Genomic DNA, 51,921 nt, shown 5'->3' on the forward strand with positions numbered 1-51,921 from the left:
TCCGTCGTCGGCAGCGTCAGATGTGTATAAGAGACAGGCGTAGGTCGCCGCGAGGACGGCGATGCCCAGAGCCTCGATCCAGTGGCTGTCGACGAGCGGGTTGGTCATGCCCGTGGCCCCGAGCGGGAACTCGGCCAGGTACATGAGGGCGAGGAGAACTGCACCGGTCCAGGCCGCGATCTTCAGGCCTGCGCCGGCGATGAGGGCGACGCCGATGCCGAGGAGGCCGGCCATGAAGACCCAGTCGGCCCACGGGCCGGCGATGCTCTTGAAGAACCCGGCGAACGGGCCCTCCGCGTGCTTCATGAAGCCCTGGGCCGGGGTGCCGCCGTTGATCCACGCCTTTGCGGCAGGAGTGGCGTAGCCGAGGCCGAAGAGCTTGTCGAAGAAGGGCCAGAGGAAGGTGAACCCGAGGACGAGCCGCAGGCCGGCCAGCAGCTTGCGGGCGATGTTCGAGCGGACGACCTCCTCCTGGAACGTGACGACACCCTTGGTCGGGTCGTGCCTCGGGGTGCCGGCGGTGCCCGATGCGCCGCTGACGGGGGTGTCACGGTGGATGGTGGCCATGGTGCTCAACTCCAGAACTTCGAGGTGTTCCGGCAGCGTCTCTGTCGGTACTACAAACGGTAGTAGTAGCGGCCATCTACGACAAGGCGTAGGAGTGTGATCCCGGGAACAGCCGCGAACGGCCGTTCAGCGGCGCGTGCGGATCAGGGTCGGCACCTCGAGCTCACCCGGGTCGTCGGCGAGCTCGCGGACGAGGTCCGCCACGGCGTCGAGCGACGCGCACACCGCCGCGTAGCTGCCGTCGAGGCGGATGGGCCGGCACAGGATGCGGGTGCCCGCGTTGCGGATGACCATCTCCGACTGCGGCGAGCGGGTCGCGTTGCAGTGCACGAGCAGGCCGGTCGGCAGGCCCATCGCCGTCGTGTACGCCACGAGGTCGACGTAGTCACGCGAGACGAGGTAGCCGTCGGCCCCCATCGAGTACTTCGCGTCGCCGACGAGCACGACCTCGGTGCCCCGACGCACGACGAGGTCGGGCGCCATGGTCACGGCGCGACCCTCGTCGAGCCACACGTCCGCCTCGGTCTCGATGCGCAGCTCGGGGGCCAGCCGGTGGTCCAGCTCCTGGACGATCCACCGACGGAAGAGGTCGTCCATGTCGACCATGAGGCTGTTGGCCTGCTGGTCACCGGACTGGTGCGACAGGGACATCGCCTGCAGCACGAGCCGCGAGAGGCGCATGGCGTCGTGGTAGTGCTCGTTGAGACGGGTCACCGGCACCGGCACCGCGTGCAGCGTCGCGGGGGTGTCGCTGACGCCCTCGAACCGGCCGAGGACCCGCAGCGCCTCACGCCGCACCCGCGGGGCGAGCTGCGGCCACGAGAGCATGGCCTGCAGGGTGCAGCGGAACAGCTGGTTCTCGCGGATGTCGTTGGTGAAGTCGTCGAAGCGGCACTGTGGCTCCGCGGCGTTCCACGGCCGGCGCGCGAACTCCTCGACGAGGAGGCGCCCGCGGATCGTGCGCATGCGCTCCTCCCGAGCGACGTAGCCGTGGACCAGTCCGCGCATCGTCGCGGTGTCGATGAGGCGGATGGCGAAGTAGGCGACGCCGTCGATGAGCTCGTCGGTGTCGCTCCACGTCACGTGCTCGTGGTCGAAGGCGTCGGGCGAGACGCCGGCGCCGAGCATCGCGAAGAAGTTGGTCACCGACACCCGCGGCATGACGCGGACGACGAGCCCGGGCACCGCGAGCGCACCCACCCAGCTCGTGGCACCGATCGTCACGACGTCGGGGTCCGCGGTGGCGTGGACGACGAGCCGCTCCCCCGCCGCGGTGACGAGGGCGGCGCGGGTCACGCGGTCGAGCCGGACCGGCCCTGAGCGTCCGTGCTCGGGGATCGGGGGGAGCTCGATCGTCATCGGCGGGTCACCCGCGTCACGGCCGGCTCAGGTCGAGCTGGCCGTAGCGGGCGACGACGTTCTCCCAGCGGAACTGGGCCAGCTCGTGCTCGCGACCGTAGAGCTGGTCCTCGATGAACGGGTAGACGTTGTAGTCCCAGATGCGGCGCAGCGCCGCCTCGTCGTCGAGCCCGGGACGCATGAAGTAGCTGTGCCCGATCTGCAGGTGCGGCCCCCTCAGGGCCCGGCGCAGGTCCTCGTTGACCCGGTCGACGAGGTCGGCCACCCACACCGGCCCGTCGTTGGCCTCGAGCCAGCGGCGCAGCAGTCCCTCCATCGGCCCGTCGTGCGGCATGAAGGGCACGAAGTCGAACCGGCGGCGCAGGGCCGCGTCGACGAGGGCGATCGAGCGGTCGGCGGTGTTCATCGTGCCGATGAAGTAGAGGTTCGGCGGCAGCTCGAACCCCTCGTCGGGTCGGTAGCTCGTCTTCACCGAGTGCGAGCGGTACTCGAGGAGGAAGAGCAGCTCACCGAAGACCCGCGGCAGGTTGGCCCGGTTGATCTCGTCGATGATCATGATGTGCGGCGTCAGCGGGTCGGCCTCGGCCGCCTCGGCGAGCAGCGCGAGCGGCCCCTTGCGCAGCTCGTAGACCATCTGGCCCTGGTGGTCGATCTGGGGCCGGAAGCCCTCGAAGAAGTCCTCGTAGCTGCTGCTCGGGTGGAACTGGACGATGTCGCGCTTGGCGGGGTCGGGCTGCAGCGCCGCCGCGAACCGCTGCGCGAGGTAGGTCTTGCCCGTGCCGGGCGGCCCGTAGAAGATGACCTGCTTCTTCTCCTCGAGGAGGGCGCGGATCTCGCGGAGGAACGACTCCTCGATGAGCAGCTCCTGGGCGGCCTCGCCGATCGCGTCGTGGTCGGGGACCAGGGCCTTGTCGGAGCGCCGCATGAACCAGTGGGCGAGCTGGGCCTGGCCCCACGGGTCGTCGGGCAGGAGCGGGTCGAGCACCTGCTTGAGCAGGGCGTTGGTCTCGACGTGGGTGCGGCCTCGCGACTTGCCCTCGGTCCAGCGCGCCGGGCCGCCGAGCCGCTTGAGCATCGCGACCTTGCCCGAGTCGCCGCCGAGGGTGAACAGCGGCAGCCAGTGCTCCGGGTGGGCGATGGCGAACAGCTTGAGCACGACGCTCTCGCCGAATCCCTGGACGGGCAGGTCGTCGGAGCCGAGGACCCGGTTGATCCGCTCCTCGTCGCGCCCGTCGCCCCAGAGCAGCTCGCGGACCATGAGGCGCAGCTGGTCGATGCCGGCGGCGTCGAGGGCGTTGATCGAGCTGATGAGCACCGACTGGGCGCCGATGTCGCCGTACCCGCGCGTCGAGACGATGCGCTTGAACGTCGGCAGGTCGAAGTCCTCGAGGCCCTCCTTGCCGAGGCACGCGGCGAACACGCGGCGCTGCTCCTGGTGCCACGCGTCGCGCTCGTTCGGGTAGGGCCGCTCGGTGCGGAAGAGCTCGGCCTCGCTGTCGAGGTCGACCATGGCGGCGAGCTCGAGCTCCGGGTCGTCGACGCCGCCGCGCTGGCTCGAGCTGAGGAAGCGCAGCAGCGGCGTCAGGGAACGAGCGGTCGCGACGACGTCGTCGGCGAAGTCGGCGCGGCCGAGGGCCTCGTCGCCCTTCCACCAGCGCCCCGCGAACACCTCGCCGGAGGCGTACTCGCGCCCCGCTGGCTCGAGCCGGTCCGGCCGGCCGTCCTCGTGCACGCGGACGAATGTCAGGCCCCGCGGCAGGTGCTCCTGCACGAGGCCGGCGACCTCGCGGAGCTGCTGCTCGCCCTCGCCCTCCCAGCCGCCGTGCAGGCCGAACGCGACGCCCGACGGCGTGACCCAGAGCCGGAAGCCGGGGGCGCCGGCCCCGCCCACGAGGATCCACGACGCGTAGAGGTCGGAACGGTAGGCCGAGTCCTCGCCCGCGTGCTGCTGGAGCGCGAGCGTCGGGGCCTCGAGGTAGAGCCCCGTCTCGGCCGAGAGCCGCTCGATGAGGCTGTCGGAGACGTGGTCGGCCTCACCGCGCAGCTGCCGGGCGAGGTCGGCGGCGCGCTCCTCGTGCCGGGCGCTCGGGTAGCCGGTGGCCGGGCGGAACTCGGCCGCCAGCTCGGCGGCCTCGACGCAGACGTCGAGGATCTTCGGCGCGATCCCGACGAACGCCTCGGTCTCCTTGAAGTACCAGAGGATGCGGGCCGCGTAGCGCGGGTCCTCGGGGCGCAGGGCCGAGCAGAGGTCCGCGAAGGCGACGTACCGCTCGGCGTGGCTGAGGCCGCGCTCGAGCCACCCGAGGCGCTGGAGCATGTGGGGCGCGTTCTCCCACATGTGCGGCCAGGCGCCGCCGTCGTCGGTGGACCAGAAGAGGGACAGGACGTACGCGGTCTGGGCCGGGCTGGGAGCCCGGTGCCCGCGAGAGCCCCCGCGAGCCAGGAAGGCCTCGATCGCCTGGAGCTTGTCGCCGGCGTCCTGGGGCGAGGCGGGCGTCTGCAGCGTCAGCTTGAGCAGCCCGACGACCTCGGCGTGCTCCTCGTCCGCGCGCCGCGCGAGCGTGGCGAGCCACGGCCCCCCGACCGGGCCGAAGCCGACGTAGGGGCCGTCCTTGCGGGCCCACTGGTTCATCGCCTCCTTGAAGGCGACGAGGTCGCTGCTCGCGACGAGGTCGGCGAGGATCTCTCGCAGCTCCCCGTTCCGAGCCGCCCGCTCGGCGTCGAGCTCCGTGAAGAGGGCCTGGGCGTCCTTGTCGGCCTCGGCCGCACGCTCGATGAGCGTGTACTTGGCGCGCCATCGCTTGACGTCGACGGTGTCGGTGCGTGTCATCAGGCTCCCTTGCACGCCCTCTGCTCGGGCGTCGTAGTGACTGCGCGTGTGGAGGTGCGCACAGGACCGCGCAAAAGGTTACCTGTCGGTCGTCGCTGCTCCGAACTCGCGGCCCTGCCGATCGGCTGACCTTCGGATCACGCCGCCTTCGTGCCCCGGCTGGTGCGGATCGGTGACGCGCCGTGCCCCGGCCTCAGGCGGACGGACGCGTGCCCGCGCCGCCGGCGGCGGCCTCCCCGGGCGGCCCCGGAGGCCTCCCGGCCGGGTCGTCGCGGTGCGCGGCACGCCTCAGCAACGCGTCCTCGTCCTCGGCGTCGGGCATCCAGCGCGCCCCGGCCTCGCCCGAGCTCTCCTCCGAGGACGGTCCCCCGAAGGCCGACCCGTCCTCGTCCTCTGCCGCCTCACCGGCCTCGTGCGCCTCGTCGCCGCCCACCGCGGCCTCACCGCTGGTGTCGGGCAGAACCCGTGTCACCCGGTGCACGGTGAGCACCCAGGTCAGGCCGCCGCCCAGGAGGAACGCGACGAGCGCGAGCAGCCACTTCACGGCCGCGCCTGCCCTCGTGAGTGGCCGGCGGATGACACGTCGGCGAAGGCCTCGTCCGCCGAACGAGCGGGCACGCGGGCCGCCGAGACCGCGATCGCGACGAGCGAGCCGACGACGAAGCCGACGACGCTCCACAGGAACGGGCTCCAGAAACCGGCGGAGGGCCGTCCGAGCAGGCCGAGGACGACCGTCACGACGACCAGCGCCGCCCACCACGTGCCGCCGACCTCACTGCGGTAGGCCCGGGTCACCCGCGTGCCGTCCTGCTGCCCGGCCATCGATCCTCCGCCCACGCGCCGTTCGTACCCGGCCGGCCCGGCCGGGCGTCTCACCGTGACGGTACCCGGGGCGCGGCACCACGCCACCACCCGGCTCAGGCGGCCGCGCAGCCGCTCTCGGGCGGGATCGCCCGGACGTCGTCGCGCCCGGCGACCGCGACGGCGTGCAGCCGGACCCCCGCGTCACGGCACGCGGCCTCGAAGGCGTCGCGCCGTCGGCGGTCGCCGGGGGTGGCGTCCGGGGCCCCCGGACGGGCGAGCACGAGGGCGACGTCGTGGACCTCGTGCCTGGTCAGCTCGGTCAGGAACCGCCGCAGCACCTCCGGCGCCTCCGTGCCCTCGGGCAGGCGCACCGGTTGCAGGAGGCGTCCGTTGGGATGGCAGAGCAGGACGTATGCGGCGCCGTCGGACCTCGACCGCTCGGTGGCGATGAGGTCGGCGACGCCCTCGAACACGTCGGGGTCCGTGACGGGTCGTTGGGCCCAGTCCCTGGGCAGGTCCTCGAAGCGCATGGGGACGAGCATCCCCGCCACCGGTGACAGTCGTCGGTCGTCATCCACAGGCCCGCCCCGGCCGGACGGGCGGGAGTCAGCTCGGGGGCGTGTACCGGCCGTCGATGACGGTCCACCCGCCGTCGACGAACAGCTGGCTGCCGGTGACGAACGAGGACGCCTCGGACGCGAGGTACACGACGGCACCGACGAGCTCGTCGGGTCGCGACCAGCGTCCGAGCGCACTCTTGTCGGCGTACGCGTCGGCCCACTCGGGCACCGCACGGATCTGCGCGGTCAGGGGGGTGTCGACGATGCCGGGCGCGATGGCGTTGACGCGCACACCCTGCCGCCCGAGCTCGACGGCAGCCGCGCGCAGCAGCTGCACGAGCCCGGCCTTCGTCGCGGCGTAGACGCCCTGGCCGGGCTCGACGGTGACGGCCCGGATCGAGCTGAACCCGACGATGCTGCCGCGGCCGCGCTCGGCCATCCCCCGGCCGAAGGCGCGGACGAGGTCGAAGGAGGCCCGCAGGTTGAGCCCCACGACGCGGTCGAACTCCTCCGCCGTGTAGTCGAGGACCCGCTTGCGGACGTTCGTGGCGGCCGTGAAGACGAGGACGTCGACCGCGCCGAGCTCGTCGGCGGCCCGGGCCACGGCGGCGGCGTCGGTGACGTCGAGCGCGTAGGCCTCCAGCGTGGCGCCGGTCCGGGCGCCGATCGCGACGGTCTCGGCCGCGGCCTCGAGGTCGCGGTCGGCGCACACGACCTGGGCGCCGTGGGCGGCGAGGGCCAGCGCGCTCTCGCGGCCGATGCCGCTGCCGGCACCGACGACGACGGCGCGGCGGTCGTCGAGGCGGAAGAGCCGGGCGTAGTCGGGACGCTCCTGCGACGTGACCGCGGCGCTCACCGGGGTCCTCCCGCCGGAGCCGTGCTCGTGCCGGTGCCCGTGGCCGTGCTCGAGACCCTGCCCGTGGCCGACGGCCGGATGATCGCCATCCGCGTCACCGTCAGCTCCTCGATGGCGAAGCGCGGCCCCTCACGGCCGACGCCGCTGTCCTTGACGCCGCCGTAGGGCATGACGTCGGAGCGGAAGCCGGGCACCTCGTTGACGACGACACCGCCGGTCTCGATGCGGTCGATCGCGGCGAAGGCCGCACCGAGCGACTCGGTGTAGACGCTCGCGTGCAGCCCGTAGCGGGACCGGTTGACGGTCTCGACCGCCGCCTCCAGGTCGGGAACGGTGCGCACGACGACGACCGGTCCGAACACCTCCTCGTCCCAGGCGTTCTCGCCGTCGGGGACGTCAGCGAGGACGGTCGGCTGCATGATCCCGTCGACCACGTCGCCGCCGTGCACCAGGGTGCCGCCCGCCTCGACCGCGGCGGCGACCCAGGAGCGCACGCGCTCCGTCGACGCGGCGTCGATGAGGGCCGACACGCGGGTCGACGCGTCGCGGGGGTCGCCGACGACGACGTCGCCGATGCGTCGCGAGAGGGCGGCGAGGAACCCCTCGCGGGCCGGCTCGACGACGACGACGCGCTGGACGCTGATGCACGCCTGCCCGGACGCGTAGTAGCCGCCTCGCACGACGGCGTCCGCCGCGGCCTCGACGTCGGCGTCGGCCGCGACGACGAGGGCCGCGTTCGAGCCGAGCTCGAGCAGGACCTTCGTCGGGGCTGCGTCCCGGGCGATGCGGTGGCCGACCGCGGCGGAGCCGGTGAAGGAGACGGCCGCGACACGGGGGTCCGTCGTCAGCGCCACCCCGACGTCGACACCGCCGGTCACGAGCTGGACGGCACCGCGCGGCCCACCGGCTGCCGCGAGCGCCTCGCGGACGGCGTGGACCAGCCACAGCGTCGCGAGCGGCGTCTGCGGGGCCGGCTTGACGACGACCGGGCACCCCGCCGCCAGGGCCGGCGCGAGCTTGTGGACGGCGAGCAGCAGCGGGTAGTTGTAGCCGGCGATGCCGACGACGACCCCGACCGGCTTGCGGACCCAGAACCCGACGAGGCCCTCACCACTCGGCAGCAGGTCGAGGGGCACCGTCTCGCCGTGGAGGCGCGCGACCTCCTCGGCGGCCGTGACGAGGGTCAGCAGCGTGCGGTCGACCTCGACGCGGCAGTCGACGAGGGGCTTGCCGGTCTCGAGGACGAGGAGCCGCTCGAGGTCGTCGCGCCGCTCGAGGAGCCGGCGGTGCGCCTCGGTCAGGGCGGCGCGCCGCACGTGCGAGGGGAGGGCGGCCACGGTGCCGCGCAGCTCGTGCGCCACCGAGATCGCCTGTCGTGCATGCTCGGCCGTGCCGACCGGGGCCTGCGCCACGAGCTCGCCGGTGTACGGGAAGCAGACCGGGGCGGTCGTGCCGGGGTCGGTCCAGTCGTCGCCGAGGGGCAGGCCGGCGGGGTGGTCCGGCGTGTACGTGGTCGTCACCGAGGGTCTCCCAGGAGGTCGGAGGCGCCGGCCCCGTCGAGGGCGCGGCGCATGCTGGGCGCCGCCCGGAGGAGGCGCTGGGTGTAGGGGTGCTGCGGGTCGTCGAAGATCTGCGTCGTCGGGCCCGTCTCGACGATCTCGCCGCCGCTCATGACGGCGACGCGGTCGCACAGGTGTCGCACGACGGACAGGTCGTGCGAGACGAACACGAGGGTGAGGTCGAGGTCGGAGACGAGGTCGCCGATGAGGTTGAGCACCTGGGCCCGGACCGAGACGTCGAGGGCACTGACCGGCTCGTCGGCCAGCAGGATCGAGGGCCGGGGCGCCAGCGCCCGGGCGATGGAGATGCGTTGGCGCTGGCCCCCGGAGAACTGGTGGGGGTAGCGATTCGCCGCCTGGGACGGCAGCCCGACGGCGTCGAGCAGCTCGGCCACACGGGCGTCACGGTCCGGGAGGCCCTGTGCGACAAGGGGTTCGGCGATGATGTCGCGCACCCTCATACGCGGGTCGAGTGAGCCCATGGGGTCCTGGAAGACGAGCTGGAGGCTGGAGCGGAGGAAGCCGAGGTCTCGCTCCCGCCGGCCGGTCACCTCCATCCCCTCGACGCGGATCTCGCCGCTCGTCGGCCGGTCGAGGGCGGCGAGGAGGCGCATCAGCGTCGACTTGCCGCACCCGGACTCGCCGACGATGCCGAACCGCTCGCCGCGCTCGACCTCGAAGGAGACGCCCTTGAGCGCCTCGACCACCGGACCCTTGTGCCGCAAGGAGGTCCGTGGTCGCCGATAGTCGCGCCGCAGGTCCGTGACGCTCATCGCCGCGGTCATCGGGCCTCCTCCCCCGCCGGGTGGAAGCACGCGTACCCGTGGCCGGCGTCGGGACCGGTCCACGGCGGCACGGTCGCACAGACCTGCGTCGCGTGGGCGCAGCGGTTGCGGAACACGCAGCCGTCCGGGAAGGTGCCGGCCGCGGGCACGGAGCCGGGGATCGTCGGCAGGCGCCCCTCGGCGTCCGCGGCGTCGAGGTCGGACGCGGCGAGCAGCCCCTCCGTGTAGCGGTGCCGCGGTCGCCGGAACACCTCCTGGACCGGACCCGCCTCGACGACGCGACCCCCGTACATGACGAGGACGCGCTCGCACACCGTGGCGACCACGGCAAGGTCGTGGGTGATGAAGAGCAGGGCGGCGTCGCGGGCCGCGACACCCCGGACGACGAGGTCGAGGACGCGCGCCTGCACGGTGACGTCGAGGGCGGTCGTCGGCTCGTCGCAGACGAGCAGGGCCGGGTCGTTGGCGAGGGCGATCGCGACGACGACGCGCTGCCGCTGGCCGCCGGAGAGCTGGTGCGGGTAGGCGCGGGCGGCGTCGGCGGGGTCCGGCAGGCCCACCTGGTCGAGCAGCTCGACGACGCGGGCGCGCACGGCCCTGCGGTCGGTCGGGGCACCCGTGCGGTCGCGGTGCAGCGTGATGGCCTCTGCCACCTGGTCACCGACGCGCATCGTCGGGTTGAGGGCGGTCATCGGCTCCTGGAAGACCATCGCGACCTCGCCGCCCCTCACCCGCTTCCACTGCCCCTCGCTCGCGGACACGAGGTCGGCGTCGACGCCGGCGAGGCGCACCGAGCCTCCGACGCGGGCATCCTCCGGGAGGAGCCCGAGCAGGGCCAGGCTCGTCAGTGACTTGCCCGACCCGGACTCGCCGATGAGGCCGACGCGCTCGCCCCGGTCGATGGTGAACGAGACGTCGTGGAGCAGGTGGTGACGTCCGATGCGGACGTCGAGCCCCTCGACGTCGAGCACGCGGGTGCTCGGGGAGACCGCGTCCCGCGGACGCGCGGCGACGGCGCTCATCGGCGGTCCTCCAGTCGCGGGTCGAAGTGGTCGCGCAGGCCGTCGCCGAGCAGGTTGAAGCCGAGGACGGCGAGGGCGATGGCGGCGCCGGGCACGAACGCCAGCCGCGGCGCGGAGAAGAGCAGCTCCTGGCTCTCCTGGAGCATCCGGCCCCACGACGGCGTGGGCGGCGGCGTGCCGTAGCCGAGGAACGACAGCGCCGCCTCGGCCAGCACGGCGATGGCGAAGGAGACCGAGGCCTGGACGATGACGAGGCCGCTGACGTTCGGCAGGACGTGTCGCAGGCCGATGGCCCACGCACCACGTCCGGCCGAACGGGCCGCGAGGACGTACTCGGTGCGGAGCACCTGCAGGGCGCCGCTGCGCACGAGTCGCACGAAGCTCGGCACCGAGGCGATGCCGATGGCGACCATGGCCACGAGCGTGCTGCCCCCGTAGACCGCACCGAACATGATGGCGAGCAGCAGGGCCGGGAAGGCGAGCAGCAGGTCCATGCCCCGCATCAGCGTCTCACCGAGGCCGCGCGGCGCCATGGCGGCGACGATGCCGAGCGGCACCCCGACGAGCCCCGCGACACCGACCGCGACGACCCCGACGAACAGCGTCGTCCGGGCGCCGACGAGCACCTGGCTCAGGACGTCCCGGCCGAGCTTGTCCGTGCCGAGCAGGTATTCGGGATCACCGACCGAGCGAAGCCGGGCGGACGCGTCGACGAAGGTCGGGTCGTGCGGCGTCCACACGAACGACACGAGGGCCATGAGCACGACGAGGCCGACGAGGGCACCACCGACGAGGAAGCTGGCGCCCGGGCGCCGTCGGCGCGGGCCCGCGGCCACGATGCCGGGCTCGGCGCGGAAGGTGTCCGGGTTCAGGCCCGCGGGGTCGGGACGGACGGTCTCGGTGCTCATCGGGCGCCCACCTTGAGTCTCGGGTCGATGACGAGGTACAGCAGGTCGACGAGGAAGTTGACGACCAGGACGGCGACGACGAGCAGCATGACGATGTCCTGGACGAAGATGAGGTCGCGGTTGGAGACCTGGTCGAGCAGGAGGCTGCCGAGGCCGGGGATGACGAACACCCGCTCGACGACGACGGCGCCGATGAGCAGCGTCGCCAGCTGCAGCGCGAGGACCGTGACGACCGGGATCGCCGCGTTGCGGAACCCGTGGCGCCACAGGGCCCGCGTCGGGCCCAGGCCCTTGGCCCGCGCCGTGCGGATGTAGTCCTCGCGCTGCACGTCGAGCACGGCGCTTCGCACGTAGCGGGTGAGGACGGCACCCTGGACGATCCCGAGCGAGAGCACCGGCAGGACCAGCTGGCGCAGGAACATCGACGGATCCTCGTTCGGGGGCGTCCACCCGTTGGCCGGGAGCCACTGCAGCTTCACCGCGAAGACGGTGATGAGCAGGATGCCCATGAGGAACGCGGGCACGGCGACGCCGACCTGCGAGAGCGCCGACAGGACGATCCCGCTCGGTCGCCGGTGCCGCATCGCCATGAGGGTGCCGAGCGGCAGCGCGAGCACGAGCGCGACGACCATGGCGCAGACGACGAGCCACAGCGTCACCTGGAGCCGGTCGAGGATCTGCGGGGCGATCGCGGCCCGGGACACGTAGCTCGTGCCGAGGTCGAACCGGACCAGGCCCCCGACCCACGACAGGTACTGCGTGGCGAGCGGCCGGTCGAGGCCGAACTCGCCACGCAGCTGGGCGACCGCCTGCTCCGACGCGTTGACGCCGAGGGCGACGCGCGCCGGGTCGCCCGGCAGCAGCACCATGAAGGCGAAGACGAGCACGGAGCTGACCACGAGGCTCGCGAGGAGGATCGCGGTGCGGCGGACGACCTGGAGCAGCATCGGTGTGGGTGTCCGATCGGTTCGGTGCGGTCAGGAGCGCGCGAGGTCGCGCAGGTCGAACGACTCGGTGATGGCGTTCTTCGGCAGCCCGGTGATGCCCTTCTCGGCGACCATGAGGTTCGGCAGCAGGAAGAGGAAGTCGCCGGCGGCGTCCTCCGACAGCTCGCGTGCCGCCTTCTTCATGAGCGTCACCTGCTCCTCCGGCGTGCCGGCGTCCGCCGCCGCGAGGTCGGCCTGCAGCTGCTTGTTGTCGTAGCGCGTGTAGTACTTCGGGTCACCGAAGACGGCCGGCAGGTCGCGCGGCTCGACGTGGGCGACGATCGACATGTCGTAGTCGGCGTCGGTGAACACGGTGCTCAGCCACACGGCCGGGAACTCGAGCTGGTCGAGGGTGACCTGGAAGCCGGCCTGCTCGAGCATGCTCTTGACGACCTGCCCGCAGGAGACGGCGTAGGGCAGCGTCGGGATGCGCAGGCGCACCGGCGTCTTGCCGACGCCCGTCTCGGCGACGAGCGCCTTGGCCTTGTCGAGGTTGTGCGGGTACAGGCCGGTGAGGTCCTCGTACCACGGGTCGGTGGGCGGGACCATGCTGCCGATGAGCGTGCCTCGCCCGGCCCAGCACGTGTCCATGAGGGCCTTGTGGTCGATGGCGTACCGGGCGGCCTGGCGGACCTTGAGCTGGTTGAACGGCGCCTTGCCGTTGTTGAACGACAGCAGCACCTCGCCGTTGGTCGTGCCCTCGACGATCTCGTACTTCGGGTTGTTCTGGAACTGGGCCAGCGACTCGGGTGCCTGGACGGTCCCGATGACGTCGATGGTCCCGGTCAGCAGCGCGTTGTTGAGCGCCGTCGGGTCCTTGAAGTACTTGAGCGTGACGTCCGAGAAGAAGGGCTTCGTGCCCCAGTACGACGGGTTGGCCTTGAGCGTGATCGAGTCGCCGCGCTTCCACGTGCCGAACGTGTACGGACCGGTGCCGACGGGCTTGTTGGCGAGGTCGGCGACGCCCTTCTCGGTCATCATCGCGCCGACCCGCGTCGACATCTTGTAGAGCCAGTTGTTGCTCGGCTTGGTGAGGGTCACCTGCAGCTGGGTGTCGCTGAGCGCCTTGGCGTCGGCGACGACGTCCATAGCGGACTTGAGCGAGATGGTCCAGTCCTTCTTGACCCGGTTGATCGAGAAGACGGCGTCCTTGGCGGTGAACTTCTCGCCGTCGGAGAAGGTCGCGTTGGGCACGAGGTCGAACGTGTACGTCTTGCGGTCGTCCGAGACCTTCCACGAGGTGGCGAGCTCGGGCTTGAGGTCACCGTTCTGGTCCACCTTGACGAGGGTCTCGTAGACGTTGTCGAGCAGGGCCTGCGGGATGGCCGCGCCATCCTTCGTCGTGAAGTCGAGGCTGGCCGGCTCGGCGACGAGGCCGACGGTCAGGCTCTTGTCGCCGGAGCCTCCCGAGCCGCCGGAGCCGCCCGCTCCGCCGCTGGACCCGCCGGAGGACCCGGCGCCGGCCGAGCAGGCGGCGGTGAGGGTGAGGAGCAGGACGCCGGCCGCAGCCGTGCCGATGCGGGAGTCCTTCATCGTGTCTCCATCTCGTGCAGGACCGCGGCGCCGAGCGCTGACGTGCTCGCCGTTCCGCCGAGGTCGGGGGTGTGGTGGGTGGGGTCTGAGAGGGTCGCAGCGAGGGCGTCGCGCACCGCGGTGGCCGCCGCGCCGTGCCCGAGGTCGTCGAGCAGGAGGGCCCCCGACAGGATGCAGGCCGTCGGGTTGGCGATGCCGCGTCCGGCGATGTCCGGTGCCGAGCCGTGGACCGGCTCGTAGATGCCGGGTACGTCGCCGCCGGGCAGCACGTTGGCGCTCGGCGCCATCCCCATGCCGCCGGCGAGGACCGCGGCGAGGTCGCTGAGGATGTCACCGAAGAGGTTGCCGGCGAGGAGGACGTCGAGCGAACGGGGGTCCTGGACCATGCGCGCGGCCATGGCGTCGACGAGGACCACCTCGAGCTCGACGTCGGGGTGGCGCTGCGCCACCTCCCGGACCACGGCGTCCCACAGCGGGTAGCCGTGCCGCATGGCGTTGGACTTCGTCACGAGGGCGAGGCGCCCGGTACGCCGGCCGGCGAGCGTGAACGCGTGCTCGGCGGCTCGCTCGATGACGCGGCGGGAGTGGACGGCCACCTCGATGCCGAGGTCGTGCCCGGTGCCGGCGTGGGCGACGCCGCCGGCGCCGACGTACTCGCCCTCGGTGTTCTCGCGGACGATGACGAGGTCGACGCCCTCGACGTCCCGGACGCGGCTCGGCACGCCCGCGAAGGCACGGACGGGACGCAGGTTGACGGCGAGGTCGAGCTGCTGGCGCAGGCCGATGATGAGACCCCAGACGAGCTCGTGGTCGGGGACGTCGGGCCGGCCCACCGCGCCGAACAGCACGGCGTCGTGGGCCCGGACGCGCTCGGCGGCGTCGGCAGGCATCGCGGCCCCTTCGCGCAGGAACCGCTCACCGCCCCAGTCGAGCTCGGTCGTCTCGAGCGTCTCGCCCTGGGCCGCGAGCGCGGCGTCGAGCACGGGCACCGTGGCCGCGACGACCTCGGGCCCGACGCCGTCGCCGGGGATCACTGCAAGTCGCACCGTCATGGGTCTGCTGGCACTCCGTCCGTGGCCGTGCCGGGTCCACGCCGACCCGGCAGCTCGGTGGTTCTTCGACGCTGTTCGTGCACTGGTCTGACCAGTGGACTTTTCTGCGTTGAGAGGTACGGTTGCTCTCATCGAGCCCGATGTCAAGGGTTCGTCCGTCCGGCCGAAGGGCCGAACGCGGCCCGGCCCACCGCCCGCACTGGAGGACCTCGATGGTGAATCCGCCTGCAGCGCAAACCCGTCCCGCAGCACTCACGGCGACACAGCTGGTCGCGTCCTACCGCTCCGGAGACCTCTCGCCGGTCGAGGTGCTGCGCGACGTCCGTGCGGTCGTCGAGGCGCGCGAACCCGAGCTCAACGCGTTCTGGGTGCAGGACCTCGACGCCGCGGAGCGCGCGGCCGCCGAGAGCGAGGCCCGCTGGCGTTCGGGCCGGCCCGCCGGTCCGATCGACGGCGTCCCGGTCACCGTCAAGGAGAACCTGGCCCGGGCGGGGGTCCCGATGCCGGCCGGCAACGCCGGGGTGACCCCGGTCGTGCCCGAGCGCAGCTCCCCGGTCGTCGAGCGCATCGACGAGTCGGGCGGCGTCGTCCTCGGCTCCACCGTCATGCCGGACTGGGGCATGCTCAGCTCGGGGGTCTCGAGCCTGCACGGCATCACCCGCTCCCCGTGGGACCCGACCCTGACGACCGGCGGCTCGAGCTCTGGGGCGGGTGCGGCCGCGGCCGGCGGCTACGGCCCGCTGCACGTCGGCACCGACATCGGCGGCTCGATCCGCCTGCCGGGCACCTGGCTCGGTCTCGCCACCCTCAAGCCCAGTGCCGGACGCGTGCCGCTCGACAACCCCTACCTGGGCCGGGTCGCCGGGCCGATGGCCCGTTCGGTCGACGACATCGCGCTCCTGCTGTCGGTCATCGGCCGGTACGACGGCCGCGACTGGACGGCCCTGCCGCCGACCGACCTCGCCCTCGACCTGTCGACGGCGCCCCTCGACGCGTCGAGCCTGAGCGTCGGGCTGCACCTCGACGCGGGGTGCGGGCTGCCGCTGGATCCCGAGGTCCGCGCCGCCGTCGAGCAGGCGGCCGCCGTCTTCGCCGACGCCGGGGCCCGCGTGGAGCCGGTCGAGCCGTTCCTGACGCCGCGGATGCTCGCCGACCTCGACCAGTTCTGGCGGGTCCGCTCCCTCGTCGACCACGAGGCCCTGCCCCCCGAGGGCCGCCGACGCGTCCTGCCGTTCATCCAGCGGTGGGTCGCGGCCGTGGCCGACGTCGACGGCCGCACGGTGATGCGCGACTACACGAGCATCATGGCCATCCAGCAGGCCACCGTCGCCGCGACCGAGCGCTTCGACGTCGTCCTGTCGCCGGTCGCCCCGATGGCCGCCTTCCCCGCCGAGTGGCCGATGCCGTGGGGCGACGACGACCAGGGCATGGCCCACATCGGCTACACGGCGCCGTACAACATGTCGGGCCAGCCCGCCGCCACGGTCAACTGCGGCTTCACCGCCGACGGGCGGACCGTCGGCGTGCAGGTGGCCGGACGCCGCTGGGACGACGTGGGCGTCCTGCGCGTGGCAGCCTGGTACGAGCAGCGACGCGGGCCGGAGGCGACGCCACGGTGGCCGATCCCCGAAGCCGTCCCGGCGACGGGCCGCTCCGGTGCCTGAGGGCGGCGCGGGCACGCGCGCGTTCGAGCAGGTGCGGCCGGTGCGGCTCTACGAACGCATCGTCGAGCAGGTGGAGGAGGCCGTCGGACGGGGCGAGCTGCTGCCCGGCCAGCGCCTGCCGAGCGAGCGCGAGCTCGTCCTCCAGTTCGGCACGAGCCGCGCGACCGTGCGCGAGGCGCTGCGCGTCCTCGAGAGCAACGGCGTCGTCCGGTCCCGCCCCGGCGACCCCAACGGCCCGGAGATCCTGCCCGTCACCTCGGGACAGTTGACCAAGCAGATGCGCCGCCTGGCCCGGGCCGACGGGCTGACGCTGTCCCAGCTGCTCGTGTCGCGGATGATGCTCGACTCGACGGCCAACCGGCTCGCCGCGACGCTGCGCACCGACGAGCAGCTGGCCGAGATGGAGGCCGCGATCGGGCAGATGCGCGAGGCCGTGGAGGGCGGCTACACCTCCTTCAGCGAGGCCGACTTCGCCTTCCACGAGGCCATCGCCCGCGCCAGCGGCAACACGCTCATCCAGGTGTGCAACGCCGTCGTGCGCGACACGGTGCTGTCCCTCATCTCGGACAAGATCGCCCACGCCCGCAACAGCAAGGCGCTCATGAAGCGCTCGCTCGGCCACCACGAGCAGGTGCTCGACGCGATCCGCGCCGGCGACGGCGAGCGGGCGGCCCACGCGTCGCTGCACAGCCTCTACGACTACTACGCCGGCTACGTGCCGGCAGGCGAGCGCGCGACCCTCCGGGCCCTCCTCGACCACTGACCCGATCCGGACCGCGCCGGCACCCCGTCGGGGTGCCGCCGGCACCCCGGCGGCACCCCCGGCGGGGCGGCGTACCGCGTCGGCTCGGGACCGGGCAGAATGCGTGGCTCCATGCGTCGTCGACAAGGAGTGCGTGACCGGTGAGTGTGCAGTCGATCGAGCGGCGGATCGCCGAGGAGCTCGAGGTTCGTGAGAGCCAGGTCACCGCGGCGGTGGGGCTGCTCGACGGCGGCTCGACCGTGCCGTTCGTGGCCCGCTACCGCAAGGAGGTCACCGGTGGCCTCGACGACGCGCAGCTGCGCTCGCTCGAGGAGCGCCTCACCTACCTGCGCGACCTCGAGGACCGCCGCGCCGCCGTGCTCGCCTCCATCGACGAGCAGGGCAGGCTCGACGACGCGCTCCGTGCCCGCATCCTCGCCGCCGAGACCAAGGCCCGGCTCGAGGACATCTACCTGCCGTTCAAGCCGAAGCGGCGCACCAGGGCACAGATCGCCCGCGAGGCCGGTCTCGAGCCGCTCGCGGACCTCCTCCTGGCATCCCCCGACACCGACCCCGCCTCTGCGGCGACCGGTTTCGCCGACGCCGACAAGGAGGTCGCCGACGCCACGGCGGCGCTCGACGGCGCGCGCTCGATCCTCGTCGAGCGGTTCGCCGAGGATGCCGACCTCATCGGCGACCTGCGCCGGCGGGTCTGGGCCAAGGGCCACCTCGTCGCACGCGTGCGCAGCGGCAAGGAGGAGGACGGCGCGAAGTTCGCCGACTACTTCGCGTTCGACGAGCCCCTGCACAGACTTCCCTCGCACCGCATCCTGGCCATGTTCCGCGGCGAGAAGGAGGACGTGCTGACCCTCGAGGTGAGCCCCACCGACCCGTCCGCCGACGCCGAGCCGGGGCCGAGCGAGTTCGAACGGGCCATCGCCCGCCGCTTCGGGATCGAGAACCGCGGCCGCGCGGCCGACCAGTGGCTGGCCGACACGGTGCGCTGGGCGTGGCGCACCAAGATCGTCGTGCACCTCGGCGTCGACGCCCGGATGCAGCTGCGCCGGGCGGCCGAGGAGGAGGCCGTCCGCGTCTTCGCCGCGAACCTGCGCGACCTGCTGCTCGCGGCCCCGGCGGGCGCCCGCGCCACGATGGGTCTGGACCCGGGCTTCCGCACCGGCGTCAAGGTCGCCGTCGTCGACGCCACCGGACGCGTCCTGGCCACCGACGTCATCCACCCGCACGTGCCGCAGAACCGGTGGGACCAGTCGGTCGAGACCCTGGCCCGTCTCGCCGAGGCGCACGGCGTCGAGCTCGTCGCGATCGGCAACGGCACCGCCTCGCGCGAGACCGACCGCCTCGCGGCCGACCTCGTCAGGCGCCACCCCGAGCTGGGACTGACGACCGCCGTCGTGTCGGAGGCGGGTGCGTCGGTCTACTCGGCGTCGGCGTTCGCCTCGGCGGAGCTGCCGGGCATGGACGTGTCGCTGCGCGGCGCCGTGTCGATCGCCCGGCGCCTGCAGGACCCGCTCGCCGAGCTCGTCAAGATCGACCCGAGGTCGATCGGCGTCGGCCAGTACCAGCACGACGTCTCGCAGGTGGCGCTCTCCCGCTCGCTCGACGCGGTCGTCGAGGACTGCGTCAATGCCGTCGGGGTCGACGTCAACACCGCGTCGGCTCCGCTGCTGACCCGCGTGTCCGGCATCACCGGCTCGCTCGCCGAGGGGATCGTCGCCCACCGCGACGCGCACGGCCCGTTCCGCACCCGGTCCGCGCTCAAGGACGTCCCCCGGCTCGGGCCCAAGGCGTTCGAGCAGGCGGCCGGGTTCCTCCGGATCGCCGGCGGGGACGACCCGCTCGACGCCTCCGCCGTGCACCCCGAGGCCTACCCCGTCGTGCGACGGATGCTCGAGGCCACCGGAGCCGAGCTGACCGACCTCATCGGCAACACCGCGGCGCTCGGCCGGATCCGCGCCGAGGACTTCGTCGACGACAGGTTCGGCCTGCCGACGGTCACCGACATCATCGGCGAGCTCGACAAGCCCGGCCGCGACCCGCGCCCCTCGTTCCGCACCGCGACGTTCAAGGAGGGCGTCGAGGAGGTCAAGGACCTACGGCCCGGCATGACGCTCGAGGGGGTGGTGACCAACGTCGCCGCCTTCGGCGCCTTCATCGACGTCGGCGTCCACCAGGACGGGCTGGCGCACGTGTCGGCGCTGTCCAGGCAGTTCGTCCGCGACCCGCGCGAGGTGGTCAAGCCCGGTGACGTCGTCATGGTCAAGGTGCTCGACGTGGACGTCCCCCGCAAGCGGATCTCGCTGACGCTGCGCCTCGACGACGAGGTGCCGGCGTCCGGTGAGCGGCCCACGACGCGCAGTGGCCGCGCCGATGGTGGTCAGCGTCAGGGTGGTCAGCGTCAGGGTGGTCAGCGCCAGGGCGGTCAGCGCCAGGGCGGCCGCTCGGCGGGAGCCGGGCCGAGCCAGCCTGCTCAGCAGCCGGGGGCGGGCCGGCGCGACCGGCGTGACACGCCCGCGAACGGCGCCGTGGCCGACGCGCTGCGGCGCGCCGGCTGGACCGGCTGAGGGGCCGCGGGCCGGTTCCTGCCTCGGGCGGACCGGGTCCGTCCGGGGCCTTGTCGTCGGCGCCCACCTCTGGTCGACTGGACCCACGATGGGTCCGGCCCGTCCGGGGCCGGGTCGTAGCCAGTCGAAGGCACACGGAGGTGCCCATGAGCAGTGCAGGCAGCGCAGCCGAGCCCGTCACCGCGCCGGTGGAGGACGCCGAGCCCGACCAGTCCCTCGCCGGGGTCCACACCAGTGCCTCGTTCGACCACTCGGTCGAGCAGGTCTGGCTGCACCTGGTCAACGGACGCGGCACCGAGGCGCTTCTCGGCCCGGGCGTCAGACTCGGCAGCAAGGGTGAGTCGTGGCACAGCGACGAGGGCCCCCACGGCGTCGTGCGCAGCTGGCACCCGATGGAGCAGATCCGCGTGTCCTGGCACCCGCACGCCGACGGGCCGCTCAGCATCGTCGACCTCCAGCTGCGGCCCGAGGGTTCGGGCACGCGCCTCGACCTGTTCCACGAGGGCGAGGGCATCGCCGAGGACGGAGCCGGCGACAAACGGCGCTGGGACGACGCGCTCCACCGGTTCGGCGCATCCCTGCAGGGCTGACCCCGGGTCCACGGCGCTCTCGGCTGGGCGGACCTGCCCTCCAGCATGGGTACCGCTCCCCATGTCGCGTGTCGCCGCTGCCCGCTAGCGTGCGCGTGTCCGTCAGCCAGACGGCACGACACAGACAGGGGACCCCATGATCCGCAGGATCCGACGCGCCGCCACCGGCGCCGTGCTCGCCGTCGCCGCCGGGGCTGCGGTCGTCGCCGCGCCGCAGGGCTCGGTGCCGACGCTGCCGCAGGCGAGCGCCGCCATCACCTGTGACACCGCCACCGGTGGCACGAAGTTCTATCCCGGCGACGACTCGAGCCGCACGTACAACACGACCTTCCACAACGGCGTCGGCATCGACCACTACCTGTCGAGCTACGTCCCCCAGGGCCTTGGCATGTGGGAGGACTGGAACGGCGGCACCGAGGACCTCTTCCTCGTCGGCATGCACCACGAGGACGAGAACGACCACGCCTCCCTCGTCTACGGCGTGACCCCGGGCGGCACCGTGCGCGGGGCCGCCTACCTGCCCAAGGGCGCCCACGTCGGCGGCCTCAAGACCTACCGGGGCTGGCTGTACGTCCAGCAGGACACGAGCACCATCCGGCGCTACAGCCTGGCCGCCGTCCGGTCCAGCTTCCGCAGCGCCGGCATCCAGTCCCTCGGCGGCGGCACGTCGCTCAGGGTCAGCGGCGTCAGCTTCTTCGACATCTACGGCGGCAAGCTCTACGGCGGCCTCTTCGACGAGGACAGCCGCAACGTCATGCGCCGGTACACGATCACCTCGACCGGAGGCCTGTCGCTCGACACGTCGTGGGGCCCGCTCCAGGTGCCGATGAAGTCGCAGGGCCTGCTCGTGCAGAACGACACGTACGTCTTCAGCACGTCGTCGGGGCGCAACAACCGCAGCAACATCTACGTCGTGCGCCGCGGCTACACGAAGACCCAGAGCATCGAGAGCGTGCGCTACCGCTGCTTCCGCGCCCCGGTCCTGTCGCAGGAGCTCGTCGACTACGCCGGCCGGGCCTACCTGTCCTTCGAGGGTGGCGCCGACTACTTCGACGGCGCCTGGCCCTGGACCACCGCCGACAACCGGATCAAGAACCTGCACTGGGCCTCCACGAGCACGTTGCGCGGTCTCGTGTGGTGACGGGCTGAGGAGCGCGTGGGTCAGCGCACGACGAGCACCGGGCAGGCCGCCTCGTGGATGACCCGGTGGCTCACCGAACCGAGGAGCAGGCCGGTGAACCCGCCGTGGCCACGCGAGCCGACGACGACCAGTCCCGCATGGACGGTGAGGTCGGCAAGGGTCTGCCCGGGGTCGCCGTAGAGCACCTCGGTCGTGACGTCGAGCTGCGGGTGGTCGGCGCGGGCGCGGTCCGCGAGCCGGGTCACCGTCTGCTCGGCGTGCTCGCGGGTCGCGTGCGTGTCGTCCGTGCCGGCCTTGGCCGTCTCGGCGTACGCCCACGCCTCCATCGAGGCGGAGTGGGCGACGCGGACGACGTGCAGCGCGGCGTGCTCGCGCGCGGCCCAGGCGGCGGCCGCGTCGAGCGCCCGCTGCGACGCGTCGGAGTCGTCGACGCCGACGACGACGGCGTGGTCGGGTCCGGGCCGCACGGCCTGCGCCACGGTGGCGCCCTCCTGCTCCCCCGGGCTCCGGACGACGACGACGGGACAGTGCGCGTGTGCGACGAGGGCGTAGGAGGTGGAGCCGAGGATCCCTGCCCGCAGGCGACCGTGGCCACGGCTGCCGACGACGAGCAGCTCGGCGTCACGGGAGGCCTCGACGAGCTGCCCGGCCGGGCTGCCCAGCTGGTACTGCGTGTCGATGTGGGCTGCCTCGAGGACGTCGGAGGCGTGTTCGGCCCCCTCGTCGACGAGCTTCTTGGCCGCCTGCTCGAGCATCGGCTCGACCTGCGACACGTCGACCGCCGGGAAGGCCGGCACCATCGACAGACTGATGGTGTGCAGGATCGTGAGTCGGGTTGCGAGCCGGCGGGCCGTCTCGGCGGCCCACTCGAGCGCGAGCCGCGCGCTCGGCGACCCGTCGTAGCCGACGACGACGCCGCGGGCTTCGTTGGCCTGGTCGTTCATGGAAGCACCCCTCCCTGGGTCGGGGCCGGGGCCGTCGCTCCAGCCACCTCCATCGTCCCGCGTGCGGGCGCGCCGGGCGCTCCCCTGTGGCCCGCAGGACATGTGAGGTGTGGAACACGGTCCAGGGCGACGGACGCGTGCCGCACGTCCCCGTGGAGACACCTCCCCCGCGCGCACCGCGTACCGCCCGGGGTGTCGCCGCCCCGGGCGGCATGGGGTATCACGGAGGCATGAGCATCGAACCGGAGCCCCGCCCCGACGAGTTCGAGCCCGAAGAGGCCGAGCCCGAGGAGGAGTACGCGCCCGTGGGCGACCACCCCGACGACGCGACGGCGCACGCCGCCGAGGCCGACCTGCTCGAGCAGGAGCAGGAGGTCGAGTTCGACGAGGACGACGACGCCCCGGACCTCGCCGAGGAGGACCGCGCCTGACGCCGGAGCCGACTCTCGCCCCACCCCGGTGAGCGACGACAGCCGTCAGCCGACGGCCTTGGCGGCGTCCACCTCCCCTGCGCCGTACCAGCTGTTCTGGGTCAAGGTGCCCTCGCACGTCTGCGGCGCCCCGGAGTCCAGACCCGGGAAGAACGCATAGGCGGACGTGTCGGTCGGGCACGCGATCGGGTTGGTGGCGTCCTCCACCGCCGCGGACAGCGCTCCGGTGCGCTTGCCCGTCACGGATGCGACGAGCGCGGCGACCCCGGTGACGTGCGGTGCAGCCATCGACGTGCCCTGCTGGTAGCAGTACGTGGCGCCGCTCGGGTCGACGACGCGTCGGGAAGCCAGGCAGGTGGACGTCAGCAGCGCGGCCGGCCAGGTCGACAGCACGCGACCGTTGGGTGCGGCCGCCGTGAGCTGCAGGATGGAGTCGCCGCCGGGCGCCGCGACGTCGGCGGTCGAGATGCCGAACGAGGAGTAGAACGACTTGAGGTGCAGGTTGCCCGTCGCGGTGACGCCGACGACGCCGGGTGCCTCGGTCGGGAAGACGGCGCAGGCGTTGGTGACCTCCCGGGTGACCGGCGTCGTGTCGTCCGGGCTCGTCTGGTCGAACGTCGGGTGCGACAGGTCGTCGGCCTGGTTGCCCTCGGCGGCGACGACGAGAACGCCCCTGTTCTGCGCGTACCTGAGGGCACGCTCCTCGGCTGTCCAGATGGCGCGCTGCGTGGGGTCGTTCTTGCAGTTGAACAGCCACGGGTCGGCGAAGTAGCTGTTGTTCGTCACCGCGACGCCGTGGTCGCCGGCCCACATGAAGGCGCAGACGACCGCCTCGGGGAAGAAGAACCCGTCGGCGTTGCCGGCCTTGATGCCGGCGATCCGGACGCTCGGAGCCACGCCGACGATGCCGATGCCGTTGGCGGCCGCCGCGATGGTGCCCGCGGTGTGCGTGCCGTGGCCGTTGTCGTCGGCCGCGGCCACCTTGCCGGGCACGGGTGCACCGCCGACGCAGTTGACGCTGGCGGCGTCGTCGACGTTGGCGGCGAGGTCGGGGTGGGTCCAGTCGAGGCCGGTGTCGATGTCACCGACGAGGACCGAGCGGTTGCCGGTCGACACGGCGTGCGCCGCCGGGGCGTGGATCTGGTCCATGTCCCACTGGAGTCCGGACAAGGTGTCGCCGGTGGGCGCCGTCGGAGCGGCGTCGGTGGCCGACTGCGTCGCGTCGGCGCCTGAGGCGTCGTCGACTCGTGTGGCGAACTTCACTGTGGCAGAGACTCCCTCGACGCCCTTGACGGCACGCATCGACTGCGCGAACGACGAGGAGGAGGACGACGCGACGACGACCGAGATCGCGGGCCACGACGAGACGACGCGGCCGCCGGCGGCGGTCACCGAGCGCGACGCACCGGTCAGCGAGGCGCCCTGGGAGTAGACGACGAGGTAGGTGGAGGCTCCGCTCGTCGACGTGTCCGCGGCGGACGCGCCGGACGCGACGACGAGGGGTGCGAGGCCCGACAGGGCGAGAGCTCCGGCCGCGACCACGGACGCGGCGGTGAGCGAACGAGAACGTCCCCGAGAAGTGTCTGCGGACATGGGTCCTCACTTCCACGACGGCCACGCGCGGCGCGCTCCGTCGTCGGGCCGTCCACGTCGGCGGCCCGCTGCCGACGCTAGACCCGCCGGGTCCCCGCCGTCGACCGCTTCCCGGCGAGCCGGGCGCACACCGTCCGCCACGCCTCAGGCGTGGGCCCACGGGCCGTGGTGAACGCCCTGCGCCCGGGTCACGCGGCTCGTAGCATCGGGACATGACGCTCCTCGAGCGTGCCGAGCAGCTGCGCGCCGTCGCGGGCTGGCTCGACGACGCCGCGGCCGGGCACGGCCGGCTCGTCTACGTCGCCGGCGAGGCGGGCATCGGCAAGTCGACGTTCGTCGGCCACGTCGTCTCGCAGGCCGGCGCCCGCGCTCGCGCCCTCGTCGGGCAGTGCGACGGTGCGGCGACACCGGCACCGCTCGGACCGCTCGCCGAGATGGTGCCCGGCCTGCCGCCCGGCACCTGGCCGCCGGACGCCACGCGGCACGAGGTGCTCACGCGTCTCGTCGACGTCCTGCGCGCACCGCCGGGCGCCGAGCCGTACCTCCTCGTCGTCGAGGACGCCCACTGGGCCGACGAGGCGACCCTGGACCTGTTGCGGCACCTGGCCCGACGCGTCCACGGCTGTCGGGCGCTCGTGCTCGTGACGTACCGGCCCGAGGACACCGGGCCCACCTCGGGGCTGCGGATCCTGCTCGGTGACACGGCCTCCGCGGACGGGACGCGTCGGGTCGACCTCCCGCCGCTGACGCTCGAGGGCGTGACGGCGCTCGCCGAGGAGTACGCGCGGAGGCACCCGGAGGCAGGGCACGTCGACGCGCGCCGGCTGCACGACGTCACCGGCGGCAACGCCTTCTTCGTCACGGAGGTGCTGTCGGGCGGTACGGCCCGGGTCCCCCCCACGGTCCGGGACGCCGTGCTCGCCCGGGTGGCCCGGCTGGACGAGGCCGCGCAGCGCGCTCTCGAGGTGGTGGCCCTGGCCGGCGCCCGGGTCGACACCAAGCTCGTCGAGGAGCTCGTCCGCGACGGCCTCACCGCCCTCGACGAGCCGCTCTCACGGGGGTTGCTCGTCCTGTCCGGCGGCGAGCTGACGTTCCGCCATGAGCTCGGCCGGCTCGCCGTCGTCGACGACGTCCCGCCCGGGCGGCGGATCCACGTCCATCGGCGCCTGCTCGAGGCCTACCTGCGCCGGGGCGCGGACCCGGAGGTCCTCGCCCACCACGCCGACGCGGCCGGTGACGCCGTGCGGGTGCTGGAGTTCGCACCGGTGGCCGCCGAACGTGCTGCCGCCCTCGGTGCCCACCGTCAGGCGGTCGAGCAGTACCGACGCGCCCTGGCCCACGCGGACGCCCTGCCGACCGGACGCGTCCCGGACGCCACGCGCGCGGACCTGTTGTGGGCGCTCGGGTACGAGCTGTACCTCACCGACCGCATCGAGGCCGCCATCACGGCCGTCGACGCCGCCAGGTCCATCTGGGCAACGGCCGGCGACGAGGTCCGTGTCGGCGACGCGTGGCGGTGCCTGTCGCGGCTGTCGTGGTTCGCCGGGCGCAACGAGGACGCCGAGGCCCAGGCACGCACAGCCGTCGACGTGCTCGCGGGGCACCCCGGTGTCGAGCTCGCGCTCGCGTACAGCAACACGACCCAGCTGCGGATGCTGTCCAGCGACGTCGCCGGCACGCGCGAGTGGGGCGCCCGCACCCTCGACCTCGTCGAACGGCTGCCCAACGGACCGAGGCGGACGGAGGTTCGGGTGCACGCCCTCAACAACCTCGGCACCATCGAGGTCGTCGTCGGGGACGTCGTCGCGGGCACCCAGCTGCTCACGGCCAGCCTCGAAGGAGCGCGGGCCGCGGACCTGCACGAGCACGCCGCGCGGGCGTACTGCAACCTGGCGTCGGCGGCCGTGACCCAGCGGCGGCACGACGAGGCCAGGCGATGGCTCGACGAGGGCATCGACTACTGCGCCGACCGCGACCTCGACTCATGGACGCTGTACCTCCTCGGCTGGCGTGCCCGCCTCGGGCTCGACCGCGGCGAGCACGTGGCGGCCCGCCGCGACGCCGACTCCGTCGGTCGCGGGGAGGTGGCGCCGGTCGGTGCCCTCGAACCGCTCGTGACGCTGGCCCAGCTGCGGGCCCGACGGGGAGAGGACGGGTGGCAGCCGCTCATCGCGCGGGCCGCCCGGCTCGCCGACGGCATGCGCGAGATACAGCGCGTCGCCCCGGTGGTGGCGGCCCAGGCCGAGTTCGCTTGGCTCGCAGGCGAACCCGAACGCGCGCGCGACATCGCCCTCGCCGCCTGGCCACTGGCTCGCGACGCCGACTGCGCGTGGAACCGTGGCGCGGTGGCCCGCTGGCTCACGCCCGAGGACGTGAAGACGGACGGCGACGAGCTCTTCGGGGGCACGGCGCCCGGTGCCCTCCTGGCGCCACCGTTCGCCGCCGAGCACGAGCGACGGTGGCAGCAGGCCGCGCAGCTCTGGGCGCGCCTGCACTCACCCTTCGACGAGGGCCTGGCCCTGGCCCGAAGCGGCGACCGCGACCTCATGACGGCGGCCGTCGGCCTCTTCGAGGGGATCGGCGCCGACGGGGCCGCAGCGCGCGTCCGGACCGACCTCCGGGCGCACGGCTGGCCGGCGCCGCGCGCCGCCCGCGCCAGCACGCGTCGCCACCCAGCAGGCCTGACCCCGCGTGAGAGCGAGGTGCTCGACCTGCTCACCGCAGGCCTCACCGACGCCGCCATCGCCGAGAGGCTCGTCATCTCGCGTCGCACGGCCGAGCACCACGTCGCCTCGATCCTCGCCAAGGTCGGGGTGGGCAGCCGGCGCGACCTGGCCAACCTGGGTGGTTCCGTAGCCGCGAATGGGTAGCCGCCACCCATGACCGGTGGGCGGCGTGCGGCGACGCTGGAGTCATCGACCACTCGACGGAAGGAACGAACCATGCCGCTCTTCATGGACGTGCACACCCTCGGCGACGGCGTCACCATGTCGGACGTCGCCAAGGCCCACGAGGCCGACCTCGCCACCCAGGGGCAGTACGGGGTCAGCTACCTGCGCTACTGGGTCGACGAGGACCGGGGCCAGATCTTCTGCCTCGTCGAGGCACCCGACGCCGAGGCCGCGAACACCGTGCACCGCGAGGCGCACGGCCTCGTCGCGGACTCGATCTACCAGGTGCAGGAAGGCGCCTGACGGCCGGATCAGCGCGATGCCGGACGCCGTGGACGGGCAGGTCCACGGCGTCCGGCATCGACGCCCGAGTCCGGCGTTGACGTCTCCGGTCCGTGGAGTTGTGGCGTTTCACCCCGGGAGGCGCCCAGCCGACCTACGTTGTCGTCGGGACACGGAGGGGGGTGCCATGGCCGAAGGCGGATCCGCGCGAGAGCGCGCCGCGACGCTGCGCGCCAAGGCGGCCACCGCCCGGCAGGAGTCGGAGGCGGCGGCGCACCGCGCGGCGGCGCTCGAGGAGCAGGCCCGGCGCTGGGAGTCGGGAGCCGCCGGGGAGCAGGTCGTCGGCGCCGAGCTGGCGCGCCTCCCGCGGACGTGGGCGTGCTTGCACGACCGGTTGCTGCGGCCGGGACGGTCGCGCGTCAACCTCGACCACGTGGTTATCGGTCCCGGCGGGGTCTTCCTCGTCGACGCGAAGAACTGGTCGGGTGGCGTCTCCGAGTACGACGGGACGCTCTGGCAGCACACCGGCTCGAGCCGGTCCCGGCGGCCGGCGGTGGAGCAGGTGGGGCGCGCCGCCGGGGAGATGGAGCGGACGCTGGCGGTCCCCGTCGTGCCCGTGCTGGCACTGGCCGGCGGCTCCGCGGCCGCCTTTGACTCCCGCCGTGTGGGCGGCATCGACATCGTGCCGGTGCACGACCTGCGCGAGTGGTTGCTCAGGCAGCCCGGCCACCTGCCCCCTGCCGAGGTGGAGCTGCTGCGACGCCGCGTCGACCTGGCGTTCCCGGCAGCGTCGGTGGGCGTTGACGCCGTCAGCCCGGACACGTCGGAGCTCACGGTGGCCCAGGTGCTCGCCAGCGGGAAGGCCCGGACCCGGTCCGGGACACACGCTCGACGCACAAGGCGCGCGGGGAACGGACACTCCACGGCGCGCTTCCGCCGCTTCGCCGGCCGCAGGACAGTACTTGCCCGGGGTGTCATCGCCCTTGGCCTCTTCGCGCTGCTCGCGGCCGTCCTGCCGTACGGGCTGTTCATCATCGGGGGGCATGGGGTCAGGACCCTTGCGACATCGCTTCTCCCCGGAGCAGGTGACAGGACCCCGTCGAGGCCGAACTCCCTCTACTGCCAGGACTATCCGGTCAGACGCATGAAGGCGGTGCTCGCGACCTCCGTGACGGCGAGCACCGAGAACAGCGGCGACGGGTGCAGGTGGTACCTGGGGCCAGCGGTGGACGTGCCGACCATGCTGGACCTGCAGATCGGAGCGTCGGCCGACGTCGTCGTGAGGGCCGTTGCGAGGGACCGTGCCCTCGCAACGGCGGGATCGGGGACCGCCCGTGTCTGGGTGGCCGCAGGGTTGCGCGTCCGGCAATGGGAAGCTGCGGACCTGCGTGCACCATCCTCGTTCATGCTCTCGATGGACTACCGCTATCCCGAAGGCGCAACGCCGGCCACACGACGCAGGGTCGACGAGGCTGAGCTCTCGAGGATCGCGCGGTTGTCCGAGGACCTCGCGATGTGGATGCGGTCCGCTCGTTGAGCTCCATGGCACAGCACGCGTGGACGCTTACTCATGAGGGAATACGATTGGCCTGCAAGACTTTTCGTCGAATCAAACCTTGACTTCCTGTTCGAACTGGTGTTCGATAGGGAGATGAGGGGTCAAGGGACGCGCAGTGCTGACGCGCTGGTCGAGGAGGCCGAGGCGCTCGCCGACGTGGCGTCGCTCGTCGAGGCCTACCCCATGCGAACGCGTCGCGGCGTCCCGGTGCGGCAGCGGTCGCTCTCCCTGCTCGAGCGGTCCCTGAGGCGCAACGCCGCTCGGCACGTCCTCAACCAGCTGATGCCCGATCTCGTCGCCGAGCTCCTCGACGCCGCCGCCGACGACCTCGACGACTCCCCTGACCGCGGCCCCGAGGCCCACGCCGATGCCGAGCTTCGGCTCGTCGAGGCCGTCGAGTCCTGCAAGGCCGCCCTGGACGCGGCAGGCTTGGAGGCGCTCGCTCGGCTCCGGTCGTGCATCGAGTCGGCCGAGCTGGGGCGCGTCGCCGGCACCGGCGGCACCCGGCCGTCCGGATGGCTCGACGCTGACGAGCTCACCGTCCTGGAAGTCACCACGGCCACGGGGCTCGGACCGCAGGAGGTGCACGACAGGCTGGGCCTCGCGACGGCCCGCTCCAGCGCCGCCGCAGAGCTGCGCGACCGGCTCCGGTCAGGCGCGGTCAGCCTTCATCGGGCTCGTGTCCTGCACGCCGAGGTCCGCCATCTCGAGGACGCCGCGGCGGTTGGCGTCGTGGACTCGACGCTGCGTCCCAAGGACGGTGCGCCGCCGTCCCCGACCCTGTTCCGCCAGCGCCTCACGCGCGCCTGCGTCGCGGCCGACCGCGACACAGCCCGACGCCGTCGGGACGCCCGCCGGCGACGCGGTGCGTTCGCCCGCATCGATGCCGACGGGCTCGGGGTCCTCACCGTGACCAACGACGCGGACAAGATCGTGGCCGCGATGGAGCGCGCCGATGCTCTTGCACGAGCCGCACGGCAGGCCGGCGACCGGCGCAGCCTCGACGTCCTGCGCGCCGACGCCATCACCGACCTGCTCGTGCTCGGGTCGATGGCGGCGAACAGCGGGGCGGCCGAAGAGGTGTCAGTCCGCGAAGGCCCGGACGACGCCGCCTGGAGGACGCTCCTGGGGCGTCGCCCGTCAGCCTCGGTCACGCTCGTCGTCCCGCTGCCCGTGGCGCTCGGCCACGTCGACGCCCCGTGCGAGGTGCCCGGTCACGGCTGGGTGGGCCCCGAACAGGCACGGCGGATGATGCTGCACCCCGCGTCGCGCTGGCGGATGCTGGCGGTGGACCCGAGCACGGGCGCTGCCACCGCTGTCGGGACCACCGCCTACCGGCCGACGGCATCGATGCGTGCGGTCGTCGAGGCCGTCGACGGCACCTGCCGTGGGCCCGGATGCACCGTCCCGGCCGCTCGCTGCGACCTCGACCACGACATCCCCTGGCCGCACGGCCCCACCGAGGTCACCAACCTCACGAGCAAGCATCGGCTGCACCACAACGCGCGCACCCACGGTCACTGGAGCGCGTCGCGGGACCCCGACGCCAGGGTCCACTGGCGCACGGCTGCCGGACGACGCTACGTCACCGAGCCGAAGGACTGGCTCGAGGACCTGCGGCCGCCACCCGAACCTGCCCGCCGCCCACGCGTCATCGACGAGCTTCCGCCGTTCTGAGGCCCGCTCGCGTTCTGAGCACCGCTCGCGTTCTGAGCACCGCTCGCGGGCGGCGTCACGACGCGGCGTCGAGCGGGTCAGGGAGTCGGTGCACCCCCTCCGCCGTGGCGACGTGGAAGCCGAGCAAGCGCACACCGGCCTTCCGGCAGGCGGCGATCCCGGCCTCGTGCCACTCCCGATCGGCGTCGGTCGGACGGGCTCCGTGCGGGCGCCCTCGGCCGAGCAGGATCGAGCCGCCGGACTCTCTGACCAGCGGAAGGACGAGGTCCAGCAGCCGGACCAGGTCGGCCGGATCCGCATCCTCCGGCACGTCGTTGAGGACGAGAGGTTGCAGGCCGCGGCCGGCGTGGTCGCAGATCATCAGCCCGATGCACCCCCCGGCGCGGTCGGCCTCGCCGAGGATGAGGTCGATGACGTCGCCGGCCGCGACGGGATCGGTGAGGGGGATCTCGCTGGCGCGCTGGGGCAGGTCGTCGAAGGTCATGCCAGCCATCGTGGCCCGAGCCCGCGAACGCTCGCCGGAGTTGTCCCCAGGTCGATGCGCGCGGGCTCGTGCCCCGGTGGGCCGAACGCCAGGGTCTGCGAGGGTCAGGCCACGCGGGTCTTCGGGGCGTTCTCCGCGGTCTTGCCGGGGTCGCGCTCGACGATGTCCCCGAGGGCGTCGTCGATGCGGGCCATGAGCTCGGGCTCGAGCCTCACGCCCGCGGCCTTGACGTTCTCGGCCACCTGCTCGGGACGAGAGGCACCCACCAGAGCGGCGGCGACGTTCTCGTTCTGCAGCACCCATGCGACCGCGAGCTGGGCCATCGTGAGGCCCGCGTCGTCGGCGACGGGCTGGAGCTTCTGGACCCGCGTCAGGACGTCGTCGTTCATGAACCGCTTGATCATGTCGGCGCCGCCCTTCTCGTCGGCCGCCCGGGAACCTGCGGGAGGCTGCTGCCCGGGCTGGTACTTGCCGGTGAGGACGCCCTGCGCGATCGGGCTCCACACGATCTGGCTGACCCCGAGCTCCTGGCACGTCGGGATGACCTCGCTCTCGATGACCCGCCACAGCATGGAATACTGCGGCTGGCTCGAGATCAGTTGCACGCCAAGGTCTTTCGCGAGCGCGTGGCCCGCGCGGATCTGCTCGGCCGTCCACTCGCTGACGCCGATGTAGAGGGCCTTGCCCTGACGGACGACGTCGGCGAACGCCTGCATCGTCTCCTCGAGGGGCGTCTCCGTGTCGTAACGGTGTGCCTGGTAGAGGTCGACGTAGTCGGTCTGCAGCCGGGTCAGCGACCCGTTGATCGACTCCATGATGTGCTTTCGCGAGAGCCCGGTGTCGTTCTTGCCACCGGGGCCGGTGGGCCAGTAGACCTTCGTGAAGATCTCGAGGCTCTCGCGCCGCTCGCTCTTGAGCGCCTCGCCGAGGACGCTCTCGGCCTTGGTGTTCGCATAGACGTCGGCCGTGTCGAACGTGCTGATGCCGGCGTCGAGCGCGGCGCGGACACATTGCGTCGCCACGTCGTTCTCGACCTGCGAGCCGTGCGTGAGCCAGTTGCCGTAGGTGATCTCGGAGATCTTGAGCCCGCTGTTGCCCAGGTGACGGAAGTTCATGGCGCCCACCGTATGCCCCGCGACCTGCGCCGCTCGATCCCGCGTCCATGGTCGGTCGGGCGAGAGAGTGCCGCGGGTGGGTACGGGACCCATATGCCTCAAGACACCCAGACGCTTCCGTTGCCGGCCCGCTTCGCCGTGGCGCTCGAGCGCGACGACCGGCTGGATCGCGCCACGGCCCTCGCGCAGCGAGTCACCGCACCGCTGGGCCGCGGCGCCACCGCGTCCGTGCTCAGCGGACGCTGGATGGGCCACGCCCTGCACCCTTCCCTCACCGACGTGCCGATCGGCCTCTTCACCGCGGCCGGCGTGCTCGACGCGCTGGGTGGAGTCGAGTCTCGGCCGGCGGCGCGCCGACTCATCGGGCTCGGCCTGCTCGCTGCGGCACCGACGGCGGCGTCCGGCTGGACGGAGTGGCACGGGGCCGAACAGCGCGACCGGCGTGTCGGCGTCGTCCACGCCGTCCTCAACGTCGGGTCGCTCGCGGCGTACACCGGCTCGTGGATGGCCAGACGGAGGGGGCGCCACGCAACCGGGGTGGTGCTCGCGCTGGCCGGTTCCGGCCTGACCGGTGTCGCCGCCTACCTCGGCGGACACCTGGCAAGCGCCCGTGGTGTCGCGACACGTCACCCAGCACTCAGCGAGAGGAACGAGACCATGTCCGAAGCCGAGCAGCCGAAACCCGCCTCGTCACCCCTGACGGCGCGGGACGTCGTCGAGGCCGTCACCGCGCAGCACGGTGAGATCACCCGCCTGCTTCGCGCCGTGCGCACCGCCGACGACGGCACCCGGGCTGACGCGCTGCACCGTCTCTGCGCGTACCTGGCCGGTCATGAGGCGGTGGAGGAGGTGCTCCTGCACCCACGCGCCGAGGCGACCCCGGACCCGGCACTGGGTTCGCAGCGCGTCGTCGAGGAGGAGGGCGTCGGGCAGCAGATCGGGCGCCTGGAGGACGCCGGCGTCACCTCCCCGGTCTTCGTGACCCAGCTCGGGCTCCTCGAGGAGGCGATCACGCAGCACGCCGCCGCGGAGGAGAAGCAGGAGCTGCCAGGCATCCTCGACTCGGTCGACGCCTCGGATGCTGCCCTCATCGTCCGCGCCCTGCGCGAGCAGGAGGCCGCCGCCGACCGTCGAACCGGCTCGTTCGCCGAGATGCTCGAGATGGCCAGGCACGACGTCCGTGGGCTCGCGGCACGACGCTGAAAAGGATGTGCCATCCGGAATCTTCAAGTTGGCTCGAACGTTCCTCACATGACCCCTCCGGGCTGGACCCGGATCGAAGACGTGGAAAGAGGTGGATCGTGAGGCGCAGGAAGTACGAGGAGTTCGAGACCGACAACGGCACGGTGCTGCACTACGTCCGCCACGAGAACGGTGGCGGATACGTCGAGCGTCACGCCGAGGTCGACCCGAGCGCCTACGTCGGTGACACGGCGTACGTGGACCGGGGCGCGACCGTCGGACCCCGCGCCAACATCCAAAGCGGCGCATGGATCGATGCCGGCGCCACGGTGCACGCCGACGCCGAGATCGGCTCGGCTGCCCACATCGGGCGAGGCGCCGTCGTGGGACGCCGCGCCCGGGTCGGTGCGCGCACCAAGGTCGGACCACGTGCGCACATCTGGGACGGCGCGCGCATCGACGTCGACGAGACGATCGGCGCCGATGCCGTGATCCGCAGGCCCAGCACCAAGCGCCACGCCGCCTAGGACTCGGGCGGACGTGACCGCAACCGAAGGGCCCCACGACAGTAGTCGTGGGGCCCTTCGGTGTGCCTGTCGCCGGATCAGCTGCAGCCGCTGGTGCTGCCGCAACCCTCGCAGACGTAGCACGAGCCCGCGGGACGCATCTTCGTGCCACAGGTCATGCAGATCGGGGCGTCGGCGGTGATGCCGCCGAACTTCTCGAGCAGCTCCGCGGAGCTGTGCACGTCACCCGAGGCCTCGCGAGCCGACGCCGCACCGGCCCCGAACTTCACGTCCACCTCGGCCGACTTCTCGGCCTTGTGCTCGGGCTTCGGCTCCTTGCGGGTCACCGGCGTCGACTGCTGGAGCGACGCGAGCTCCTCGGCCAGCTCCTCCTCGTCCTCCGAGTCGTCGGCCTCGATGGCCTCGTAGGAGCCGGTCTCGACCTGGCGCGCACGCTCCTCGGCGGTGTGGATGCCCATGAAGGAACGGGTGTCGAAGTCGAGGTAGTCCAGCGCGAGACGACGGAAGACGTAGTCCATGAGCGACTGGGCCATCCGCACGTCGGGGTCGTCGGTCATGCCGGCCGGCTCGAAGCGCAGGTTCGTGAACTTCTCCACGTACGTCTCGAGCGGGACGCCGTACTGCAGGCCGACGGACACGGCGATCGAGAAGGCATCCATCACGCCGGCCAGGGTCGAGCCCTGCTTGCCGAACTTGAGGAAGATCTCGCCGAGCTCACCGTTCTCGTACGTGCCGGCGGTGAGGTAGCCCTCCGCGCCTCCGACCGCGAACGACGTCGTCTGCGACGTCCGGCGCTTGGGCAGGCGACGACGCACCGGGCGGTACTCGATGACCTTCTCGACCTTGGGCTCGACGGTCTCGGCCGGGGCGTCCTTCGCCTTGTCCTTGGCCGTCGAACCGCCGTCGGACAGCGGCTGGCCGACCTTGCAGTTGTCGCGGTACACGGCGAGCGCCTTGATGCCGAGCTTCCAGCCCTGCATGTAGACGTCCTCGATCTCCTCGACCGTCGCCGTCTCGGGCAGGTTGACGGTCTTGGAGATGGCCCCGGACAGGAACGGCTGTGCCGCGGCCATCATGCGCACGTGGCCCATCGGGGAGATGGCGCGCTGGCCCATGGCGGTGTCGAAGACCTCGTAGTGCTCCGGCTTGAGGCCCGGGGCGTCGATCACGTGGCCCTTGTCGGCGATGTACTCGACGATGGCCTCGATCTGCTCCTGCTGGTAGCCCAGCTTCTTGAGCGCCCGCGGGATCGTCAGGTTGACGATCTGCATCGAGCCGCCGCCGACGAGCTTCTTGAACTTGACGAGCGAGAAGTCCGGCTCGATGCCGGTCGTGTCGCAGTCCATCATGAAGCCGATGGTGCCGGTCGGGGCCAGCACCGACGCCTGGGCGTTGCGGTAGCCGTGCTTCTCGCCGATCTTGATGACGTCGTCCCACGCCTTCGTGGCGACCTTGTGGATGCTCGAGTCCATGTCGTCGAGCGTCTTGATGTCGTCGTTGGCGGCCTGGTGCTTGCGCATGACGCGCTTGTGGGCGTCGGCGTTGCGGGCGTAACCGGCGTAGGGACCCACGACGGAGGCGAGCTCGGCCGAGCGCTTGTACGCGGCACCCGTCAGCAGCGAGGTGATCGAGCCGGCGAGGGCGCGGCCGCCCTCGGAGTCGTAGCCGTGGCCGGTGGCCATGAGCAGGGCGCCGAGGTTGGCATAGCCGATGCCGAGCTGGCGGTAGTCCCGCGTCGTGTCACCGATCGACTCGGTCGGGAAGTCGGCGAAGCAGATGGAGATGTCCATCGCCGTGATGACGAGCTCGACGACCTTCTGGAAGGTCACCGCGTCGAACGTGTCGTCGTCGCGGAGGAACTTCAGCAGGTTGAGCGAGGCGAGGTTGCACGAGCTGTTGTCGAGCGACATGTACTCCGAGCACGGGTTGGACGCGGTGATGCGGCCGGTCTCGGGGTTGGTGTGCCAGGCGTTGATCGTGTCGTCGTACTGGATGCCCGGGTCGGCGCACTCCCACGCGGCCTGGGCGATCTTGCGGAACAGTCCGCGGGCGTCGATCTCCTCGATGACCTCACCCGACAGACGTGAGCGCAGGCCGAACGGCGTGCCGTCCTCGACGGCCTTCATGAACTCGTCGTTGACCCGCACCGAGTTGTTCGCGTTCTGGTACTGGACCGAGACGATGTCCTTGCCGCCGAGATCCATGTCGAAACCGGCGTCGCGCAGGGCGCGGATCTTGTCCTCCTCGCGCGCCTTCGTCTCGACGAACTCCTCGATGTCGGGGTGGTCGACGTCGAGGACGACCATCTTGGCCGCGCGACGCGTCGCCCCGCCGGACTTGATGGTGCCCGCCGAGGCATCGGCACCACGCATGAACGACACCGGGCCCGATGCGGTGCCACCCGAGGAGAGCAGCTCCTTGGACGAGCGGATGCGGGAGAGGTTGAGGCCGGCGCCGGAGCCGCCCTGGAAGATCTTCCCCTCCTCCTTGTACCAGTTGAGGATCGAGTCCATCGAGTCGTCGACCGACAGGATGAAGCAGGCCGAGACCTGCTGCGGCGACTTGGTGCCGACGTTGAACCACACGGGCGAGTTGAACGAGAAGACCTGGTGCAGCAGCGCCCACGTCAGCTCGTGCTCGAACACCTCGGCGTCGGCGTCGGTGGCGAAGTAGCCGTGCTGCTTGCCCGCGGCGACGTACGTCAGGACGACGCGGTCGATGAGCTGCTTGAGCGAGACCTCGCGGGCCGCGGTGCCGACCGCACCACGGAAGTACTTGGTCGTGACGATGGTGCTCGCGTTGATCGACCAGAAGTCGGGGAACTCGACCCCGCGCTGCTCGAAGATCGTCTCGCCCGTCTTCCAGTTCTGCTGGACGACGTCGCGCTTCTCCCACGTCACCTCGTCGTACGGGTGGACGCCTGGCGTGGTGTAGATGCGCTCGATCTTGACGCCCTTGGCGCCCGTCTTCGAGCGAGATGTGCGGTTACCGATCTCCGTCATGTCGTGCGGCCTCCCTGACCGTGTGCGGGCCCGCCCCGGGCCCGTGTGCTCGTCGTGTCGTTCGGTGCCAGTGTCTCGCCGGGGTCTGACAGTCCCCTTGGTGGTGTGGGCGATTCGTGTGGAGGGTGGTTACCGCTGCGCGCCGATCCCGGGGTGGGGCTGCGGGCCCGTCCCGAGCGCGTCACGTTCGGCTCGAAGCAGCGCGATGGCCCCTTCGAAGTCCTCGAGGCTCTCCCAGGCCTGGTACACGCTGGCGAACCTCAGGTAGGCGACCTCGTCGAGCTCTCGGAGCGGCTCGAGGACGGCCATGCCGACCTCGTGCGCCTCGATCTCGGCGTTTCCCTGCGATCTGATGGCTTCCTCGACCTTCTGGGCCAGCAGCGCGAGGTCGTCCTCGGTGACCGGTCGGCCCTGGCAGGCCTTTCGGACGCCGGAGAGGACCTTGGCCCTGCTGAAGGGCTCGGTGACGCCGGACCGCTTGATGACGTTGAGGCTCGAGGTCTCGAGGGTCGTGAAGCGGCGGTTGCACTCGGGGCACTGGCGACGACGGCGGATGGCAGTGCCGTCGTCGGTGGTGCGGGAGTCGACGACCCGCGAGTCGGTGTGCCGGCAGAACGGACAATGCACGCGTGGTCACCTCCCTCGTCCGAGAAACCCAGTGGTGGGAACGCCCTCGGCCACCCCCTTATGCCGCCCTCGCTCGCTCGCAGGCAGGCTCCCGTGTTCGTGGACCGGGCGCCGCCTGGGGATGAGTCTGTGGACGGACTGGGGACGACCTGTCCATAACCCCCGCGTGGCTGGGGACTACATGTGGACGTCTTACATCCGTGTAACTACTAGATGTAGGGGTAACTCTAGGCACGTCGTGACCTGCGTCGCAAGCACATCGGAGAAACCGGACATGCCGAGTCGCTGACCTGCGGAAACGTCACACACGTCCCGATCGTCCCGGCGTGTCACACCACCGTGAACCCCTAGATCTAGGGGTGGTCCATGACGCCGACTCCCCTATCTACCGATGGGGAGACGAACGAGAGGCGGTGGAGGCATTGCCGGCACGGAGACGCAGCCGCGCTCGACCGGGGTCTGGCGCACGGTGAGGTCGCGCCGACCGACCGCGACCGCCACGAGGTTGTCGGCGCTGACGCTCCCGGCCCGCAGGTAGTCGGAGTGGCCGGTCGAGGTCCGTGCGGGCTCGTCGGCCCCCGCCCCGATGGCGCGCCAGGCGTTGCATGCCCTGGCCGGGTCCTTGAGCGACGTCGTCGACAGCCAGACGGCACCCCGGACGGTGTCCGGGCGCTGCCCGTGCAGCGGCCAGCCCGGCCGCGCGACGAGGTCATGAGCGGCGGACAGGACGTTGAACGACCCCGGCTTGAGGCCGGTCCGTTCGATGCGGTCGAAAGGGACGCCCGGCGACCCGAAGACGGCGACGTCATCCACCGAGCTCGTCAGCAGGAGGGCGTGACCGGCGAGCACCGAGCCGTACGAGTGCGCCCACACGGTCTGGTGCACGCGCCGGTCCCGTGCCGCCCCGACCCCGGTGACGAACGCCGCGAGCTCGTCCGCGTTGTCCCGGGCCAGCTTCGGGTTGAGCACGCTGCGATCGATGCTGGTCAGCACCTCGTCGGCCTGGGGAGCCTCGTACCCCATCCAGGTGACGATCGCGACGTCCGTACCATTCGCCTCGGTGAGGGCCTGACGGCGGAGCGGCGCGAAGAGGTCGTCATAGCGCTCGAGGTCGCCCCGGGCCGTCGTCCCCATGCCCCCGACGAAGGTGACGACGTGCTCTGCCCGGTCCACGTCGCCCTGCGCGAGGACCACCTTGACGTCGGCGCCGGTGGCATCGACGAGCACGAGCCGGCGAGCCACCCCGTCCCGACGCCCGATGACGGCGCGGATCGCCCGCAGGTCCTCGACACGGTCGCGAGTCCGGGCCACGGCGCCCGCCGTCCGCCGGCTCCGCGGGTCGCGGCGGGCAGCCTCGTAGGCGCTCGACGCCGCTCGTTCTGCCTCCGCGAGGAGGACGAGGTTCGCCTCGTGCCGCGCTACGGCCGGGATGCCGTCACGCGCACCGACCCACTGCGGGTGCTCGTGGACGACGGCGTTGCGCTCCGCCTCGGTGAGGCAGCGCCACCAGGCGGCGGACGCGTAGGCGCCGGACGCGTCGTGGACGACGACCGGAGGCACCGGCACGGGCGGGGTGCTCCTCGCGGCTAGAAGATCCATCGCGGACCGACCACCGCGCGCGCCGGAGAGGAGGTCCGCCGCGAGGCCGGCATCGACGTCTGTCGCGATGCGCACGGCCTGACGGAGGTAGGTGTGGACCTCCTCGCGCAGCAGCTCGTCGCGTCGAGCGCGGTGGGCCTCGAGGACCGGGTCGAGACCGGTCGCGCGCACGGGCAGGAACAGCGTGCCGTCGTGTCCGAGCCAGGCGCCGTCGGAGGCCGCGCGCTCGTCGGCCCGGGCGAGCAGGTCCTGGGCGGCCTGGAGGCGGGTGGCGCCGTCCTGCAAGGCAGTGGACGACGCCGCCAGGCACGCCGCGAGGCGGGCGAGGCCGGCGACGAGGGTCACCTGCCGTTCGGCGGCCGCGCTCGACGCCGGTCCCGACCACGTCGAGCCCCGGCGATGCAGCAGGTCCGCGACGACGGCCTGGACCTCGAGGCGGCTCTGCGTGAGACGGCGGGCGGCGAGCTCGAGGGCACCGGGACGAGCCGTCCGCACGCGAGCGACGTCGAACGTCGTCACGGCGCACCGTCACCGGACGGGTTCGTGAACGCCCGGGCGGCGGCATGCTCGACCGCGGAGTAGAGCCTCGAGGCCTCCTGGAGGGCCGACCCGAGGCCGAGCAGCTCCACACGGGCCTCACGAAGACGTTCTCGCCAGGCGAGCGAGATCCGGGAGACGGATGCGGCGAGCATGCCGCCGGCGAGCGCCACCCCGACCGGCTCGACCGCGAGATCCGGCCTCACCACGGTCAGGCGCGCGAGCGCCCAGTCTGCCGTCGCGGCGGCGTCGTCGACCGTGCCCGTGTCCACCTCGTACCGCATGCGCGCTCCCCTTCCCGAGATCCCCACGGTAGGAAGGACATCGCTCGCGGGCAGAGGTGCATCCACAGGCCCGGGGACCGGCGCCCAGCGTCCATGCCTCATCCACAGGGCGGCCGAAGCCGGACACAGCAGGACGCCGCACCCGAAGGGGTGCGGCGTCCGGGCCACCAGACGGGGTCGAAGCGCCTGGAGGGCCAGCCGCTGAAGGTGGAGCCAACGCGGCGGTCGGGGGACGTGCCGGGAGGCGGCACGAACGGCGACGTCAGGGAGCCGGGATGACGAGCCGCTGGCCCGTGTGGATCATCGACGTCGAGAGGGAGTTGGCCAGCTGCAGCTCGACGACCCCCTCGCGCACCGGAAGGCCCGGGAGCTCACGAGCCGCGATGCCCGACAGGGTCTGACCTGACTCGACCGTGATCGTGCGCGGTGCACCCGTGGCCGAGGCGAGCTGACCGGCGAGGCCGATCCCGAGGGCGAGGACCACGGCGCCGACGAAGAGCGTCACGACGAGGCGGCCGAACCGCGTCAGGCGCATCCGCGGGCGGGCGGCACGGGCGGCCCGCACGGCGGCGCGTCCGGTGGGAACGAGGACGAGCTGCGGCCGCGAGACGAAGTCGGACTCCCCGACCTCCGTCTCCCGCTGCCGGCGAACGGCTTCGATGGCGACCACGCTCATGCTGACCTCCCCTTGCTGCTGACTTGCGAACATGTGTTCGATAGAACGCCTGTACGAGTTGTAGCACGTCTGGTCGATGAAGTCGAGACATGCTTCGAACAGGTGTTTGGCAACTGTGTTCGAACCCCGTACGCTTTCCTCACACCACCAACCACACCAGTCACCACTGACACTGGCCTCGCGAGCGCCGGGACCGGGGTGCCTGGGGCCGCCGACGAAGGGGACACCATGGGCGTGACCGAGCTTCCCGACCGCGACAAGGGCGATGGGCTGACGATGCGCCAGCGGCGCGTGCTCGAGGTGATCCGCAACTCCGTCGACCGACGCGGCTACCCGCCGAGCATGCGCGAGATCGGTGAGGCCGTCGGGCTCGCCAGCCCGTCGAGCGTCAGCCACCAGCTCGCCGCCCTCGAGCGCAAGGGCTACCTGCGTCGGGACCCCAACCGTCCGCGCGCCCTCGAGGTCGTCTCCCCCGACGCCGGAGACGCGACGGGGCGCCGCGGGCGCGCCGCAGCGTCCGACCAGCACGACGTCGAGACCGACTCCGGTGACACGCGCCCCGAGGCGTCGTACGTCCCCGTCCTCGGCAAGATCGCCGCCGGGGTGCCCATCACCGCCGAGGAGGTCGTCGAGGACGTCTTCCCGCTGCCCCGCCAGGTCGTCGGCGAGGGGCAGCTCTTCCTGCTCAAGGTCCAGGGCGACTCGATGGTCGACGCCGCGATCTGCGATGGCGACTGGGTGGTCGTGCGCCAGCAGCCGACTGCCGAGAACGGCGACATCGTCGCGGCGATGCTCGACAACGAGGCCACGGTGAAGACCTTCAAGCGCAAGGACGGTCACGTGTGGTTGCTGCCTCACAACGAGGCCTACGACCCGATCGACGGCGACGATGCGACGATCCTCGGAAAGGTGACCGCAGTCCTGCGTCGCGTCTGAGCAGCCCCCACCGCGGCCACATCACGGGCGCGTCGCGGATCCTCCGCGGCGCGTCGTGAGGTATCCGCACCCTGGACTCGCCACTCTGGGAGCACAGTGCCTGAGGAGGACGCCATGCCCGACCGGCCCGACCGCGACGTCGTCTTCACGTATCGCTATCTGCGGGGCGGCATGGTGGCGCTGCTGCTCATGCTGCTGCTGTCCGTCGTGCTCCAGTGGTGGTGGGGCACGAACCGGTCGTGCTGGCTGGGCTCGATCAGCGCCTACTACTTCACCCCTGCGCGCACGGTCTTCGTCGGCAGCCTCTGCGCGCTCGGCGCCGCCCTCGTCGTCTACAAGGGCCACTCGTCGGAGGAGGACGTGCTCCTCAACTTCTCCGGCTTCATGGCGTTCGTGGTCGCGATGGTGCCCACCGTCCCGGACGATCGCTGCAGTGTTGCAGGCGCGCCGAACCCGTTCGCCCTGCCCACGACGGCCATCTCCGACGCGGTCGACAACAGCGTGTGGTCCCTGGTCGCCGTGGGTCTCCTCGCCCTCGTCGTGACGGCATGGCTGCGACGCGCCGAGCTCAGGGACCCCGCACGCCGACCACCGGTGCGCACCCTGCTCGTCACCGCGGCGTGCAGTGCCGTGGTCGTGTTCGAGCTCGTGCTCTTCCTCGCGCTGCCCGACCGTTTCGTGGCCCTGAGCCACGGCATCGCCGCCGCGACGATGGTGGCCGGCGTCATCGCCGTCATGGTCCTCAGCGCCTTCCGGGTCGAGGACCGACACACCTCGACCCAAGAAGCGGCGGGGTACAAGAGGTGGTACCTCGTCATCGCCGGGACCCTGGCTGCGCTGCTGGCCCTCACGGTGCTCGCACACCTGACGCTGCACGGCTTCGACCACGTGATCCTGATCTGCGAGGTCATCATCATCGTCCTGTTCTGCGCCTACTGGATCCTCCAGACCAAGGAGCTGTGGGACCTGCGCGACAGCACGGACCTCGAGGCTCGTAGGGGCGCCGCCATCGCCGAGTGACGGCCCGGTGGTTCGCCACCGCGGGTCGTCGGACGATTAGTTGCGGACGAGGACGCTCCGCGCCTCCTTGACGGTGATCGGGGTGCCCGGCTGCGGCACGGTCACCGTGTCGGGGATCGAGATCCACGCGCCGCCGTTGATGCGGAAGTCCGCGCCGAACGTCACGTCGACCCGCGACGTGTACGTGCCCGGTCTGCGGTAGGTGTGGACGATGTCGCCGTCGGGGTAGACGCCACCGGGCGAGGTGGTGGGACCCTCGCTCGTGCCGTCCCCGAATCGGTACACGTAGCTGACGAGCTTCGGACGGATCTCGACGCGGTACCCGAACATCGTGGCCGGGTCGACGAGGTCGATCTCGCCCGGCTCAAACCCGCTGCTGGCCCAGTCGACCTTGTAGAAGGTCTTGAGGTTGACGAGCGTCGTGTTCCCCTTCGGCTGCGTGGAGATCGTTCCGTGGGACCACGGCGTCTTATGCCACGCCGCAATAATCATGGATAGAGTCGGCAGTGGCTTGACTCCGGGGACCATTTCGGGGAGGCAGGTCGTGCCCAGAAGGATCCACCCGTTTGGTTCCACCACCCCCCTGGTTGCCGGCATGCGGTCGGACGTTGGCTTACCGGTCTCGTCCACCCACATGCGCAAGACGTCGGTGAGGGGCCCGCGGCCCTCCGTCGCGCTGTTTCCTGCACATGCGAGGACGGCTTCTTCATAACAAGGTGCGCTCGCGTCACGACCGCCAAGGTCACACGCACTGATTCGGGTGCGATATGTCCAATGGGGCTGCGGGCTTGCCAGGGCACGCTGATATTCGGCCTGAAGGTCTGACAATTCTTGGCGGGTGACGTCCACGGTCGTCCCGTCGGCGCCGCTCCCGGATCCCCACCCGTCCTTGGCAAAGGCAATCGGAGTGAGCAAGGCCCCCAGCGCCACCGCACCTGCAATGCCCCAAGCGAGCCGCCTCAGATTGGCGCTCACGCTACGTCCTTGATCGCCTGTACAGACCATCCAGACCGCGTCCACACCAAGTAGAACATGTTGGTAGTGTTTGAGCGCTTGTCCGTGTCGACCACCTTTCCAGACTTGTCGACAATTCGCGCGCCGGTCTGACCACCATACATTTGGACGCGCAATGGACTAAAGGACGCGGCAAGAGTTACAAGCTCATCAATTCGAACCGGGTCCGAATCGTACCTCTGCCCCTTTTCCGCCAACTCCGCCGATGTCCTCATAAACGATGCACAAGATTGAGACTCTGAGAGGCAAAGCGGCTTCAGCGCAGACGCGTCCGGTCGCCGCCACGACGCATTTAATTCACGAATGAAGTATCTAACAAAGGCTTCGGCGCCGGCCTTGTCCTTGGTCTTGGCCGCGTCGGGGAGGCCTGCCGGGAAGGTGGGGCCTGCACTGGTCGATGCGGTCGTGGGCGCCGCTGAGGTCGTGCTCGTCCCACTCGCGGTCGTCGACGAAACCGGCGCACTCGTCTGCGCCGGGGCCGGGTCGCCGCCCCCGCCGCAGGCCGCCAGCGTCGTCGCCAGCGCCAGACCAACGGCGGCGCACGTCATCCTCTGGTGTCTCAGCACGAGTCTCGGCCCCCTGTTCGGCGAATCTGTGGCCCTGCCCACCGGGCGCAAACGGGCGAAAACGTCATCGAACGCTCCCACAGATGGTGCCGCAACCGCATCCCGAGCGCCCGCCGTCGTCCACAGGCCCGTCGTCGGCATCGGCGTCGGCGTACGAGCCGGAGCGTCGCGTCAGTGACCGAGCGCGGCGCGCAGGCGCGGCAGCGCTTCGCCGAGCGGGGCATGCAGGCGGATCGTGGCCTCGGCGTCCCCCCGCGTCGCAGAGCGGGTCACGATGGCCACCGGCACACCGGCCTGGTGCGCCCGCCGCACGAACCGGTACCCGCTCATCACGGCCAGCGATGACCCGAGGACCAGCACGGCACCCGCCGACTCCACGAGTCCGAAACACTTCTCCACCAAGGACTTCGGCACCGACTCGCCGAAGAACACGACGTCCGGCTTGACCGTGTCGTAGCCACAGACCAGGCACCGCGGCGCGTGGAACGACGCGACGAGCTCGTCGGCGAGCACGATGTCGCCGTCCGGCCGCACCTGCTCACCCCACTGCGACCCGACCGCGGCGGCGGCCGCGGCGAACCGGTCCATGAAGCCGGGGTTGCCCTCGGTCATCCGCTCGTGCAGTCCGACCCGCGAGGTCATCTCACCGCAGGTCAGACATACAGCCCGGTCCAGCGACCCGTGCAGCTCGACGACGTCGCGCGCGCCGGCCGCCTGGTGCAGGCCGTCGACGTTCTGGGTGATGACCGGACCGACGTAGCCGGCGCCCTGCAGCTCGGCGACCACCCGGTGGCCCTCGTTCGGCGTGGCTGCGTTGAACCGCTGCCAGCCGATGTAGCTACGAGCCCAGTACCGGCGCCGGGCCTCGCTCGAGCCGGCGAACTCCCCATAGGTCATGGGCTCGACGCGCCGGGTGCCGTCGGGACCCCGGTAGTCCGGGATGCCGCTGTCGGTCGACAGGCCCGCACCGCTGAGGACGAGGACGTCGCCCGCGCTGACGAGGTCGACGAGGTCGTCGAAGGTACCGAGGTCGCTCACCTCGAGCGGCAGCCGACGCGAGGTGGCGAGCCGCGTCAGGACACCCGGGCCTGATCCGTCAGCGCGTCGCGCGGCACCAGCCCTGATGCCCGCGTCGGCGCCCTCGGGGCCGGGCGTCGCACCGGGGTCAGCGGCAGCCGGCGACTCCTCGAACACGTGCACCCGGCCAGCGTACGCGGACGGGTCCCCGCCGCCATGCTCATGATCGCGAACAGCACGACTTTCCATAATCGTCGGTTATGATACCGGCATGATCGACGCTGCCGGCCTCCGGGTCATGAAGGCCATTGCCGACGAGGGAAGCTTCACGAGCGCCGCCAACGCGCTCGGCTTCACCCAGCCGGCGATCTCACAGATGGTCCGCCGCCTCGAGCAGCGCACCGGCACCGTCCTCGTCGAGCGCTACGGCCGCCAGGTGCGGCTCACCGAGGCCGGCCAGGTTCTCGCGCGGCACGCCGTGGGCGTGCTCGCCGCCCTCGACGCCGCCGAGGAGGAGATCACCGCCATCGCCGGGCTCCGAGCCGGACGCGTCCGCCTCCAGGCCTTTCCCAGCTCGTCGGCGACGCTCGTGCCCAAGACGCTCGCGATCCTCAAGGCCAAGCACCCCGACATCACGGTGACGTTCACCGAGGCGGAGCCACCCGAGTCTCTCGCGGCCCTGCGCAACGGGGACTGCGACGTGGCGGTGGCCTTCGCCTACGAGGGCGCCGACCTCGGTGAGCTCGAGGAGGACCTCTCGCTGCTCGTAACGCGTCGTCTCATGGACGACGAGGTCCGCCTCGTCGTGCCGGGCGCGCACCCCCACGCCTCCGACCCTTCGGCCTCGCTCGTCGACTTCTCCGGCGACGACTGGATCGCGGGGTGTCCCCGGTGTCGCGGCCACCTGCTGTCCCTCGCCGACCACGCCGGCTTCCGGCCCAACGTGGCGTTCGAGACCGAGGACTACGTGGCTCAGCTCGGTCTCGTCACCGCGGGCCTCGGGGTCGCCCTCGTGCCGGACCTCATCCTCAACGCCGCCAAGCACGAGCAGGTCGCGACGCTGCCCCTCTCCCCCGCATCACGCCGGCAGATCCTCGCCGTGACGACGCCGGACCTGCAGCGGGTGCCTGCGGTGGCCGCCGCGCTCGACGCCCTGTGCGAGGCCGCCGGAGCGGATCCCCGTCTCTCGACCGCCGAGCTCGTCGGCGCTGCCCGCGGCTGACACGCCCCCGCAGCCGGAGCACCGCCGGCGGCTGACGCGCCGCGCGCGGACGCGTCGACCGGGCGCGCCGGCCGGAACGTCGGCACAATGGGCGCCATGACCCGGGTCGCGCTCGCCGCCACGGGACCCGCCGCGCTCGAGGCCGGTCTCCACGTCGCCTCCGAGGGCGGCAACGCCGTCGATGCCGCCATCGCCGCTGCGGTCGCCGCGATGAGCACCGAGCCCGGCATCGTCAGCCTCATGGCCGGCGCGTACGTCAACGTGTGGCCCGCGGGCCAGGACCCCGTCGTCGTCGACGGCAACGTCGAGATGCCGGGCCGCGGGCTCGACCCGTCCGCCTTCGGCCGTGGCGTCCGACAGGTCCGCACCGACTACGGCGGCGGCGTGACCCTGGGCGCCGGCCACGGGTCGGTCGCCACGTCGGGCGCCGTCCCGGCTCTCGCCGTCGCCAACGAACGATGGGGCACCGTGCCGTGGCGACACCTCGTCGAGCCCTCGGTCAACGCGTGCCGCGACGGCTACCGCATCGGCGCCTCCGCCGCGCTCTACCTCGGCCTCGTCCGCGACACGCTCTTCGGCGCCGACGCGGAGGCTCACGCCCTCGTGACCGGCGCCGACGGCGGGGCGCTCCAGCCCGGAGAGACCTCGACGAACCCGGACCTCGCCGACGTCCTGGAGCTCCTTGCCGCACAAGGGCCCTCGCTGTTCACCACCGGCGCCGTCGGGCGTGTGCTCGTCGAGGACATGACGGCGCACGAGGGGCTGATCACCCAGGCCGACCTCTGCGCGTACGAGGCCGTCGTCCGCCGGCCGAGCCTGCGGCAGGTCGGGGACTGGAGCGTCGCGCTGAACCCACCGCCGTCCGTGGGCGGGCCGATGCTGGCGGTCATGCTCGGCGAGCTCGCCCGCCACGAGGCCTGGACGTGGTCGGAGGTCATCGACATCCAGCGCAGGGTCCTCGCCTACCGGCTGTCGGTCCACGACCGCTCGCGCAACCTCGACGGGGACGGCCACGCCCTCCTCGCCGCCGTGGAGCGACACGGTCTCGCGGGCCTGCCCACGTCCGCGTCGACGGCGCACGTCTCCGCGGTCGACGAGCACGGGAACGCCTGTGCCATCACGATGTCAGCGGGTTACGGGGCGGGCATGGTGGTGCCCGGCACCGGCATCCTGCTCAACAACGCGCTCGGTGAGCCGGAGCTCAACCGGCTCGGCCTGCACGCCGTGCCACCGGGCACGCGGCTCGCCTCCAACATGGCCCCGACGACGGCACGTGGTGCCACCGGAGGTGCGCTGGCCGTGGGGTCCCCGGGAGCGGACCGGATCACGACGGCACTCATGCAGGTCCTCGGTCAGGCGCTGCTGCACCACGAGGGGCTCCAGCCGGCGATCGACGCACCGCGCCTGCACGTGCGTTTCACCGACGACGGCACTCCCCGGGTCGAGCACGAGCCCTCCGAGGCCATCGCCGCGGCCGTCCGGAACGCCGGTCTGCCGGCGCACGCGTACCCGGGCCCGCACATGTACTTCGGCGGTGTGGGGGCGGCGCTCCTCGGCGCCGACGGGCTCGTCGCGGCCGGAGACGCGCGACGCGAGGCGGCTGTGGGCGTCACCCCCTGACGGCTCCCCCACGACGGATGGCACCCCTCGGGCATGGCGGCGGACCGGCTCACCGGTGGACCGCTCGCACTCCCCCGGCCCCGTCGGTGACCACGGCGACGTCGCCCTCGAGGTCGGTACGGTGCACCTCGAAGCCGCGAGCGTCCAGCGCCCGCAGGGTCGCCGGTGCCGGGTGTCCGTAGTCGTTGCCCGCGCCCACGCTGATGAGCGCGAGGCGGCCGCTGACGGCATCGAGAAGCCGGTCGTCGCGGTTGCCGGACCCGTGGTGGGCCACCTTGAGCACGTCGATCCGTCCCCATCGGGAAGAGTCCAGGGCGGCCTCGTGCACGACGGCGGCGGCGGCCTCGCGCTCCACGTCACCGGCGAGCAGGAGCGTCACGCCGCGCACGTGCAGGGTCAGGACGACCGACCCGTTGTTCGGCACCGACCCGGCGTCGATGCGGCGGGCCGGCCACCACACGTCGGCGCTGACCGGGCCGACGGCGAAGCGGTCCCCGGCCCGGAGGGTCCCCACACGGGCACCTGCGGCGCGGGCGAGCCGGCCGACGCGGTCCGCCTCGTCGGCCGGGTCGGCCACCCACGACGTGCGGACCTCCGTGACCGGCCGGTCCAGCACTCCCGAGAACCCGTCGACGTGGTCGGCGTGGAAGTGGGTGAGCACGACGAGGTCGACGACGCGTACCTCCAGCCGGTCGAGGCACCCCCGCATGAGATCAGGTTCGGGACCGGTGTCGACGACGACGGCGTGGCCCTCGCCGGCGTCGACGACGAGGCCGTCGCCCTGGCCGACGTCGCAGGCGACGAGCACCCACCCGGGCGGTGGCCACGACAGCACGCTCGTCGGCGTGGCGCCACCCACGACGACCACGACGGCGGCGACGACCGCGAGCGGGCGGTGACGGCCACGGTGCCAGGCCCAGGGACCGAGCAGCAGCGCGGTGAGCGTCAGTCCCGCGAGCAGGACGGCGGCCGGGGCCGAGTCTCCCCACGCGACGGACCCGCCCGGCAGCCCCTGGCACCATCGGGCGACGGCGGCGATGCCCTGGGCGGGGACGGCGGCCACCCACGCGAGCACCGACGCGGCGGGTACCCAGACGACCGCGACGACGGCGACCCCGACACCGACGAGCGTCGTCGGTGCGACGAGCGGTGCGGCGACGAGGTTGGCCAGCACGCCGACGACCGAGATGCTGCCCTGGAGGGGCGCGACGAGCGGGGCGCAGACGACCTGGGCGGCGAGGGGCACCGCGAGCAGGGGGCCGAGAGGCGCCAGGCGCCTCGGCAGGACCGTCGCGATCCGTTCACCCCACGGACGGGCCAGCACGAGCAGACCGAGCGTCGCCACGGCCGACAGCGCGAACCCGAACGAGCGTGAGAGCCACGGGTCCCACACGAGGAGCGCCGCTACCGCCCCCGCCAGTGCGGGCACGCCCGCACGACGACGGGACGAGGAGAGGGCGAGCAGGCCGACGCAGCCCATGACCGCGGCCCGGACGACGCTCGGCTCGGGGCGCGCGAGCGCGACGAACCCGACGAGCACGCCGAACGCCACGAGGGGTCGCCACCGTCGCCGCACGCGCAGGAGGCCGCAGAGGGCCAGCCCGGCAGCGAGGACGAGCGTGACGTTGGTGCCCGACACGGCGGACAGGTGGCTCAGGCCGGTCGCCTGCATCGCGTCGGTGAGCTCGACAGGAGTCTGGGACGTGTCGCCGACGACCAAGGCAGGCACGAGTGCCCGGGCGTCGGGCCACAACCCCGCGGTCGCGTCGCGGAACCGCTCGCGGACGTGGTCGGCCGCCCGGACGAGCGCGCCAGGACCGTCGCGGACCCGGGGCTTGCCGACGGCCGACACGACGGCGACCACGTCGTCACCGGGCTGTGCCGGCGCGAGCCGGCCGACGACGACGAGCTCGTCGCGCCAGCCGACGTCGGCCCAGCCGGGCCCACGTCCGACGACGAGAACAGGCGTCGAGACCTCGGCCGTGCGTCCTCGGCCGGTCACCTGCTCGGCGTCGAGGCGCACGACCCAGAGGGCCGGCCCGGAGCGTTCCGGAGCGGAGCGGTCGGTGCGGATCGGACGGGGGTCGGTCGCGGCCCGCCCGACGACGGTGACGACAGCCTGGTCTGCGGCCAACCCCGGCACGGGACCTGCCGCCCGCACCGCACGGTGGCCCACGGCGGCGACGAGGAGGAGCGCGAGCACCGCGAGCGTCGCGGCCCCGAGCCGCCTGACGGTCCCGGCCGGTTGACCCGAACGGTGGGGCACCACGACCAGACCGAGGCCGGCGAGCGCAGCCATCGCGGACAGGACGGACACGGCCGGCGGTGGCGCGACCAGCCCCCAGAAGGCGACGACGGGCCACGCGACGACGACCGGCACGAGGAGCCGGACGTCGAGCAGCCCGGCGGTGCGCGGCCGCAGGTGGGCACCCGTACGCCCGGGCGCGGCCCCGGTCACAGGGTCACCTTGGGACGCAGCTGGGACATGAGCTTGTCGCCGATGCCGCTGACCTCGCCCAGCTCGTCGACGGAGGTGAAGCGTCCGTGCTCGGTGCGCCAGTCGACGATGCGCTGCGCGAGCACCGGTCCGACGCCGGGGAGCGTGTCCAGCGCCGCGACGTCTGCCGTGTTGAGGCTGACGAGGGGGCCGCCCGCTCCGCCCGCGCCGCCCGCCGACACGCCTCCCGCCGCGCCCGGCACGCCGGTGCCACCCGCGGCGGGCGCCTCACCGGGCTTCGGGACATGCACCTGCTCGCCGTCGACGACGAGCCGGGCGAGGTTGAGGGCCGCGAGGTCGGCCCCGCGCCGCGCCCCGCCCGCGGCCTCGATCGCATCGGCGACGCGTGACCCCGCGGGAAGCCGGACGAGACCCGGTCGGTTCACCTGTCCGACGACGTGCACGACGAGCCGGGCCGGCGCCCCCCGGGCCGCGGTCGAGGAGCCGGGCCCGTCGCCGGCGGACCCGGTCGCCCCGGGGCCCGTCGGCGGTGAGGGACCCGACGCTGCGACGACCGAGACCCCGCGGCCCGGAGCCTCCACCGGTCCCGCCGCGGACCGCTCGGCCCAGAGCACCCGAACGACGAAGGCGCACCCGACGGCGACGATGAGTGCGAGCAACGACACGACGGCCGCCGTGGAGACCGCCCGGCGCCCCGACCGCACCTCCTCCGGAACCGTCAACAGGCCGGGGCGCCGGGCCCGGCGCAGGTCCGCCTCGAGGCGACGCGTCTCCTCGTCCTCCGGTGACCGTTCCCCGGCGCCGACGAGCCCTCCCAGCCCCGCGAGTCCGACGCGCTCGAGGCCGTCGCGGACCCGGCCCTCGCGGACGCGGCCCGGTGCGGCTTCGTCGTCGTCCGACCCCTCCTCATCCGAGCCGCCGTCCCCCACGCCGACCACCACGCCGACCACCTCCGTGGCCCCGGCGTGGGTCGGACGCACGGGTGGCCGGTCCGGCACCCACCCCGACGTGCCCCGGCCCTCGGCGAGGATCTCGGCCACACGGGCCAGGTCGGCGGGACGGTAGGGGCTGCGAGGCATGACGGCACGCTAGGAGGACGCGGCCGTCCGCGGCGTCGCC

General features: G+C 72.4%; 44 protein-coding genes. 16 read left to right on the forward strand and 28 right to left on the reverse strand.

Annotation, left to right across the window (positions count from 1 at the left end; translation table 11 throughout):
* From ACR9ZK_RS02995 to ACR9ZK_RS03060, 14 genes are all read right to left on the reverse strand, one after another.
* Positions 1–567 (reverse strand): DoxX family protein (locus ACR9ZK_RS02995; RefSeq protein ID WP_481340083.1); only part of this gene is annotated, 567 nt, incomplete at its 3' end.
* Between the two features lie 126 nt (positions 568–693).
* Positions 694–1,926: an McrC family protein gene (locus tag ACR9ZK_RS03000; protein ID WP_481340086.1), complete on the reverse strand. Its 1,233-nt coding sequence runs from the start codon at positions 1,924–1,926 to the stop codon at positions 694–696.
* 16 nt (positions 1,927–1,942) lie between these two features.
* Complete coding sequence (locus tag ACR9ZK_RS03005) at positions 1,943–4,756, reverse strand: McrB family protein (RefSeq protein WP_481340089.1); 2,814 nt, start codon at positions 4,754–4,756, stop codon at positions 1,943–1,945.
* 193 nt (positions 4,757–4,949) lie between these two features.
* Entirely contained in the window at positions 4,950–5,300 is a 351-nt protein-coding gene (arfC, locus tag ACR9ZK_RS03010; RefSeq protein ID WP_481340091.1) for a channel accessory protein ArfC, read from the reverse strand.
* Positions 5,297–5,578, reverse strand: a complete 282-nt coding sequence (locus tag ACR9ZK_RS03015) for a hypothetical protein (protein ID WP_481340094.1) — start codon at positions 5,576–5,578, stop codon at positions 5,297–5,299. Before ACR9ZK_RS03015 ends, arfC begins: the two co-directional genes overlap by 4 nt.
* Before the next feature lie 95 nt (positions 5,579–5,673).
* Complete coding sequence (locus tag ACR9ZK_RS03020) at positions 5,674–6,090, reverse strand: hypothetical protein (RefSeq protein ID WP_481340098.1); 417 nt, start codon at positions 6,088–6,090, stop codon at positions 5,674–5,676.
* A 76-nt stretch (positions 6,091–6,166) separates the two neighbouring features.
* Complete coding sequence (locus ACR9ZK_RS03025; RefSeq protein WP_481340102.1) at positions 6,167–6,976, reverse strand: SDR family NAD(P)-dependent oxidoreductase; 810 nt, start codon at positions 6,974–6,976, stop codon at positions 6,167–6,169.
* Positions 6,973–8,496: an aldehyde dehydrogenase family protein gene (locus tag ACR9ZK_RS03030; protein ID WP_481340107.1), complete on the reverse strand. Its 1,524-nt coding sequence runs from the start codon at positions 8,494–8,496 to the stop codon at positions 6,973–6,975. The genes ACR9ZK_RS03025 and ACR9ZK_RS03030 overlap by 4 nt, the downstream gene beginning before the upstream one ends.
* Positions 8,493–9,320 (reverse strand): ATP-binding cassette domain-containing protein, encoded by an 828-nt coding sequence (locus tag ACR9ZK_RS03035; protein WP_481340110.1) that lies wholly within the window; start codon positions 9,318–9,320, stop codon positions 8,493–8,495. The genes ACR9ZK_RS03030 and ACR9ZK_RS03035 overlap by 4 nt, the downstream gene beginning before the upstream one ends.
* Positions 9,317–10,342 carry an ABC transporter ATP-binding protein gene (locus ACR9ZK_RS03040; RefSeq protein ID WP_481340113.1) on the reverse strand — a complete coding sequence of 342 codons (1,026 nt, stop codon included), beginning with the start codon at positions 10,340–10,342 and terminating at the stop codon, positions 9,317–9,319. Before ACR9ZK_RS03040 ends, ACR9ZK_RS03035 begins: the two co-directional genes overlap by 4 nt.
* Positions 10,339–11,250, reverse strand: a complete 912-nt coding sequence (locus ACR9ZK_RS03045; RefSeq protein ID WP_481340116.1) for an ABC transporter permease — start codon at positions 11,248–11,250, stop codon at positions 10,339–10,341. Before ACR9ZK_RS03045 ends, ACR9ZK_RS03040 begins: the two co-directional genes overlap by 4 nt.
* Positions 11,247–12,197, reverse strand: coding sequence for an ABC transporter permease (locus tag ACR9ZK_RS03050; protein ID WP_481340119.1), 951 nt, complete (start codon positions 12,195–12,197; stop codon positions 11,247–11,249). The genes ACR9ZK_RS03045 and ACR9ZK_RS03050 overlap by 4 nt, the downstream gene beginning before the upstream one ends.
* A 30-nt stretch (positions 12,198–12,227) precedes the next feature.
* Positions 12,228–13,769 (reverse strand): ABC transporter substrate-binding protein, encoded by a 1,542-nt coding sequence (locus tag ACR9ZK_RS03055; protein ID WP_481340124.1) that lies wholly within the window; start codon positions 13,767–13,769, stop codon positions 12,228–12,230.
* Positions 13,766–14,821 carry an isocitrate/isopropylmalate dehydrogenase family protein gene (locus ACR9ZK_RS03060; RefSeq protein WP_481340128.1) on the reverse strand — a complete coding sequence of 352 codons (1,056 nt, stop codon included), beginning with the start codon at positions 14,819–14,821 and terminating at the stop codon, positions 13,766–13,768. Before ACR9ZK_RS03060 ends, ACR9ZK_RS03055 begins: the two co-directional genes overlap by 4 nt.
* Positions 14,822–15,033: 212 nt before the next feature.
* Here ACR9ZK_RS03060 and ACR9ZK_RS03065 point away from each other — a divergent pair, with 212 nt between their 5' ends.
* The 5 genes from ACR9ZK_RS03065 (at position 15,034) to ACR9ZK_RS03085 (ending at position 21,540) form a co-directional block, all read left to right on the forward strand.
* Entirely contained in the window at positions 15,034–16,485 is a 1,452-nt protein-coding gene (locus ACR9ZK_RS03065; RefSeq protein ID WP_481340131.1) for an amidase, read from the forward strand.
* Positions 16,478–17,248, forward strand: coding sequence for a FadR/GntR family transcriptional regulator (locus ACR9ZK_RS03070; RefSeq protein ID WP_481340135.1), 771 nt, complete (start codon positions 16,478–16,480; stop codon positions 17,246–17,248). Before ACR9ZK_RS03065 ends, ACR9ZK_RS03070 begins: the two co-directional genes overlap by 8 nt.
* A gap of 140 nt (positions 17,249–17,388) precedes the next feature.
* Positions 17,389–19,809, forward strand: coding sequence for a Tex family protein (locus ACR9ZK_RS03075; RefSeq protein ID WP_481340138.1), 2,421 nt, complete (start codon positions 17,389–17,391; stop codon positions 19,807–19,809).
* A 146-nt stretch (positions 19,810–19,955) separates the two neighbouring features.
* Complete coding sequence (locus ACR9ZK_RS03080; RefSeq protein ID WP_481340141.1) at positions 19,956–20,399, forward strand: SRPBCC domain-containing protein; 444 nt, start codon at positions 19,956–19,958, stop codon at positions 20,397–20,399.
* A gap of 136 nt (positions 20,400–20,535) precedes the next feature.
* Positions 20,536–21,540 carry a hypothetical protein gene (locus ACR9ZK_RS03085; RefSeq protein WP_481340144.1) on the forward strand — a complete coding sequence of 335 codons (1,005 nt, stop codon included), beginning with the start codon at positions 20,536–20,538 and terminating at the stop codon, positions 21,538–21,540.
* Between the two features lie 20 nt (positions 21,541–21,560).
* Here the strand turns inward: ACR9ZK_RS03085 and ACR9ZK_RS03090 are convergent, their stop codons facing one another.
* On the reverse strand, positions 21,561–22,484 hold the full coding sequence (locus ACR9ZK_RS03090; RefSeq protein WP_481340147.1) for a universal stress protein: 924 nt from the start codon (positions 22,482–22,484) through the stop codon (positions 21,561–21,563).
* A 230-nt stretch (positions 22,485–22,714) separates the two neighbouring features.
* Here ACR9ZK_RS03090 and ACR9ZK_RS03095 point away from each other — a divergent pair, with 230 nt between their 5' ends.
* Entirely contained in the window at positions 22,715–22,915 is a 201-nt protein-coding gene (locus ACR9ZK_RS03095) for a hypothetical protein (protein ID WP_481340149.1), read from the forward strand.
* A 45-nt stretch (positions 22,916–22,960) separates the two neighbouring features.
* Here ACR9ZK_RS03095 and ACR9ZK_RS03100 read toward each other — a convergent pair whose 3' ends face one another.
* On the reverse strand, positions 22,961–24,457 hold the full coding sequence (locus ACR9ZK_RS03100) for a S8 family serine peptidase (protein WP_481340152.1): 1,497 nt from the start codon (positions 24,455–24,457) through the stop codon (positions 22,961–22,963).
* A 263-nt stretch (positions 24,458–24,720) separates the two neighbouring features.
* On the opposite strand from ACR9ZK_RS03100, the gene ACR9ZK_RS03105 reads away from it, so the two are divergent.
* The 4 genes from ACR9ZK_RS03105 to ACR9ZK_RS03120 all read left to right on the forward strand — a co-directional run bounded on the left by ACR9ZK_RS03105 (position 24,721) and on the right by ACR9ZK_RS03120 (position 30,916).
* The gene (locus ACR9ZK_RS03105; RefSeq protein WP_481340154.1) at positions 24,721–27,378 is read left to right on the forward strand and encodes an ATP-binding protein; all 2,658 of its coding nucleotides are present in this window, start codon (positions 24,721–24,723) and stop codon (positions 27,376–27,378) included.
* A gap of 72 nt (positions 27,379–27,450) precedes the next feature.
* Positions 27,451–27,702 carry a DUF4242 domain-containing protein gene (locus tag ACR9ZK_RS03110; protein ID WP_481340157.1) on the forward strand — a complete coding sequence of 84 codons (252 nt, stop codon included), beginning with the start codon at positions 27,451–27,453 and terminating at the stop codon, positions 27,700–27,702.
* Between the two features lie 166 nt (positions 27,703–27,868).
* Complete coding sequence (locus ACR9ZK_RS03115) at positions 27,869–29,218, forward strand: nuclease-related domain-containing protein (protein ID WP_481340160.1); 1,350 nt, start codon at positions 27,869–27,871, stop codon at positions 29,216–29,218.
* Positions 29,219–29,332: 114 nt separating this feature from the next.
* Positions 29,333–30,916 (forward strand): HNH endonuclease signature motif containing protein, encoded by a 1,584-nt coding sequence (locus tag ACR9ZK_RS03120; RefSeq protein WP_481340165.1) that lies wholly within the window; start codon positions 29,333–29,335, stop codon positions 30,914–30,916.
* A gap of 55 nt (positions 30,917–30,971) precedes the next feature.
* Here the strand turns inward: ACR9ZK_RS03120 and ACR9ZK_RS03125 are convergent, their stop codons facing one another.
* Complete coding sequence (locus ACR9ZK_RS03125; RefSeq protein WP_481340169.1) at positions 30,972–31,400, reverse strand: hypothetical protein; 429 nt, start codon at positions 31,398–31,400, stop codon at positions 30,972–30,974.
* Positions 31,401–31,504: 104 nt separating this feature from the next.
* Complete coding sequence (locus tag ACR9ZK_RS03130) at positions 31,505–32,515, reverse strand: aldo/keto reductase family protein (RefSeq protein ID WP_481340173.1); 1,011 nt, start codon at positions 32,513–32,515, stop codon at positions 31,505–31,507.
* Positions 32,516–32,608: 93 nt separating this feature from the next.
* Here ACR9ZK_RS03130 and ACR9ZK_RS03135 point away from each other — a divergent pair, with 93 nt between their 5' ends.
* The gene (locus ACR9ZK_RS03135; protein WP_481340176.1) at positions 32,609–33,718 is read left to right on the forward strand and encodes a DUF2231 domain-containing protein; all 1,110 of its coding nucleotides are present in this window, start codon (positions 32,609–32,611) and stop codon (positions 33,716–33,718) included.
* Positions 33,719–33,816: 98 nt separating this feature from the next.
* Positions 33,817–34,224 (forward strand): transferase, encoded by a 408-nt coding sequence (locus tag ACR9ZK_RS03140; protein ID WP_481340179.1) that lies wholly within the window; start codon positions 33,817–33,819, stop codon positions 34,222–34,224.
* 77 nt (positions 34,225–34,301) lie between these two features.
* Here the strand turns inward: ACR9ZK_RS03140 and ACR9ZK_RS03145 are convergent, their stop codons facing one another.
* The 5 genes from ACR9ZK_RS03145 to ACR9ZK_RS03165 form a co-directional block, all read right to left on the reverse strand.
* Complete coding sequence (locus ACR9ZK_RS03145; RefSeq protein ID WP_481340183.1) at positions 34,302–37,226, reverse strand: vitamin B12-dependent ribonucleotide reductase; 2,925 nt, start codon at positions 37,224–37,226, stop codon at positions 34,302–34,304.
* Positions 37,227–37,355: 129 nt separating this feature from the next.
* Positions 37,356–37,853, reverse strand: a complete 498-nt coding sequence (gene nrdR / locus ACR9ZK_RS03150) for a transcriptional regulator NrdR (RefSeq protein ID WP_481340186.1) — start codon at positions 37,851–37,853, stop codon at positions 37,356–37,358.
* A gap of 381 nt (positions 37,854–38,234) precedes the next feature.
* Positions 38,235–39,971: an alpha/beta hydrolase gene (locus ACR9ZK_RS03155; RefSeq protein ID WP_481340190.1), complete on the reverse strand. Its 1,737-nt coding sequence runs from the start codon at positions 39,969–39,971 to the stop codon at positions 38,235–38,237.
* Complete coding sequence (locus tag ACR9ZK_RS03160; RefSeq protein ID WP_481340193.1) at positions 39,968–40,273, reverse strand: hypothetical protein; 306 nt, start codon at positions 40,271–40,273, stop codon at positions 39,968–39,970. Before ACR9ZK_RS03160 ends, ACR9ZK_RS03155 begins: the two co-directional genes overlap by 4 nt.
* Positions 40,274–40,535: 262 nt before the next feature.
* Positions 40,536–40,949: a LysM peptidoglycan-binding domain-containing protein gene (locus ACR9ZK_RS03165; RefSeq protein WP_481340196.1), complete on the reverse strand. Its 414-nt coding sequence runs from the start codon at positions 40,947–40,949 to the stop codon at positions 40,536–40,538.
* A 228-nt stretch (positions 40,950–41,177) separates the two neighbouring features.
* Between ACR9ZK_RS03165 and lexA the strand changes: the two genes are divergently transcribed.
* Both lexA and ACR9ZK_RS03175 read left to right on the forward strand, forming a co-directional pair.
* A complete protein-coding gene (gene lexA / locus ACR9ZK_RS03170) occupies positions 41,178–41,885 on the forward strand; it encodes a transcriptional repressor LexA (protein ID WP_481340200.1) in 708 nt (235 codons plus the stop codon).
* A gap of 114 nt (positions 41,886–41,999) precedes the next feature.
* On the forward strand, positions 42,000–42,905 hold the full coding sequence (locus tag ACR9ZK_RS03175) for a hypothetical protein (protein ID WP_481340203.1): 906 nt from the start codon (positions 42,000–42,002) through the stop codon (positions 42,903–42,905).
* A gap of 36 nt (positions 42,906–42,941) precedes the next feature.
* Here the strand turns inward: ACR9ZK_RS03175 and ACR9ZK_RS03180 are convergent, their stop codons facing one another.
* From ACR9ZK_RS03180 to ACR9ZK_RS03190, 3 genes are all read right to left on the reverse strand, one after another.
* A complete protein-coding gene (locus ACR9ZK_RS03180) occupies positions 42,942–43,397 on the reverse strand; it encodes a PKD domain-containing protein (RefSeq protein ID WP_481340206.1) in 456 nt (151 codons plus the stop codon).
* A 479-nt stretch (positions 43,398–43,876) separates the two neighbouring features.
* Positions 43,877–44,467, reverse strand: a complete 591-nt coding sequence (locus ACR9ZK_RS03185; RefSeq protein WP_481340208.1) for a hypothetical protein — start codon at positions 44,465–44,467, stop codon at positions 43,877–43,879.
* A gap of 189 nt (positions 44,468–44,656) precedes the next feature.
* Entirely contained in the window at positions 44,657–45,685 is a 1,029-nt protein-coding gene (locus ACR9ZK_RS03190) for a Sir2 family NAD-dependent protein deacetylase (protein WP_481340211.1), read from the reverse strand.
* Between the two features lie 88 nt (positions 45,686–45,773).
* On the opposite strand from ACR9ZK_RS03190, the gene ACR9ZK_RS03195 reads away from it, so the two are divergent.
* Positions 45,774–46,724 carry a LysR family transcriptional regulator gene (locus ACR9ZK_RS03195; protein ID WP_481340215.1) on the forward strand — a complete coding sequence of 317 codons (951 nt, stop codon included), beginning with the start codon at positions 45,774–45,776 and terminating at the stop codon, positions 46,722–46,724.
* A gap of 96 nt (positions 46,725–46,820) precedes the next feature.
* Positions 46,821–48,344 carry a gamma-glutamyltransferase gene (locus tag ACR9ZK_RS03200; RefSeq protein ID WP_481340217.1) on the forward strand — a complete coding sequence of 508 codons (1,524 nt, stop codon included), beginning with the start codon at positions 46,821–46,823 and terminating at the stop codon, positions 48,342–48,344.
* A gap of 49 nt (positions 48,345–48,393) precedes the next feature.
* Here the strand turns inward: ACR9ZK_RS03200 and ACR9ZK_RS03205 are convergent, their stop codons facing one another.
* Positions 48,394–50,802 (reverse strand): ComEC/Rec2 family competence protein, encoded by a 2,409-nt coding sequence (locus ACR9ZK_RS03205; RefSeq protein ID WP_481340219.1) that lies wholly within the window; start codon positions 50,800–50,802, stop codon positions 48,394–48,396.
* The gene (locus tag ACR9ZK_RS03210; protein WP_481340221.1) at positions 50,799–51,881 is read right to left on the reverse strand and encodes a ComEA family DNA-binding protein; all 1,083 of its coding nucleotides are present in this window, start codon (positions 51,879–51,881) and stop codon (positions 50,799–50,801) included. The genes ACR9ZK_RS03205 and ACR9ZK_RS03210 overlap by 4 nt, the downstream gene beginning before the upstream one ends.
* Positions 51,882–51,921: the final 40 nt, after the last annotated feature.

It is taken from the genome of Monashia sp. HAY1-5C (genome assembly GCF_056755255.1).

What these genes read in the sequence shown, in the direction of transcription:
- ACR9ZK_RS03130 (WP_481340173.1), bottom strand. Translation starts at nt 32,515, where the DNA reads ATGAACTTCCGTCACCTGGGCAACAGCGGGCTCAAGATCTCCGAGATC.
- ACR9ZK_RS03090 (WP_481340147.1), bottom strand. Translation starts at nt 22,484, where the DNA reads ATGAACGACCAGGCCAACGAAGCCCGCGGCGTCGTCGTCGGCTACGAC.
- ACR9ZK_RS03080 (WP_481340141.1), top strand. Translation starts at nt 19,956, where the DNA reads ATGAGCAGTGCAGGCAGCGCAGCCGAGCCCGTCACCGCGCCGGTGGAG.
- ACR9ZK_RS03195 (WP_481340215.1), top strand. Translation starts at nt 45,774, where the DNA reads ATGATCGACGCTGCCGGCCTCCGGGTCATGAAGGCCATTGCCGACGAG.
- ACR9ZK_RS03145 (WP_481340183.1), bottom strand. Translation starts at nt 37,226, where the DNA reads ATGACGGAGATCGGTAACCGCACATCTCGCTCGAAGACGGGCGCCAAG.
- ACR9ZK_RS03180 (WP_481340206.1), bottom strand. Translation starts at nt 43,397, where the DNA reads ATGATTATTGCGGCGTGGCATAAGACGCCGTGGTCCCACGGAACGATC.
- ACR9ZK_RS03000 (WP_481340086.1), bottom strand. Translation starts at nt 1,926, where the DNA reads ATGACGATCGAGCTCCCCCCGATCCCCGAGCACGGACGCTCAGGGCCG.
- ACR9ZK_RS03015 (WP_481340094.1), bottom strand. Translation starts at nt 5,578, where the DNA reads ATGGCCGGGCAGCAGGACGGCACGCGGGTGACCCGGGCCTACCGCAGT.
- ACR9ZK_RS03005 (WP_481340089.1), bottom strand. Translation starts at nt 4,756, where the DNA reads ATGACACGCACCGACACCGTCGACGTCAAGCGATGGCGCGCCAAGTAC.
- ACR9ZK_RS03095 (WP_481340149.1), top strand. Translation starts at nt 22,715, where the DNA reads ATGAGCATCGAACCGGAGCCCCGCCCCGACGAGTTCGAGCCCGAAGAG.
- ACR9ZK_RS03040 (WP_481340113.1), bottom strand. Translation starts at nt 10,342, where the DNA reads ATGAGCGCCGTCGCCGCGCGTCCGCGGGACGCGGTCTCCCCGAGCACC.
- ACR9ZK_RS03035 (WP_481340110.1), bottom strand. Translation starts at nt 9,320, where the DNA reads ATGACCGCGGCGATGAGCGTCACGGACCTGCGGCGCGACTATCGGCGA.
- ACR9ZK_RS03210 (WP_481340221.1), bottom strand. Translation starts at nt 51,881, where the DNA reads ATGCCTCGCAGCCCCTACCGTCCCGCCGACCTGGCCCGTGTGGCCGAG.
- ACR9ZK_RS03200 (WP_481340217.1), top strand. Translation starts at nt 46,821, where the DNA reads ATGACCCGGGTCGCGCTCGCCGCCACGGGACCCGCCGCGCTCGAGGCC.
- ACR9ZK_RS03165 (WP_481340196.1), bottom strand. Translation starts at nt 40,949, where the DNA reads ATGAGCGTGGTCGCCATCGAAGCCGTTCGCCGGCAGCGGGAGACGGAG.
- ACR9ZK_RS03135 (WP_481340176.1), top strand. Translation starts at nt 32,609, where the DNA reads ATGCCTCAAGACACCCAGACGCTTCCGTTGCCGGCCCGCTTCGCCGTG.
- ACR9ZK_RS03085 (WP_481340144.1), top strand. Translation starts at nt 20,536, where the DNA reads ATGATCCGCAGGATCCGACGCGCCGCCACCGGCGCCGTGCTCGCCGTC.
- ACR9ZK_RS03060 (WP_481340128.1), bottom strand. Translation starts at nt 14,821, where the DNA reads ATGACGGTGCGACTTGCAGTGATCCCCGGCGACGGCGTCGGGCCCGAG.
- ACR9ZK_RS03115 (WP_481340160.1), top strand. Translation starts at nt 27,869, where the DNA reads ATGGCCGAAGGCGGATCCGCGCGAGAGCGCGCCGCGACGCTGCGCGCC.
- ACR9ZK_RS03065 (WP_481340131.1), top strand. Translation starts at nt 15,034, where the DNA reads ATGGTGAATCCGCCTGCAGCGCAAACCCGTCCCGCAGCACTCACGGCG.
- ACR9ZK_RS03050 (WP_481340119.1), bottom strand. Translation starts at nt 12,197, where the DNA reads ATGCTGCTCCAGGTCGTCCGCCGCACCGCGATCCTCCTCGCGAGCCTC.
- ACR9ZK_RS03045 (WP_481340116.1), bottom strand. Translation starts at nt 11,250, where the DNA reads ATGAGCACCGAGACCGTCCGTCCCGACCCCGCGGGCCTGAACCCGGAC.
- lexA (WP_481340200.1), top strand. Translation starts at nt 41,178, where the DNA reads ATGGGCGTGACCGAGCTTCCCGACCGCGACAAGGGCGATGGGCTGACG.
- ACR9ZK_RS03105 (WP_481340154.1), top strand. Translation starts at nt 24,721, where the DNA reads ATGACGCTCCTCGAGCGTGCCGAGCAGCTGCGCGCCGTCGCGGGCTGG.
- ACR9ZK_RS03110 (WP_481340157.1), top strand. Translation starts at nt 27,451, where the DNA reads ATGCCGCTCTTCATGGACGTGCACACCCTCGGCGACGGCGTCACCATG.
- ACR9ZK_RS03055 (WP_481340124.1), bottom strand. Translation starts at nt 13,769, where the DNA reads ATGAAGGACTCCCGCATCGGCACGGCTGCGGCCGGCGTCCTGCTCCTC.
- ACR9ZK_RS03175 (WP_481340203.1), top strand. Translation starts at nt 42,000, where the DNA reads ATGCCCGACCGGCCCGACCGCGACGTCGTCTTCACGTATCGCTATCTG.
- ACR9ZK_RS03160 (WP_481340193.1), bottom strand. Translation starts at nt 40,273, where the DNA reads ATGCGGTACGAGGTGGACACGGGCACGGTCGACGACGCCGCCGCGACG.
- ACR9ZK_RS03020 (WP_481340098.1), bottom strand. Translation starts at nt 6,090, where the DNA reads ATGCGCTTCGAGGACCTGCCCAGGGACTGGGCCCAACGACCCGTCACG.
- ACR9ZK_RS03125 (WP_481340169.1), bottom strand. Translation starts at nt 31,400, where the DNA reads ATGACCTTCGACGACCTGCCCCAGCGCGCCAGCGAGATCCCCCTCACC.
- ACR9ZK_RS03120 (WP_481340165.1), top strand. Translation starts at nt 29,333, where the DNA reads ATGAGGGGTCAAGGGACGCGCAGTGCTGACGCGCTGGTCGAGGAGGCC.
- ACR9ZK_RS03185 (WP_481340208.1), bottom strand. Translation starts at nt 44,467, where the DNA reads ATGACGTGCGCCGCCGTTGGTCTGGCGCTGGCGACGACGCTGGCGGCC.